The organism is Mitsuaria sp. RG (assembly GCF_028369275.1).
Classification (GTDB): domain Bacteria; phylum Pseudomonadota; class Gammaproteobacteria; order Pseudomonadales; family Pseudomonadaceae; genus Aquipseudomonas; species Aquipseudomonas peradeniyensis.
The window spans coordinates 1-57,027 of sequence record NZ_JAQMYQ010000034.1 but is presented as its reverse complement, the minus strand read 5'-3'; the positions used below and the strand labels follow the sequence as shown (position 1 = coordinate 57,027).

At 66.1% G+C, this 57,027-nt stretch carries 48 protein-coding genes; 23 read left to right on the top strand and 25 right to left on the bottom strand.

Features of this window, described 5'->3' with window-relative positions; genetic code table 11:
- Window positions 1-491 precede the first annotated feature (491 nt).
- Both POF53_RS18390 and POF53_RS18385 read right to left on the bottom strand, forming a co-directional pair.
- Window positions 492-659 (bottom strand): hypothetical protein, encoded by a 168-nt coding sequence (locus POF53_RS18390; RefSeq protein ID WP_498968877.1) that lies wholly within the window; start codon window positions 657-659, stop codon window positions 492-494.
- A 21-nt stretch (window positions 660-680) separates the two neighbouring features.
- Window positions 681-1,199 carry a GNAT family N-acetyltransferase gene (locus tag POF53_RS18385; protein ID WP_232855282.1) on the bottom strand — a complete coding sequence of 173 codons (519 nt, stop codon included), beginning with the start codon at window positions 1,197-1,199 and terminating at the stop codon, window positions 681-683.
- A 187-nt stretch (window positions 1,200-1,386) separates the two neighbouring features.
- Here POF53_RS18385 and POF53_RS18380 point away from each other — a divergent pair, with 187 nt between their 5' ends.
- From POF53_RS18380 to POF53_RS18370, 3 genes are all read left to right on the top strand, one after another.
- Entirely contained in the window at window positions 1,387-2,286 is a 900-nt protein-coding gene (locus tag POF53_RS18380) for a methyltransferase domain-containing protein (RefSeq protein WP_254464058.1), read from the top strand.
- Between the two features lie 120 nt (window positions 2,287-2,406).
- Window positions 2,407-3,609 (top strand): DUF3142 domain-containing protein, encoded by a 1,203-nt coding sequence (locus POF53_RS18375; protein ID WP_498968874.1) that lies wholly within the window; start codon window positions 2,407-2,409, stop codon window positions 3,607-3,609.
- Window positions 3,596-5,743 carry a hypothetical protein gene (locus POF53_RS18370; protein WP_498968872.1) on the top strand — a complete coding sequence of 716 codons (2,148 nt, stop codon included), beginning with the start codon at window positions 3,596-3,598 and terminating at the stop codon, window positions 5,741-5,743. The genes POF53_RS18375 and POF53_RS18370 overlap by 14 nt, the downstream gene beginning before the upstream one ends.
- A gap of 421 nt (window positions 5,744-6,164) precedes the next feature.
- On the opposite strand, the gene POF53_RS18365 is transcribed toward POF53_RS18370, so the two are convergent.
- From POF53_RS18365 to POF53_RS18340, 6 genes are read right to left on the bottom strand one after another with little or no spacing between them, the layout of a single operon-like run.
- Window positions 6,165-7,706: an ABC transporter substrate-binding protein gene (locus tag POF53_RS18365; RefSeq protein ID WP_203646902.1), complete on the bottom strand. Its 1,542-nt coding sequence runs from the start codon at window positions 7,704-7,706 to the stop codon at window positions 6,165-6,167.
- Between the two features lie 34 nt (window positions 7,707-7,740).
- Window positions 7,741-8,715, bottom strand: a complete 975-nt coding sequence (locus tag POF53_RS18360; protein ID WP_254464055.1) for an ABC transporter ATP-binding protein — start codon at window positions 8,713-8,715, stop codon at window positions 7,741-7,743.
- Complete coding sequence (locus POF53_RS18355) at window positions 8,712-9,698, bottom strand: ABC transporter ATP-binding protein (RefSeq protein WP_254464054.1); 987 nt, start codon at window positions 9,696-9,698, stop codon at window positions 8,712-8,714. Before POF53_RS18355 ends, POF53_RS18360 begins: the two co-directional genes overlap by 4 nt.
- On the bottom strand, window positions 9,695-10,543 hold the full coding sequence (locus POF53_RS18350; protein ID WP_234560360.1) for an ABC transporter permease: 849 nt from the start codon (window positions 10,541-10,543) through the stop codon (window positions 9,695-9,697). The genes POF53_RS18355 and POF53_RS18350 overlap by 4 nt, the downstream gene beginning before the upstream one ends.
- Entirely contained in the window at window positions 10,540-11,487 is a 948-nt protein-coding gene (locus tag POF53_RS18345; RefSeq protein ID WP_203646897.1) for an ABC transporter permease, read from the bottom strand. The genes POF53_RS18350 and POF53_RS18345 overlap by 4 nt, the downstream gene beginning before the upstream one ends.
- A gap of 3 nt (window positions 11,488-11,490) precedes the next feature.
- Window positions 11,491-12,381, bottom strand: coding sequence for a proline iminopeptidase-family hydrolase (locus tag POF53_RS18340; protein WP_203646895.1), 891 nt, complete (start codon window positions 12,379-12,381; stop codon window positions 11,491-11,493).
- A gap of 184 nt (window positions 12,382-12,565) precedes the next feature.
- Here POF53_RS18340 and POF53_RS18335 point away from each other — a divergent pair, with 184 nt between their 5' ends.
- Both POF53_RS18335 and POF53_RS18330 read left to right on the top strand, forming a co-directional pair.
- Entirely contained in the window at window positions 12,566-13,315 is a 750-nt protein-coding gene (locus POF53_RS18335) for a LuxR family transcriptional regulator (RefSeq protein ID WP_498968868.1), read from the top strand.
- A gap of 98 nt (window positions 13,316-13,413) precedes the next feature.
- The gene (locus POF53_RS18330; RefSeq protein ID WP_186733290.1) at window positions 13,414-14,313 is read left to right on the top strand and encodes a proline iminopeptidase-family hydrolase; all 900 of its coding nucleotides are present in this window, start codon (window positions 13,414-13,416) and stop codon (window positions 14,311-14,313) included.
- A gap of 144 nt (window positions 14,314-14,457) precedes the next feature.
- Here POF53_RS18330 and POF53_RS18325 read toward each other — a convergent pair whose 3' ends face one another.
- The gene (locus POF53_RS18325; protein WP_203646890.1) at window positions 14,458-14,676 is read right to left on the bottom strand and encodes a hypothetical protein; all 219 of its coding nucleotides are present in this window, start codon (window positions 14,674-14,676) and stop codon (window positions 14,458-14,460) included.
- A 98-nt stretch (window positions 14,677-14,774) separates the two neighbouring features.
- Entirely contained in the window at window positions 14,775-15,407 is a 633-nt protein-coding gene (locus POF53_RS18320; RefSeq protein ID WP_232855264.1) for an SEN1982 family lipoprotein, read from the bottom strand.
- A gap of 258 nt (window positions 15,408-15,665) precedes the next feature.
- Here POF53_RS18320 and ppk2 point away from each other — a divergent pair, with 258 nt between their 5' ends.
- Window positions 15,666-16,484 (top strand): polyphosphate kinase 2, encoded by an 819-nt coding sequence (ppk2, locus tag POF53_RS18315; RefSeq protein ID WP_254464053.1) that lies wholly within the window; start codon window positions 15,666-15,668, stop codon window positions 16,482-16,484.
- An 86-nt stretch (window positions 16,485-16,570) separates the two neighbouring features.
- On the opposite strand, the gene POF53_RS18310 is transcribed toward ppk2, so the two are convergent.
- Window positions 16,571-17,236: an HAD family hydrolase gene (locus POF53_RS18310; protein WP_254464052.1), complete on the bottom strand. Its 666-nt coding sequence runs from the start codon at window positions 17,234-17,236 to the stop codon at window positions 16,571-16,573.
- A 450-nt stretch (window positions 17,237-17,686) separates the two neighbouring features.
- Between POF53_RS18310 and POF53_RS18305 the strand changes: the two genes are divergently transcribed.
- The 8 genes from POF53_RS18305 (at window position 17,687) to POF53_RS18270 (ending at window position 27,213) form a co-directional block, all read left to right on the top strand.
- The gene (locus POF53_RS18305) at window positions 17,687-18,097 is read left to right on the top strand and encodes an acyl-CoA thioesterase (protein WP_203646880.1); all 411 of its coding nucleotides are present in this window, start codon (window positions 17,687-17,689) and stop codon (window positions 18,095-18,097) included.
- A 268-nt stretch (window positions 18,098-18,365) separates the two neighbouring features.
- Window positions 18,366-18,893 (top strand): thioesterase family protein, encoded by a 528-nt coding sequence (locus POF53_RS18300; RefSeq protein ID WP_198743174.1) that lies wholly within the window; start codon window positions 18,366-18,368, stop codon window positions 18,891-18,893.
- 161 nt (window positions 18,894-19,054) lie between these two features.
- Entirely contained in the window at window positions 19,055-19,816 is a 762-nt protein-coding gene (locus POF53_RS18295) for a hypothetical protein (protein ID WP_203646878.1), read from the top strand.
- A 3-nt stretch (window positions 19,817-19,819) separates the two neighbouring features.
- Window positions 19,820-21,418 (top strand): hypothetical protein, encoded by a 1,599-nt coding sequence (locus tag POF53_RS18290; protein ID WP_254464051.1) that lies wholly within the window; start codon window positions 19,820-19,822, stop codon window positions 21,416-21,418.
- Window positions 21,419-21,488: 70 nt separating this feature from the next.
- Window positions 21,489-22,097 (top strand): transcriptional repressor LexA, encoded by a 609-nt coding sequence (gene lexA / locus POF53_RS18285; RefSeq protein ID WP_475858395.1) that lies wholly within the window; start codon window positions 21,489-21,491, stop codon window positions 22,095-22,097.
- Window positions 22,097-22,717: a translesion DNA synthesis-associated protein ImuA gene (gene imuA / locus POF53_RS18280; RefSeq protein WP_232855234.1), complete on the top strand. Its 621-nt coding sequence runs from the start codon at window positions 22,097-22,099 to the stop codon at window positions 22,715-22,717. The genes lexA and imuA overlap by 1 nt, the downstream gene beginning before the upstream one ends.
- A 6-nt stretch (window positions 22,718-22,723) precedes the next feature.
- Window positions 22,724-24,142: a Y-family DNA polymerase gene (locus POF53_RS18275; RefSeq protein WP_254464049.1), complete on the top strand. Its 1,419-nt coding sequence runs from the start codon at window positions 22,724-22,726 to the stop codon at window positions 24,140-24,142.
- On the top strand, window positions 24,118-27,213 hold the full coding sequence (locus POF53_RS18270; protein ID WP_498968862.1) for an error-prone DNA polymerase: 3,096 nt from the start codon (window positions 24,118-24,120) through the stop codon (window positions 27,211-27,213). Before POF53_RS18275 ends, POF53_RS18270 begins: the two co-directional genes overlap by 25 nt.
- A gap of 16 nt (window positions 27,214-27,229) precedes the next feature.
- Here POF53_RS18270 and POF53_RS18265 read toward each other — a convergent pair whose 3' ends face one another.
- Window positions 27,230-28,516, bottom strand: a complete 1,287-nt coding sequence (locus POF53_RS18265) for a sensor histidine kinase (protein WP_498968860.1) — start codon at window positions 28,514-28,516, stop codon at window positions 27,230-27,232.
- A complete protein-coding gene (locus tag POF53_RS18260) occupies window positions 28,513-29,253 on the bottom strand; it encodes a response regulator (protein WP_050705623.1) in 741 nt (246 codons plus the stop codon). Before POF53_RS18260 ends, POF53_RS18265 begins: the two co-directional genes overlap by 4 nt.
- A 219-nt stretch (window positions 29,254-29,472) precedes the next feature.
- On the opposite strand from POF53_RS18260, the gene POF53_RS18255 reads away from it, so the two are divergent.
- Window positions 29,473-29,748 (top strand): DUF2790 domain-containing protein, encoded by a 276-nt coding sequence (locus tag POF53_RS18255; protein WP_203646871.1) that lies wholly within the window; start codon window positions 29,473-29,475, stop codon window positions 29,746-29,748.
- A complete protein-coding gene (locus tag POF53_RS18250) occupies window positions 29,738-30,283 on the top strand; it encodes a thioredoxin family protein (RefSeq protein WP_498968858.1) in 546 nt (181 codons plus the stop codon). The genes POF53_RS18255 and POF53_RS18250 overlap by 11 nt, the downstream gene beginning before the upstream one ends.
- A 108-nt stretch (window positions 30,284-30,391) precedes the next feature.
- Here POF53_RS18250 and POF53_RS18245 read toward each other — a convergent pair whose 3' ends face one another.
- The 5 genes from POF53_RS18245 to xthA form a co-directional block, all read right to left on the bottom strand.
- Entirely contained in the window at window positions 30,392-31,399 is a 1,008-nt protein-coding gene (locus POF53_RS18245; RefSeq protein ID WP_498968856.1) for a GlxA family transcriptional regulator, read from the bottom strand.
- A gap of 128 nt (window positions 31,400-31,527) precedes the next feature.
- A complete protein-coding gene (locus POF53_RS18240) occupies window positions 31,528-33,972 on the bottom strand; it encodes a TonB-dependent siderophore receptor (RefSeq protein ID WP_498968854.1) in 2,445 nt (814 codons plus the stop codon).
- A gap of 230 nt (window positions 33,973-34,202) precedes the next feature.
- Entirely contained in the window at window positions 34,203-35,867 is a 1,665-nt protein-coding gene (locus tag POF53_RS18235; RefSeq protein WP_498968852.1) for a cyclic peptide export ABC transporter, read from the bottom strand.
- A 130-nt stretch (window positions 35,868-35,997) separates the two neighbouring features.
- Window positions 35,998-36,876 (bottom strand): formylglycine-generating enzyme family protein, encoded by an 879-nt coding sequence (locus tag POF53_RS18230; RefSeq protein WP_234562494.1) that lies wholly within the window; start codon window positions 36,874-36,876, stop codon window positions 35,998-36,000.
- 420 nt (window positions 36,877-37,296) lie between these two features.
- Window positions 37,297-38,109 carry an exodeoxyribonuclease III gene (gene xthA / locus POF53_RS18225; protein WP_232855224.1) on the bottom strand — a complete coding sequence of 271 codons (813 nt, stop codon included), beginning with the start codon at window positions 38,107-38,109 and terminating at the stop codon, window positions 37,297-37,299.
- Window positions 38,110-38,272: 163 nt separating this feature from the next.
- Here xthA and POF53_RS18220 point away from each other — a divergent pair, with 163 nt between their 5' ends.
- Genes POF53_RS18220 through POF53_RS18210 form a run of 3 tightly spaced genes read left to right on the top strand, consistent with a single transcriptional unit; the run spans window position 38,273 to window position 44,390 of the window.
- On the top strand, window positions 38,273-38,923 hold the full coding sequence (locus POF53_RS18220) for a GNAT family N-acetyltransferase (RefSeq protein ID WP_203646864.1): 651 nt from the start codon (window positions 38,273-38,275) through the stop codon (window positions 38,921-38,923).
- 53 nt (window positions 38,924-38,976) lie between these two features.
- Window positions 38,977-40,719 carry an autotransporter assembly complex protein TamA gene (locus tag POF53_RS18215; RefSeq protein WP_232855223.1) on the top strand — a complete coding sequence of 581 codons (1,743 nt, stop codon included), beginning with the start codon at window positions 38,977-38,979 and terminating at the stop codon, window positions 40,717-40,719.
- Window positions 40,719-44,390 (top strand): translocation/assembly module TamB domain-containing protein, encoded by a 3,672-nt coding sequence (locus tag POF53_RS18210; RefSeq protein ID WP_498968849.1) that lies wholly within the window; start codon window positions 40,719-40,721, stop codon window positions 44,388-44,390. Before POF53_RS18215 ends, POF53_RS18210 begins: the two co-directional genes overlap by 1 nt.
- A gap of 18 nt (window positions 44,391-44,408) precedes the next feature.
- Here POF53_RS18210 and POF53_RS18205 read toward each other — a convergent pair whose 3' ends face one another.
- Window positions 44,409-44,789, bottom strand: a complete 381-nt coding sequence (locus tag POF53_RS18205) for a Mor transcription activator family protein (protein ID WP_232855220.1) — start codon at window positions 44,787-44,789, stop codon at window positions 44,409-44,411.
- Window positions 44,790-45,224: 435 nt separating this feature from the next.
- Between POF53_RS18205 and POF53_RS18200 the strand changes: the two genes are divergently transcribed.
- Window positions 45,225-45,413 (top strand): hypothetical protein, encoded by a 189-nt coding sequence (locus tag POF53_RS18200; protein WP_011533313.1) that lies wholly within the window; start codon window positions 45,225-45,227, stop codon window positions 45,411-45,413.
- A 36-nt stretch (window positions 45,414-45,449) separates the two neighbouring features.
- Here the strand turns inward: POF53_RS18200 and POF53_RS18195 are convergent, their stop codons facing one another.
- Window positions 45,450-45,812, bottom strand: a complete 363-nt coding sequence (locus POF53_RS18195) for a fe2+ zn2+ uptake regulation protein (protein WP_232855219.1) — start codon at window positions 45,810-45,812, stop codon at window positions 45,450-45,452.
- 199 nt (window positions 45,813-46,011) lie between these two features.
- Between POF53_RS18195 and pvdQ the strand changes: the two genes are divergently transcribed.
- Window positions 46,012-48,318, top strand: a complete 2,307-nt coding sequence (gene pvdQ / locus POF53_RS18190) for a bifunctional acylase PvdQ (RefSeq protein WP_498968846.1) — start codon at window positions 46,012-46,014, stop codon at window positions 48,316-48,318.
- 149 nt (window positions 48,319-48,467) lie between these two features.
- Here pvdQ and lpxH read toward each other — a convergent pair whose 3' ends face one another.
- Both lpxH and POF53_RS18180 read right to left on the bottom strand, forming a co-directional pair.
- Window positions 48,468-49,190, bottom strand: coding sequence for a UDP-2,3-diacylglucosamine diphosphatase (lpxH, locus tag POF53_RS18185; protein WP_498968844.1), 723 nt, complete (start codon window positions 49,188-49,190; stop codon window positions 48,468-48,470).
- The gene (locus POF53_RS18180; RefSeq protein ID WP_217866050.1) at window positions 49,187-49,687 is read right to left on the bottom strand and encodes a peptidylprolyl isomerase; all 501 of its coding nucleotides are present in this window, start codon (window positions 49,685-49,687) and stop codon (window positions 49,187-49,189) included. Before POF53_RS18180 ends, lpxH begins: the two co-directional genes overlap by 4 nt.
- A 260-nt stretch (window positions 49,688-49,947) precedes the next feature.
- Between POF53_RS18180 and POF53_RS18175 the strand changes: the two genes are divergently transcribed.
- Together POF53_RS18175 and cysS are read left to right on the top strand one after the other, a co-directional pair.
- Complete coding sequence (locus POF53_RS18175; RefSeq protein WP_203646844.1) at window positions 49,948-51,651, top strand: glutamine--tRNA ligase/YqeY domain fusion protein; 1,704 nt, start codon at window positions 49,948-49,950, stop codon at window positions 51,649-51,651.
- A 9-nt stretch (window positions 51,652-51,660) separates the two neighbouring features.
- Window positions 51,661-53,043 (top strand): cysteine--tRNA ligase, encoded by a 1,383-nt coding sequence (gene cysS / locus POF53_RS18170; protein ID WP_498968841.1) that lies wholly within the window; start codon window positions 51,661-51,663, stop codon window positions 53,041-53,043.
- 120 nt (window positions 53,044-53,163) lie between these two features.
- On the opposite strand, the gene POF53_RS18165 is transcribed toward cysS, so the two are convergent.
- The 3 genes from POF53_RS18165 to POF53_RS18155 form a co-directional block, all read right to left on the bottom strand.
- A complete protein-coding gene (locus tag POF53_RS18165) occupies window positions 53,164-54,555 on the bottom strand; it encodes a sensor histidine kinase (RefSeq protein ID WP_498968839.1) in 1,392 nt (463 codons plus the stop codon).
- Window positions 54,533-55,213 (bottom strand): response regulator transcription factor, encoded by a 681-nt coding sequence (locus POF53_RS18160; RefSeq protein ID WP_050706019.1) that lies wholly within the window; start codon window positions 55,211-55,213, stop codon window positions 54,533-54,535. The genes POF53_RS18165 and POF53_RS18160 overlap by 23 nt, the downstream gene beginning before the upstream one ends.
- Window positions 55,214-55,475: 262 nt before the next feature.
- Window positions 55,476-56,495 carry a branched-chain amino acid aminotransferase gene (locus POF53_RS18155; RefSeq protein ID WP_203646838.1) on the bottom strand — a complete coding sequence of 340 codons (1,020 nt, stop codon included), beginning with the start codon at window positions 56,493-56,495 and terminating at the stop codon, window positions 55,476-55,478.
- Window positions 56,496-57,027 lie beyond the last annotated feature (532 nt).

Below are 57,027 nucleotides of genomic sequence, written 5' to 3'. Positions count from 1 at the left end.
CTGTCCACGCTGAGACCGCGTCGGACCCACAAGGCGGACTAGGTAATGGCACAGGATTGACTGGCCCGAAACAGATGTGGGAGCAACTGTCTTGCTCAATTTTTAGAATCTGGCGCGATCCCTGTGGGAGCGGGTTTACCCGCGAAGCAGGCGACGCGGTACCTGGCACCGGCTATGCCGGTGTTCGCGGCTGAAGCCGCTCCCACAGCGACCGCGCGGCCCTCAAGCCACGCGCTACGCCTGTGGGAGCAACTGTCTTGCTCAATTTTTAGAATCTGGCGCGATCCATGTGGGAGCGGGTTTACCCGCGAAGCAGGCGACGCGGTACCTGGCACCGGCTATGCCGGTGTTCGCGGCTGAAGCCGCTCCCACAGCGACCGCGCAGCCCTCAAGCCACGCGCCACGCCTGTGGGAGCAACTGTCTTGCTCAATTTTTAGAATCTGGCGCGATCCCTGTGTGGGCCTTGCGTCGCGATGCGCCGCGCTCGATATCATAGGCGCTGAATTTCTCTCGGCGAACACCCCAGTGCCCAAACCAGCCACTGGCGCAGCATCGCCGGGGTATAGAGGTTGCCGGTGCGGAACGAAAACACGCCGTACTGTTGCGCCTTGCGCGCCTGCCCGGTCATCGCCGTGCGCCAGAAGGCGCGGGGCGGCACTCATTGGTAGGGGTTCATGGGTTATCCGTGCAGCTCGAGGCTGTAGATGAGGTCGTCGTGCCAGCGGCCACCGAGCCGGTAGGCCTCGGGCACACGGCGGGCGAGGGTGAAGCCGCACTTCTCCAGGACCCGGCAGGAGGCCGTGTTGCCGTCGGTGACGGTGGCCTCCAGCGAGGTGAGACCGGTGGCGCTGGCGAAATCCACGATCACCCGCAGCGATTCACTGCCCAGGCCCTGGCCGTGCCACTCGGGCAGCAGCAGATAGCCGCATTCGGCATGCCCTGGGCGCAGCACGCGCAGGCCGGTGACTCCGACGTCCCGGCCGCTGGCCTTGTCGGTCATCACCAGGCACAACCAGTGTTCGGCGCCGGGTGACCAGTCCGGCAGGCGATGCTCGAACCCCCGGCGCACTTCGCTTTCCGGCAGCTCGTCGAACACATGGCGCATGGTCTCGGGCTCGCGGTGGAGCCTGAGGAACAGCGGCCAGTCGGCTTCGGCCAGGGGGCGCAGGTACAACCGATCGGTGTGCAGCTCCAGCATCCGGTGCTCCTTGCGGGATTGGGAGGGCTGGAGGATTTGTACGCCGGGTTGCCTTGAGGTTCAAGCCTTTGTCCGCTGTTTGCGCGATGTGCTGAACAAGCGTCACGGTCCGATGCGCCACGGGCTTGCGGCTCTACTAATCTCAAAGGGCTATTCAAATAACCTTGCGTCCCACCGGAGGTTGACCATGAGAGGCTTGAGCCGCGCACTGGATGATTTTCAGAATGACATCGTCGGTGGCGATTACCTGCACGCCATCAACTGCATGAACGAACTGCTGACCGAGTACCGCCAGGGGCTGTCCGACACGCTCTGGCGGGAAAGTGTGGTCGATCAGTGTCGTCAGCACCCGATATTCCAGTTGCTCAAGCAAGATCCCTATACATCACGCGCCTTCGACAAACCCAGAGGTTATCCGGGGGATGCGGTGATGCTGGACTACGCCTACTACCAACAGCCGCCATCGGATGCCAGCGAGCTGGGCAAGCGGATCTTCAACGTCGTGACCTCTAGCCCGAATGCGCTCAGTGTGCGTTGGCGGCGCGAGCATATCGCCTGGTTGATCGAGCAAATGGCAGGCCAACGGGAAACGTTGGCGCTGATGAGTGTGGCTTGCGGACATTGCCGGGAGCTGGAGCTGCTTACGCCATCGACCCGCGCGCGCATCACCCGTTTCGTTGCCTTTGACAATGATGCCGAGACGCTGGCTCAGGCTAGGCAAGTCTCTCCCGAGATCACGACTTGGCAGTGCAATGTCAAGAGCTTGCCTGAAAACGGTGAGCACAACGGCTTCGACTTCATCTACAGCATTGGTATCTACGACTATCTCAGCCACGCCCAGGCAGCGAAGCTCACCACCTGGCTGATGGCCAGACTCAATCCGGGGGGGCGAATGCTGATTGCGAACTTCACTGCGGACAACTGGGGGCGGGGCTACATGGAAGCGTTCATGGACTGGAACCTGGTGCTTCGATCACGCGAGCAGATGAGAGGGTTCATACCCCAAGGCGCGTCAACGCACACCTGCCTGTACTTCGATCCCTACCGGAATGTCATCTATCTATTGCTCAGCCGACCCGCCAGCTAGGCCGTCAGGCACCTGACCGGACTCCGTGATTAAACGATCAGCTCCGTGTCCATCCTTTGGTGCGCTGGGGTAAAATCTGCACTTCACCCCGGCGCCAACACCCGTCAGACAAAGGACTGTATGCCCGCCATCCCGCTACTGCGTCGTCTTTTCGCAGGTTTCGTCCTCGCAGTGCTCGCCGGCTGCCAGCCCGAGCCTGCACCGCCCCTCGACCAGCAACTCTACATCTGGCAACGCCAGTGGCGGCCGGCCCACGAACAGGCCCTGGCCGATAGCCGCGCCGACTTCTCGACCCTGCGTGTGCTGGCCTTGCAAGCCCAGCCCAAGGCAGGCTGGAGCAGGGCGCTGGTCAACCTGCCTCAGCTCAAGGCCGATGGCCGCCCGGTGATCGCCGTGGTGCGGCTGGACGGTCAGTTGCCCGCGCTCGACCTGCAGCTGGCCGGCACCCAGATCGCCCAATTGCTGGCCGACTGGCAGGCCGCCGGCTTGGCCCCAAGCGGGCTCGAGATCGACCATGACAGCGGCAGCGCCCGCCTGCCGGGCTATACCGAGTTCCTCCTGAAACTGCGCGAGCAACTGCCGCCGGGCCTGAAACTGAGCATCACCGCGCTGCCCGCCTGGCTCGACAGCCCGCACCTGCCGGCGTTGTTGCAGGCGGTGGACAGCAGCGTGTTGCAGGTACACGCGGTGAGCGATCCCCGTCGAGGCCTGTTCGATCCGCTGCAGGCGAAGAGCTGGGCCGAACGCTGGAGTCGTGTCGGTGACAGGCCGTTCTACCTGGCCTTGCCCGCCTATGGTGTCGCGCTGCTGCCGGATACCGGCGGTGCGCCGGTGGTGGAAAGTGAAACCCCATTGAACCGGCCCGGCGAGCGCCGCGAGCTGCTGGCCGATCCGCAGCAACTGGCGGACCTGGGCAGGCAACTGCGGGACAAGCCGCCCGCGCACCTGGTCGGGCTGATCTGGTTCCGCCTGCCATTGCCCGGCGACCGCCGGGCCTGGAGCCTGACCACCCTGAAGGCGGTGGCGCGCGGCGACACGCTCGCCAGCCAGTGGCGGGTCGAACTGTCCGGGCAGGGCGGGCTCTTCGACATCAGCCTGGTCAATGTCGGCAATCTCGACTTGGCGGTGCCCGCGCGCGTGGAACTGAACGTCGAATCCTGCGACGCCGCGGATGGGCTCAACGGCTACCGGCTGCAGCAATCCCCCCAACACCTCGTCTTCAACCGCCAGTCCAGCGTGCGTGTGGCCGCTGGCGGCCGGCGCGTCCTCGGTTGGGCGCGCTGCCATGGAATCGATCAAGGAGCATGGAATGTCTACCCCTGACTGGACCCGACGCTTGCTGTGCCTGTCCCTGAGCGTGCCGGTCGGCACGGCGCTGGCCTGTGGCCCGGACTTCCCGATGCGCCTGCTGGATGACCGGGCACAGACCCTGGCCGAGCTGCCGGAAGGCAATTTCGGCTTCGAGGTGAATCGCCTCGGCGAGCAGCTGGCAGGCCTCAAGCCCACCACCGAGATGACCCTGACCCCTTACTGGGACAGTGACGACAACGACCGACCTTACCGTGAGCAGCGCAGCCGGATCGAGGCCGATGAGTTGCCGGAATCGCTGCGCGAGAAGGTCGCGCAGTTGCGGGCCCTGCAGGATCCACGACAGGTGCTGGAGCAGGGGGCCGAATTGCCGGATGAACTGCGCCTGTACATTGCCGGCGCAGTGGCCTTCGACACCGAGGATAACGCCCTGGCGGCGGACTATTTCGCCAAGGTGCTGGCCCTGCCGGCCGAGCAACGCAAGCTGCGCAGCACCTGGGCGGCCTACTCGCTGGGGCGGGCGCTGATGGCCCGCAGCTTCGAGGCCAGCGATGATCCGCAACAGACGCCGCAGGCCCTGCAAGCCCAGGCGCGCGAGGCCTTCCACCAGGCCCGCGCGCTCAGCGCCGAAGGCTTCAGCGACCCGCTGGAGCTGGGGGTGGCCAGCCTTGGTGAGGAGGCCCGCCTGGCCAAGCTCGCCGGCGACTGGAACAGCGCGATTCAGTTGTATGCCAGCCAGAGCCGCCTGGGCTCGGGCAGCGGCTACAGCTCGCTCAGGCAGCTTGCCGACGAACTGGTGAGCCTGCCGGATGAACAGCTGAAGACACTGCTGGCGCAACCAATGCCGCGCAAGCTGCTCACCGCCTACCTGCTCAGCCATGTCGGCTGGGACTACGACGGTCAGCCGCCAACCCAGGCCCGGCGCCTGCCCGCGTTGCTGCAGGCCAGTGTCGGCGGCAAGTTGGAAGACGCCGACCGCCTGGCTGCGTTGACCTACCAGCAAGGCAACTATGCCGCGACCAGAAGCTATCTGCAGCAGGCAGGCGACACCGGACTTGCCTGGTGGCTGCGCGCCAAGCTGGCCTTGCGCGACGGCGACAAGACCCAGGCTGCGGCTGCCTATGCCAAGGCCGCCGCCGCGTTCCCCCGCGAAGAGTCATGGGGTTCGCGACAGACACCCGATTGGGACTACGAAAGTGTGAAGCCCGGCTGCCGCGTCGAAGGCGAAGGCGCGATCCTGGCGTTGGAGCGCGGCGACTACCTGCAGGCCTTCGACCTGCTGTACCGCAGCCAGGAGATCTACTGGCAGGACACGGCCAGCGTGGCCGACCGCGTGCTGACCCTGGATGAGCTCAAAGGCTACGTCGATGCCCATGTGCCGGCGCCGCCAGCACCCAAGGTGGAAGAGGGCGGCTATGTGCCGCGCCCGGTAGCGACACAGTTGCGCGAGCTGCTGGGGCGACGCTTGCTGCGCGAAGGACGCTACGACGAAGCACCCGGCTACTTCGCCACGCCGCAGTTGCAGGCCGACGCCAAGGCCTACGGCCAGCACCGCCAGGATGCCGTCTCACGCTGGACACCTACCGGCCGGGCTGAAGCACTGTACGCCGCAGCGACTTTGGCGCGCAGCGCGGGCATGGAGATCCTCGGTTATGAAATGGCGCCCGACTACGCCTGGCTGGGCGGCAGCTACAGCCTGGGCAGCGCCGAAGTGCAGCCAGGGCCGTTCCTGGCCGCGGGCGAAGTGCAGCGCCAACTGGCGACCGAGGCCAAGCCCGATCAGCGCTACCACTACCGCTATGTCGCCGCCGACCTGGCCAACCAGGCCGCTGACCAACTGCCACGCAGCAGCCAGGCCTTTGCCGCGGTGCTGTGCACGGCGGCCGGATGGGTGCCCGGCAGCGAACAGGAAAGCGCGTTGTACAGACGCTATGTCCAGCAGGGGCCGTTCGTGCAGTGGGCGGAAGATTTCGGCAAGCAGTGCGAAGAGCCCCGGTTCGATCAGGCTAACAAGCGCTACCTGACCGAGAAGCTCGATAGCGTGCGCACGGCGTTGCGGCCGTACAAGGCGCAGGTGCTGCCGGTGGGGTTGGTGGTGCTGGCGGGGGTTGCCTGGGCGTGGATGCGGCGGCGCAAGGCTAGGGGTTGATATGAGGGGCGGCGCTGGATTCTCGAGGTGTAGGACGAGAGAGTTGCAGCGCCTATCAGATCGAGCGCCGCCCGCGCGGCGCATCGCGGGACAAGTCGCATCGGCGCACCGCCGCTCCCACATTTGTTTCGGGCCAATTATGCCTGTGAAAGTACCGGCGCCTGCCTTGGTGCATGCCTTGAGTCATGTGGAGCAGCGTTAGCGACCACGCCAAAACCGCGTCGTACCAACAAGGCGGACCAGGTAATGGCACAGGATTGACTGGCCCGAAACAAATGTGGGAGCGGCGGTGCGCCGATGCGACTTGTCCCGCGATGCGCCGCGCGGGCGGCGCTCGGTCTCAAGGGCGCGACAAGACTACCGCCAGGCACCTGTCCGCCACAACGCGGTCAAAAGACAGCCATGAGCCGCCCCACGGGCTTCAGTTCTGCGCGGTCTTCTGACCAGCCTCCAGCTTCACCGTCTCCTCCAGGGTGAAACGCCCCAGCGGGTTCTGCAGGAAGTTCTGGATATTGCTGCGCGAGATGTTGATGTACGGGCTGTAATACAGGTCGATCCAGTGCACGTCCTGCTTGGCCAGCTTCTGCAGGTCCTGGTACATCTGCTTGCGCTTGACCGGGTCGGTTTCCACCCGGGCCGCGGCCACCAGGTCCTTGACCTTGTCGTTGTGGTAGCGGGTCATGTAGTTCATGTTGGTGTCGTGGCCCAGCACGAAGGTGGTCTTCTGGTCCGGGTCGAGCACGTCATTGGTCCAGTACATCACCGACAGGTCATAGTCACCGTCGACCAGCATCTGCCAGCTCTGGGTCGGGTCGACCTTCTGCAGGTTGGCGGTGATGCCGACATCGGCCAGCTGCTTTTGCACCAGCACGGCGATCTGCTCGTCGGCCTCGTTGCCGGCGTTGACCACGTAGTTGACCTTCAGCCCCTCGGCACCGGCTTTTTTCAGCAGCTCGCGGGCCTTGGCCGGGTCGAACGGGCGCTGCGGGTTGTCGGCGTTGTGGTAGAGCGCACCCTTGGGAATGTACGAGTAGGCCATTTCGCCGTGACCGAAGGTCACCGTGTCCACCAGCGCCTTCTTGTCGATCGCCAGGTCGATGGCCTCGCGCACTTCCTGTTTGCCCAGCAGGCCCTTGGAGTGGTTGATCAGCAGGTGGTCTTCACGGGTCGAGGGGTCGATATGGATGGTGATCTTCTTGTCCTTCTGCAACTCGTCCACCTGGGTGAACGGCACAAAGATCGCCGAGTCCAGTTCGCCGGCCTGGACCTTCATCATGCGCGTGCGGTCATCCGGGATGGAGATCCACTCCACGCCATCCAGGCTGACCTTGTCGGCCTGCCAGAACTCCGGGTTCTTCTCCAGGATCACCCGGTCGCCCCGTAGCCATTCCTTGAGTTTGAAGGCCCCGGACACCACCGGGTTCTGTGCGTATTCCTCCTCGCCGAGCTTGTCCATGGCCTTTTTCGACAGGATCGAGATGTTGGCGGTGGCGAGCTGGGCCAGGAACGGCACCGACTTGCTGTGCAGGGTCACCACCAGGGTATGCGGGTCGGCGGCCTTGGCGGTGTCGATGATCTTGTACGAGTCGGCCCAGAGCGAACCCGGGTTGTCGCGGATGCGCAGCAGGGAGAAGGCGGCGTCCTCGGCGGTGATCGGCGAGCCGTCGGAGAACTTGGCCTCGCGCATCTTGAAGGTGTAGGTCAGGCCGTCGTCGGAAACCTTCCAGCTTTCGGCCAGGCCCGGCACCAGCCGGGTGCCGCTGTTGTCGACGCGGATCAGCACGTCATAGACGTTGGCGAACACCCAGCTGTCGCGGTTCTGCGCGCTCTTGATCGGGTCGAAGGTGGTGCTTTCCTCACGGCAGCCGATGGTCAGCACGCCGGCGGCCTGGGCCATGCCGCTGGCCAGGGTGCTGGCAGCCAGTATGGCGGCGGTGAGAAGTTTCAATGCGGCGGGTTTCATGCTCAAGCTCCGTTTGATGGTCATGGTGGTGATGTCAGCAGGGCAGTTGCGAGTGAACGCAGGCGTGGCGCCGGGCGCCCTGGATATGCTCGGGTGGCGCGGTTTCGCCGCAGCCGGGCAGCGCATGCCGGCAGCGCGGATGGAAGGCGCAGCCGGATGGCAGGTTCAGTGGGCTCGGCGGCTCGCCGGCCAGCGGGTCCTGGGGCAGGCGTCGGGCCGGGTCGATGTCGGCGATGGACTGGATCAGCGCGGCGGTGTAGGGGTGGCGCGGGGCGGTAAAGACCTCATGCACCGGGCCTTCCTCGACGATCTGCCCCAGGTACATCACCGCCACCCGGTCGCACAGGCGGCGCACCACGCCCAGGTCATGGGTGATGAACAGCAGCGCCAGGCCCATGCGCTCGCGCAGCTCCAGCAGCAGGTTGATGATCTGCCCCTGGATCGACACGTCCAGCGCGGCGACACATTCATCGGCGACGATCAGCCTGGGCTCGACGGCCAGGGCCCGGGCGATGCCGACCCGCTGGCACTGGCCACCGCTCAGCGAACCGGGTCGGCGTTCGGCCAGCTCGGCGCGCAGGCCGACCAGCTCGAGCAGTTCACCGACCCGGGCCGGAATCTGCGTGGCGGGCACCTTGCGCTGCACTTGCAGCACTTCGGCGAGGATCTGGCCGATGCGCTGGCGCGGGTTGAGCGCGCTGTACGGGTCCTGGAAGATCATCGCGGTCTCGCGGCGCAGGCGGGCGATATCCGCCGGGCTGCCCTGGTTCATGTCGGTGCCGTCGAACAGCACCTGGCCGCCGCAGCTCGGGGTGAGCTGGAGGATGGCCCGGGCCAGGGTGCTCTTGCCGCAGCCCGATTCGCCCACCAGGCCGAGGGTTTCGCCGGCGGCGAGATTCAGCGAGGCGCCGTTGACCGCGCTGACCTTGCGCGGACGCAGGTTGAACAGGCCGCTGCCGGCGGCGGGAAATTGAACCTGCAGGTCCTTGACCTGCAACAACGTGGTCATGACAGGCCTCCGGCCAGCAGCGGGGTATGGCAGGCCAGGCGGTGGCCGGGGCTTGCCTCCAGCAGTTCGGGCAATTGTTGCCGGCAGAGCGGCATGGCCTGGGGGCAACGTGATTCGAAGCGGCAGCCCGCCGGCAGGTCATCGAGCAGCGGTGGCTGCCCGGCGATGGTGGTCATGCGCACTGCCTCGGGTTGCGCCGCCGGATGACAGGCCAGCAGCCCGGCGCTGTACGGATGTCGAGGCTGGGCCAGCATTTCGTGCTTGGCGCCGTGTTCGCAGAGGCGCCCGGCGTACATCACGGCGATGCTGTCGCAGGTCTGCGCCACCACGCCCAGGTCGTGGCTGATCAGGATCATCGACAGCCCGCGGCGGTCGCGCAGCTCCAGCAGCAGGCGCAGGATCTGCGCCTGCACGGTGACATCCAGGGCCGTGGTCGGCTCGTCGGCGATCAGCACCTTGGGGTTGCAGCCCAGGGCCACGGCGATCATCGCCCGTTGGCGCATGCCGCCGGAAAACTCATGGGGATAGTTGTCGACCCGGGACTTCGGGTCGGGGATACCGACCTGGCGCAGCACCTCGATTGCTTCGGCCCGGGCCTCGCGACGCGAAACGCCCTGGTGCAGGCGGATGCCCTCGGCGATCTGCTCGCCGATGCGCATCAGCGGGTCCAGGTGGCTGCTGGGGTTCTGGAAGATCATCCCCAGCTCGCGCCCACGCAGGCGGCGCATGCCGGCTTCGTCCAGCTGCAGCAGGTCGTGGCCCGCCAGGCGCACGGCCTGGCCCTCGACCCGCAGGTTCGGCGCCGGCAGCAGGCGCATCAGGCCCCGGCAGGCCAGGGTCTTGCCCGAGCCGCTTTCGCCCACCAGGCCGAGGATCTCGCCTTCGCCAAGGTCGAAGGACAGCCGGTCGACCAGGGTGATATCCCGTTGGCCGGCACGGGCGATGACGCTCAGTCCGCGGACCTGGAGCAGGGGCGTGGTCATGAGCGGTCTCCCAGGCGTTCGGCGACGCCGTCGGCCAGCAGGCTGAAGCCCATGGCCAGGGTCACCACCGCCAGGCCTGGGAAGGTGCAGATCCACCAGGCGCTGGTGATGAAGCTCTGCCCCTCGGCGACCATGGTGCCCCATTCCGGGGTCGGCGGTTGCACACCGAGGCCCAGGTAGCTGACGGCGGCGCCGTTGAGCAGCACCAGCACGGCGTCCGACATGCAGAACACCACCGAGCCGAACAGCGCGTTGGGCAGCAGGTGGCCGAACAGCGTGCGTCGGTGGCTGAAGCCCAGGCTCCTGGCGGCCAGGGCGAAGTCGCTGTGCTTGAGCACGAGGATCTGCGAGCGGATCAGCCGCGCATAGGACACCCAGCCGACCAGCGCCATGGCGATGTAGAAACTGCCCAGGCCCGGACCGAGTATGGCCATGATCGCCAGCATCAGCACCAGGAACGGAAAGGCCAGGACAATGTCGATCAGGCGCATGCAGGCGTTGTCCAGCCAACCGCCGACGTAACCGGACACCGCGCCGATGCAGGTGCCGAGCAGGAACGGGAAGATCACCCCGATCAGGGCCATCTGCAGGTCGACCCGGGCGCCCCAGATCACCCGCGAGAGCACGTCGCGGCCGAAGTTGTCGGTGCCGAAGGGATGCGCCAGGCTTGGCGCGGCCAGGCGCAGGTCGCCGTTCTGCAGCAGCGGATCGAATGGCGCGACCCACGGCGCGCACAGCGCCAGCAGGCACCAGCCGAGGACGATGGCCAGGCCGCAGTACAGGGTCAGGCGACCATCGCCGAGGTTCCAGGCCAGGCGTGCGCGCAGGGCGAGGGTGGCGCTCATTGGATCTTCACCCGCGGATCGAGGACGGTGGTCGCCACGTCGGCGAGGAAGTTCACCGCCACCGTGGCGCAGGCCAGCACCATGGCAACGCCCTGGACCACCATGTAGTCACGGGTGAAGATGCCGCGCACCAGCAATTGGCCGACGCCCGGCAGGGAGAACAGGCTCTCGATCACCACCGTGCCGCTGATCAGCCAGCCGATGTTGACCGCCAGCAGGTTGATGGTCGGCACCATGGAGTTGGGCAGGACATGCCGGCGCAGGATCGCCCCTTCGCCCAGGCCCCGGGCACGGGCGGCGGTGACATGGTCGGCCTGCATCTCCAGCAGGATGCTGGCGCGCAGGTTGCGCACCAGCACCGCCGACAGCGCCAGGGCGATGGTCAGGCAGGGCAGCACCAGGTGGTGCAGCTTGTCGGTCCAGGTACGGCCATAGCCGGACACCGGGAACAGCCCCCAGTGCACGCTGAACAGCAGGATCAGCATCAGCCCCAGCCAGAAGGCCGGCAAGCCGAGGCCGGCGGTGGTGAACAGGCGGATCAGGTTGTCGGCCCAGCCGCCCTTGTGGCGGGCGGCGAGGATGGCCAGCGGCACGGCGATCAGCAGCGCCAGGGCGACGCTGCCCAACACCAGCATCAGGGTCGGCTCGATGCGGCTGGCGATCAGCGGCAGGGCGTCGACCTTGTACAGCAGCGACTTGCCCAGGTCACCATTGAGCAGGTTCTTCAGGAAGTACAGGTATTGCACCCAGATCGGCTCGTCGAGGCCGAACTGGGCGCGGATTTTCTGGATCGCGTCCGGTGTGCTGCGCGCGCCCAGCAGTACCCGCGCCGGATCGCCCGGGATCGAGCGCACCAGCACGAAGGTGATGATGCTGATGCCCAGCAGCACCGGCAGCAGTTGCAACGGACGGATGAGGACGAACCGGTAGCGGGCCAGGCTCATCGATCAGCCCCGGTTACGTTGCAGGAAATCCAGCAACACCGGGAAATAGGCCTGGGGCTCTTCGTAGAACGGCATATGGCTGCTGTTGGGGAACACGTGCAGCTCGGCGCGCTCATGCAGCGCCAGCTTCATGCGCATGGCGCAGGCCGGGGTCAGTTCGTCGTGCTGGCCGGTGGTGATCAGCACCGGCATGCGGAACGAGCCCATTTGCTCGAGGCGGTTCCAGTCCTTGAGGTTGCCGATATAAAGGAACTCGTTGGGGCCCTGCATGGTGGCGTAGGGGCCCATGTTCCAGTCGCCCAGCGAGCGCTGGATCGGCGCCGGCCATTCATCGAGCCGGCAGACATGGCGGTAGTTGAGCAGGGTGATGGCGGCCTGGTACTGCGGGTGGTCGAGGGTGCCCATGGCCTCGTGGCGCTGCATCATCGCCACTGTTTCGCTGCCCAGGGCGCCGCGCAGGCGCTCCAGCTCGGTGATCAGGTGCGGAATGTCGCCGACGGTGTTCTCGAGAATCAGACTTTTCAGCGACTGCGGGTGATGAATGGCGTACTCGATCGCCAGCCAGCCGCCCCAGGAGTGCCCGAGCATGTGCACACGGCCCAGGTCCAGGGCCTGGCGCACCTGCTCGACCTCGGCCACGTAGCGGGTGATGTTCCACAGGCTGTCGTCATCCGGGCGGTCGGAGGCGCCGGTGCCCAGCTGGTCGAAGGCGACCACGCGGATACCCTTGTCCTTGAGCCAGGCATGGGCGTCGCGCAGGTAGTCGCAGGGCAGCCCCGGCCCGCCATTGAGGCACAGCAGCACCTCGTCCCCTTCACCAAAGCTGTACACCACGAGATTGTGGCCATCGACCGATACGTTGAACTGCTGGTCAGGTTGCATCTCACGCCACATCGCTACTCTCCTGTTGGCCATGGCTTGCAGCTATAACTAGCGCAGGAGTTTTCGTCGCCTACAAGCTAGTGTTTCCTATAGGTTTCGTATGGCAGTCCCGCGCCAAGCCGTGGCATTCTACGTGCCGGACTTCGAGATGGAAATCCAAAAGGAATCACAGGGAGTGTCAGGTATGCAGGCCAAGATGGCTGAACTCAATGCGCGTCTGGCGTCGGACGATAGCCTCGACGAGCAGATGGACAGCGTCGCCGAACTGGCGGCGGAACTGGGCTTCGATGCCCTGGTGTACGACTACAGCCCGGTGCCGCTGGATCATGTCGGCGAGCTGATCACCCCGAGTGTGGTCCGGCTGCGCCAGACCCCGAAGGACTGGCAGGACCTGTGGTGCTCCGAGGGCTTCTACCAGATCGACCCGGTGCAGCAGGTGGCGGTGTCCTCCATCGCGCCCTTCGTCTGGTCGTACCTGCCCAAGGGCGAGACCGTCCTGCAGCGCCACATCGACCAGCGCCACGCCCCGGTGGTCGGTTACCTGCACGACGCGCAGCTGACCTGCGGCGTGACCGTGCCCATCCACCTGCCACGGGGCGGGTTGGCGACCCTGACCGGCCTGCGCCCCCAGGCCAGCCAACGCGACCTGGACGACGCCCGGGAGCACCTGGGCGATTTCAGCCTGATCGCCCATGCCTTGCAGGAGGCGGCCTATCCCTTGCTGGCCAAGGCCTCCGCCACCCGCGTCATCCGCCTGACCCGCCGCGAGGTCGAATGCCTGCGCTGGGCCGCCGAAGGCCTGACGGCAGGGGAGATTGCCGAGAAGCTCAACCGCTCGCTGGCGACGATTTCCCTGCACCTGACCTCGGCCATGCACAAACTGGGGGCGAAAAACCGCGTCCAGGCGGTCGCCCGGGCGGTGCACTACCGCCTGCTGGACCAATGAAGCAACAAAAAAGGTCGAAAACCTAGAGAACTCTCTAGTTATGCCGCGCCGCGCGTAGGGTTATTGTGTGCTCCATGATTCGCACGGAGCCGGATGACATGGAACTCACCCAATCGCGTGAAGGTTTTGCCCCCTTCGGCAACTACAAGACCTGGTACCGCGTTACCGGTGACCTGGACTGTGGCCGCACCCCGCTGGTCATCCTGCATGGTGGCCCGGGTTGCACCTACGATTATGTTGACGCCTACAAGGATGTCGCCGCCGGTGGCTACCCGGTCATTCACTACGATCAGCTGGGCAACGGCCGCTCGACCCACCTGCCGCAGATGCCGGCATCGTTCTGGACGGTCAAGCTGTTCCTCGAGGAGCTCGACAACCTGCTGGAACACCTGGGCATCAGCGAGCGCTACGCGCTGCTGGGCCAATCCTGGGGCGGCATGCTCGCCAGCGAGCACGCGGTGCGCCAGCCACGGGGCCTGCGCTGCCTGGTGATCGCCAACTCGCCGGCCGACATGCGCACCTGGGTACGCGAGGCCAACCGCCTGCGTGAAGAGCTGCCCAAGGAGGTCCAGGACACCCTGTTGCGCCACGAGGCCGTGGGCGACTACACCGCAGCCGACTATATCGCCGCCACCCGGGTGTTCTACGACCGCCACGTGTGCCGGCTCAAGCCCTGGCCGGAAGAAGTGGCGCGCACCTTCGCCCAGGTGGATGCCGACCCGACCGTGTACCACGCCATGACCGGACCGAACGAGTTCCATATCATCGGCAGCACCAAGGACTGGACCATCGTCGACCGCCTGCCGCAGATCAATGTGCCGAGCCTGTTGATTTCCGGGCGTTATGACGAGGCCACGCCGCTGGTGGTCAAGCCGTACCTGGACCTGATCCCCGGGATCCGCTGGGCGCTGTTCGAGAACTCCAGCCATATGCCCCATGTAGAGGAGCGGGTGGCGTGCATGGGCACGGTGGTGAAGTTCCTCGACGAGAGTCTGTAGCGCGTAGCATTCGACCGTTTTCCCTTCCTCAGGCCTGTCCGGGCGTTGCCCGGCGGGCCTGAGTTTTTTGCGCGGTGTTGTCAGGTAGGGGCCAAGCCATCCACGCGCAAGGCGTCTGCGCTGAAAGACGCTGTTCAGGGGGCATCAGCTGGAGGGCTTGTCGCTAGCGTCCTGTCCTTGCTGGCCGAGATGCTGCCGGGCGGGTGACGGGGCGTCACCCTTGGCAACCTGCTCGGCCGCCTGCTGGCGTTGCAGCGCAAGTTGGTCGCTGCGTTCCCTGAGGCGGTCGGCGCCGCCTTCGGCAAAGGCCGAGGTGGCCGAGATCGTTGCCAGCAGGGCGAGTGCGCACGCTACGGATTTCATCACTGGAGTCTCCATCGATTGACCTGAAGGTCGGCCGCCTGGCGGCCGGGTTGAGGCAAGGATGGCGTGCGCGGATTTTCCCAGGATTAACAAGCCGTTCAGTTGGCCAGCAGTTGCTCGTGCACCCAGCCCTGGGCCGTAAGGACCATGGATCGGGTTTCCTCCAGCGGCTTGGCGGCGCTGGCGACCGCCTGGCCAAGCCCGGCGATATCGGCCTGGACCGCCGCGTCGTCGGCCCACCCCGGCAGTTCGGTGATCTGGTAGCTGTAGGTCACCTGGGACTGCTGGCGGCCATCGTGTTCGACAGGGGGGCTGAAGCCCTTGATGGTGGTGACCTGTGCCTTGCCGAAGCACAGGCCGCCGGTGCTGGCGCCGTTCGCCTCGCGCCGGGCATCGGCCTTGTAGTGGCGCCGGCCCTCGTCGGTGAGGTCGTAGGCGTAGTAGATATCGGTCCGCGCCGGCTGCCACAGGCGCTCCGGCACCTCGGTGCGGGCGACTTCCCGTTCGCTGACCACGCCGACCCGGGCCAGGGCGTGCAGGGCCTTGTTGGTGCCTTCCACATCGAAGTCACGGGTGCGCGTGGGGAAGGCGCTGATCACGAAACAGTGCGGGTACTGGGTGTCGAGGTAGGCCTGGGCAGCCTGGCGCAGGTCGGCTTCGCGGGGCTGTTGGCCGTCCGAGCAGCCGACCAGGCTCGCCAGCAGGGCCAGCGGTATGATCTTCCTGTCCATCGTAGGGCTTCCTTGAGTTGCCAATTGCAGGGATGCGCGCCGGCCGGGCCGGCTGGTGCGGGATTAGAACCCGCGGGCCAGAGCCCCTGCAATCGTGGCAAGACGACATATCCTCCAAGCTGTGCGCTGTTTCGCAGCACCCGCGCAGCGCCATGTCCGGCAAAATGCCGCTGCTCATCCATACTCCTCTGATCCGCCCTGGCGCCGTCGGGGCAACCGGCAACGGACAGACCTGCAACGAACACAGAGGAGCCGCCGATGGCCAAGGGCGAAGGCAAGAAACGCAAGGGCGATGCCACGGACAGACTCGGGCGCAAGACCTACGAGGCAGAACTGCGGCGGTTGCACGTCGAGCTGGTCAAACTGCAGCAGTGGGTGGTGGAGAAGGGCCTGAAGGTGTGTATCGTCTTCGAGGGCCGCGACGGCGCCGGCAAGGGCGGCACCATCAAGGCCATCACCGAGCGGGTGAGCCCGCGGGTGTTTCGCGTGGTGGCGCTGCCGGCTCCCACCGAGCGCGAGAAGACCCAGATGTATGCCCAGCGCTACCTGGTCCACCTGCCGGCGGCGGGCGAGGTGGTGATCTTCGATCGCAGTTGGTACAACCGCGCCGGCGTCGAGCGGGTGATGGGCTTCTGCACTGACGAGCAGGCCCACAAGTTCCTCACCGTGGTGCCGATGTTCGAGCGCATGATGGTCGAGTCGGGGATCATCCTCATCAAGTACTGGCTCGAGGTCAGCGCCGAGGAGCAGACCCGCCGCCTGCAGGACCGTATCAGCGATGGGCGCAAGCTGTGGAAGCTGTCGCCGATGGACGTCAAGTCCTACAACCGCTGGGACGACTACACCCGCGCCCGCGACGACATGTTCGCCGCCTCCGACTCTTCCTGGGCACCCTGGTACATGGCGCGCTCGGAGGACAAGCGCAAGGCGCGGCTGAACATCATCAGCCATCTGCTGCAGCAGATCCCCTACAAGGACCTCAGCCACGCGCACAAGGTGTCGTTGCCCAAGCGCGGCAAGATCGGCAAGCACAAGGCGCAGCCGTATCCGTTCAAGGTGGTGGCGGAGCGGTTCTGACGCCTGGATCGACGCAAGCCGTGGCGGCGAGTGCCAGTCTCTGTTCGGTGCACTCGGGCAAGGTGCTCGTTGCGCTCCCCGGACAATCAGCCAGCAAACTGCATTCGCTCGACCAGGTCCCACAACCGCGGGTCGTCATAGTCGTCGACCACCAGCCTTGCCCCGGCTTCCAGCAACCGCTCGGCGGGCTGTGTGGTCGCCAGCCCGACGGTGAAGATGCCGGCATCGACGGCGGCCTTGACGCCTGGCAGCGAGTCCTCGAATGCCAGTGCCTGTCCGGCCTTGGCGTCCAGGCGCTGCAGGCCGGTGAGGTAGGGCAGGGGGTCGGGTTTGGGGCGCGCCAGCTCGTCCGCTATCAGCACATGCTCGAAACGCGTGGCCAGGTCCATGGCGCCGAGCATGTGCTCGGCGTTCAGGCGGGGCGCGTTGGTCACCACGCACATGCCGATGCCATGCCGCGTGGCGTGATCCAGCAGGCGCAACAGGCCGGGCATCGGCGCCAGGGTCGGTGACAGTTCGCGGAACAGCGCTTCCTTGCGTTCGGCCAGGGCCTGGCGGCTGGCGGCATCGGCCTGGGGGAACAGTTCGGCGAACAGCAGGCCGTTGGAGCGACCGCTGACCTGAGTGTTGAACTGCTCCTGGGTCAGCTCGCGGCCGTCATGGTCGAACAGCAGCTGGCGAAAGGCTTGCAGGTGCAAGGTGTCGGTGTCGGTGAGGGTCCCATCGAGGTCGAACAGCAGGGCGGTCAGCATCGGGCATCCTGAGGGTGGAGAAACCATTCAGCATCATAAGGGATCAGGGGTGGGAAATGCACTTGGCTGGGGGCGTTCGAGGTGCTCGGCGGGAGCGCCGCCCGCGCGGCGCATCGCGACGCAAGGCTCACAGGTACTACGCCAACCTGTAGGAGCGGCCTTGAGTCGCGAAAGGGCTGCGAAGCAGCCCCGGGATTTCAGCGTTGTCGCAAAGATCGCCGGGGCCGCTTTGCGGCCCTTTCGCGACACAAGGCCGCTCCTACAGAGATCATGCCGGTTGAAAAATCTCAGCAAGACAGTTGCTCCTACATTTGTTGCAACGTGCCGAACCTGTCAGGCCATGGTTGCCTGCCTTGGTGCATGGCTTGGGAGTGGTGGGCAGCAAAGATGCCAGCCGTTTGTACGTTAGTATGAGCGGCCAGGCATTCCCAGCACGGAGCACATAACGCCATGCCTTTTGTCACTACCAGGAAAGTTCTGTTTGGCGACTGCGATCCTGCGGGGATCGTCTATACGCCGCGCATCTCCTATTTCGTCATCGAGGCGATTCATGAGTTTCTCTCCCACCGCCTTGGCGGCGAAGGTCTGCGCACCTTGTTCGCCATGGGCGTGATGCCGCCGGCGCGGGCCCTGTCCATCGAATTCCTGGCGCCCATGACCTGGGGCGACCTGATCAGCGTGCAGGTCAGCAGTGGTGAGCCTGGTACCACATCATTCAGCTTCGCCGTGGAGGCGCGCGGCGCCGACGGCCAGGTTTGCTTTCGCGCCAGCATGACCCAGGTGTGCGTCTGCCCCGAGAGCATGCAGCCGGTTGCAGTGCCCGAGGCATTGCGCCAGGCGTTGTGCGAGCACATGGACTAGCGGGACACCGCGACGAATAGTTTTCCAATAAAAGAACAAACGTTTCAGCATTAACCGGATATAAAGTCCGAACGTGACCGGTTATTCAGTTGGCGTTTTTCGACCAATTAAGGTGTTGGCCACTGGTTGCTCTTGGGGAAAGCTGTTAGTTTCGCCACCGCTACGAAGCAAACAAGCAGGCCTGCAATGCGCCGCTTGCCGCCAGCCGACGCATCAACGGCTGGCTTGACAGGGAACGATAATAAAAATCCTAGGGAGGGATAACCGGATGAATCTGTACATCCGCCTGTTGCTGGCTGTCCTGCGCGGTTTCTTCAAGCCGCCCATGGCCCTGACCGACACGCTGCACCGCACGCTGCGGGTCTGGCCGAACGATATCGACATCAACAAACACATGAACAATGGTCGTTACATGACCATCGCCGACTTGTTCATGCTGGAACTTTGCCTGCGCGCGAAAATCCTCATTCCGGCCTTCAAGTTGGGCTGGAAGCCGATGCTCGGTGGCAACTTGGTTGTCTACAAGAAGCAACTTTCCATGTTCGAGAAGTATACCGCCGAATTCAGCATCTGCTGCCTCGACGAAAACTGGACCTACTTCCAGTACAGCTTCTTGAACATGGCTGGCGAAGTGGTCGTGACCGGCTACTCCAAAGGCGCCTGGGTCGGTCGCAAGGGCCTGGTCGCCAATGCGGTGATCGCCGAGAAGCTCAAGGTCCAGCCCACCACCGCGCCGATGCCCGAAGCCGTGAAGAAGTGGCTGGAGGCTGAAGCGCACGTCCTCGGCAAGGCCTGAGCCAGGCCGCGCCGCGGCCCTCTAGCCAACCACCTGATACCTGCAACGCCTGTCCATTGCTCCACTGTACCCGGCCTCTGGCCCGGGGCGTGCGCGGCAGGCTTTGCCGTGCCCGGCGTTCGCGCCGCACGTCGATCCATGAATGAGTAGGGAAACACCTCATGTCGAACACCTTGCTGTTGATGCTGGCCTTTTTCGCCGCCTTCCTGCTGGTCGCCGAGCTGTTCAGGCGCTACCGCCTGGTGGGCCTGACCTTCTTCGTCCTGTCGCTGCCGGCGCTGCTGGTGCCCAACGCCAACCTGTTCATGCGCATCAAGACCATCAGTGTGTTGCTGCCCATGTGCTTCCTGGCCTATGCCCGCTACAAGCCAAGGATCGAAGGCTTCATCTACAAGCTCATCTACGTGGTGATCGTGCTGAACATCATCGAAGCCTCGGTGATCGACTGGCAGACCGGAAACATCCTCAACATCGTCGCCGCCGTGGGCCTGATCGTCTGCCTGCCGTACTCGCGCAAGCATTGGGAGATCTCTGGCCGTCACAGTGATTTCGTGGTGCATGTCCCTGCCTACTGGCCCTACCTCTACACCACCTGGAACCTGTGCTTCCTGTACTCGGCACGGATCACCACCTTCGGCTACGCCCTGCCGCTGTTGCTGGCACCGGTGGCCTACGCCTTGCTCCTGCGCCGCTCGGATCTGTACTTCCAGGCCCGTGCCTACACCTTTGGTTTTTACCTGTTCGTGCGCACGCTCGCCGGCGACACACCGTTGATGAACCTGCCGGCCTTCGACCTGACGAACTGGTACAGCCCCGACGCGGCCCTCGCCTGGAGCGTGGCCAACGTGATTTTCACAGGCGCCTGCCTGTACAGCTACGGCGCAAGCCGCAACAAGAACAAAGCGATCGAACAAGGAGTTTGAAGCATGTTGGAAGTCATCCTGCTGGCGTTTTTCATCACCGTCAGTCCCGTGATCATCCTGATGAGCAAGACCCGCGCCGAGCCGTTGAAGCATGTGTACGTGGGCCTTTACTACGTGAAATTCGTGCCGCTGCTGTTGGCGCTGTACGCGATCAACCTCGGCACCAGCTTCCTGGCCTGGAAGTGGGTCCAGTTGAAATGGCTGCTGCCTCGCTACTTCGGCTACCGCCACTACAACCGCGATTCCATCTCGATGGAAAGCACGCCGATCCCGGGCACCGACTACCACATGGGCTACATCCCGAAAAAGCTGCCCGCCGAGCTGGTCTATCGCTGGAGAAAGGACAAGGTCTACCACAACTACATCCAGTCGATCATCAAGGCCAACCGCGACTACTACAAGGTGCCGCTGGGCCAGTTCCCGCAACCGACGGCCATCTCGGACGAGGACCTGCGGGTGTTCCTGATGTCGTCGCAGATCACCCACTACCTGCAGACGGTCGATGGCGTGTCGACCTTCGACATGCGTGACTTCACCCGCGAGATCCGCCTGTCCAGCTCGGTGTTCGACGTGGCCAGCATCGCCATCGCCGAGGATTTTGCCGCCGACAGCATGCGCATCACCCTGCGCGACGGCTTCAGCGTCGGCCCGGGCGAGCCGCACTGGGACCTGGCCAAGGTGTACTTCATGTCCAACACCATGGTGTTCTTCATCCTCGGCGCGCACCTGCACCACCATCTGTTCTTCGCCGAAATGGGCGCGGCGTTCCTGTTCAACCTGGTGCCCAGGGAGTCGAACTTCCACAAGCTGATGGACCCGCATACCGCCTACATCCTGATGCTCAACCACCAGTTCAAGGAGTCGCCGCTGTCGCTGCGCGAAACCACCGGCATCGCCGACAAGTTCCTCTACAGCTGCATCGGCTATTACTCGGCGCAGACCTTCTACAAGGTCGGTTATGAAAACGCCCTGAACATGTACAACAAGCGCGAGACCGAGGACCAGGCGCTGACCCAGAAGTTCGAGATCAGGTTCGCCATCCCGTTCGACCAGTACCTCAATGGCCAGCACGCGCTCAACGCCCAGTACCGCGACTACTACGCGGCGGTGCTGAAGTTCGTCTCGGCCAGCTACGACGACCTGCTGCGCGACGGCTCCGAGCCTTACATCAACAACTGGGTCGCCGAGCTGTGCCGCTACGTCAACCTGCCGTGCCATCCCGGCGACAAGGCCTTCAACATCGAGGTGATCGCCACCTATATCTGGTACGTGTCGTTCGTCCACTCCCTGGAGCACTACCAGTTCCACAAGTACAAGATGAACTACTGCCTGCTGACCCGGGTGCCGTTCTCGGTCGCCAGGCACCTGCCGCAGGACCAGGTGTTCAGCCAGTACGACATCTGGAAGTCCAAGCACATTGTGCACACCTTCGGCAAGAACCACCTCAATGCCGGCGTGTCGGAAAGCTATGCCGACCTGGACTACAAGTTCCGCGACCTGGCGCTGATCGACCGGCAGGAGCAGTTGAAGAAAGAGGTGCTGGGCCTGCTGGACAAACACCAGACCCCGAACGAGGCGATCGCCTTGTCCATTCGCTACTGAAGCAGGGCGGGGAGGGACGGCGACGAAGGGGACTGTTCAGTGTTTTGAAAAAAGAGTACAAATGTACTCCATGGACACTTTATCCCCCAAACGCCGCGCCATCCTCGGGTTCATCCGCGAGCGCATCACCGATCAAGGCCAGCCACCGTCGCTGGCCGACATCGCCGAGCGCTTCGGTTTCGCCTCGCGCAGCGTGGCGCGCAAGCACATCACTGCCCTGAGCCAGGCCGGGTTCATCGACGTCACGCCCAACCAGGCGCGTGGCATCCGCCTGGCCGAGCCCCTGCGCCGGCCCGAGATCCTCGAGATCCCGGTACTTGGCCAGGTCGCCGCCGGTGCGCCGATCGGCCCCGACCTCGATATCCACGAGCAGTTGCTGCTCGACCCCAGCCTGTTCCGGCGCACCCCCGACTACCTGCTCAAGGTGCGCGGCGATTCGATGATCGATGACGGCATCTTCGACGGCGACCTGGTCGGCATCCGCCAGCAGGGCGAGGCCCGTGACGGGCAGATCGTGGTCGCCCGGCTCGACGGCGAGGTGACCATCAAGCGCCTGCAGCGCACCCACGACGGTTATCGCCTGCTGCCGCGCAACCCGGCCTATGCCCCCATCGACGTGAGCCCCGGGCGCGAGTTCTTCATCGAAGGCGTGTTCTGCGGCCTGCTGAGGCGTGACTGATGGGCGCCGTGGTCGAACTCGACCGACTGCTCGACCAGCGCCAGGTATGGCGTGGACGGCAGGCCCAGGCGCGTGCGCAGGGCCTGCAACCCACCGGGCATGCCAGCCTCGACCATCGTCTGCCGGAAGGTGGCTGGCCGGCGGCGGCACTGAGCGAGCTGCTGCTGGCCAGCCCCGGCTGCGGTGAGCTGCAACTGCTCTGGCCGACACTCGCCCGGTTGACCGGGGAGGGGCAGCGGGTGGTGCTGGTGGCGCCGCCGTTCATTCCCTACGCGCCGGCCTGGCAGGCCGCTGGCGTCGACCTGCGCTGGCTGGTGCAGGTTGACGCCGAGGCGGCCGATGCCTTGTGGGCGGCCGAGCAGTGCCTGCGCTCGGGCAGTTGCGCCGCCGTGCTGTGCTGGCCAGGGTACGCCGACGACCGTGCCCTGCGGCGTCTGCAGGTGGCCGCGGAGACCGGCGACGCGCTGGCGTTTGCCTGTCGCCCGCACCAGGCCGCGCTGAACCCATCACCCGCCGCCCTGCGCATCGCCCTCGACCTGCGTCCGGCGCAGTGGCGCGTGCTCAAGTGCCGGGGCGGCCTGGCGCCGGCCACGCCCATCGCCTGCCAGGGACGGGAGTGATGCGCCATGCTCTGGGCCTGCATTTTGTTGCCACAGCTGGCGCTGGACACCGTCCTGCGCGAACGCGACGACCCCGAGGCGCCGCTGGTGCTGCTCGGCGGGCCGCTCCAGCGCCGCGTGCTGCGGGCGGTCAACCCGGCGGCCAGTGAGCTGGGCCTGCGCGCCGGGCAGACGCTGACCGCCGCCCGCGCCCTGGCTGACGGTTTCACCTGCGTCGAGGTCGAGCCGGCGCGCATCGAGCAGTTGCAGCAGTTGCTGGCAGCCTGGGCCTACCGCTTCAGCGCCCAGGTCAGCCTGCACTATCCGCGGGCGTTGCTGCTGGAGGTGGGCTCCAGCCTGCAGCTGTTCGGCCCCTGGCCGCTGTTCGAGGCCCGCCTGCGCGAGGAACTGGCGGCATTGGGGCTGCGCCAGCGCATTGTCGTGGCCAGCAATCCGGTGGCGGCGAGGATGCTCGCCAATGGCCATGACGGCCTGGCGCTGACCTGCCCGCAGGCCACCCGCGCCGCCTTGCTCGAGATGCCCGTCGAGCGTGTCGGCCTGCCCGCCGAAGCGGCCGAGGCCTTCGCCCGCATGGGCCTGCAGCGGCTCGGGCAGGTGCTGGCATTGCCGCGCGATGCCTTGGCCAGGCGTTTCAGTGTCCAGGTGCAGTTGCACCTGGACCAGCTGCTCGGCCTGCGCAACCTGGGGCTGGACTTCTACCAGCCGCCCGATCGTTTCGAGGCGCGGCTGGAGCTGAATTTCGACGTCGAGTCGCATCAGGCGCTGCTGTTCCCCTTGCGCCGCCTTGTCACCGACCTGGCGGCCTTCCTTGCGGGGCGCGACTGCGGCGTGCAGCGTTTCGAGCTGCACCTGGAGCACGCCGAAGGTGCGGACACCGTGCTCAAGGTCGGCCTGCTGGCCGCCGAGCGTGACGCCTCGCTGCTGTTCGAGCTGGCCCGTGGTCGCCTGGAGCCGCTGCGTATCCCGGCGCCGGTACGCAACCTGCGCCTGTTGGCCGCCGACCTGCCGCCATTCGTGCCCCAACGCCAGGCGCTGTTCGACCCGCGGGCTCAGCAGGCCCAGCCCTGGGAGCAGCTGCGCGAACGGCTGCGGGCGCGGCTCGGTGACGAGGCGGTCAGGGGCCTGCGCGCCGAAGCCGACCATCGCCCCGAGTGCGCCTGGCAAGGCGTGGAGCAGGGCGCCCAGGGCCAACGGGTGATGGCCCCTGGTCGTCGTCCCGGTTGGCTGCTGCCCACACCCCAGCTCTTGAGCGAGACCGGCCTGCAACTGCTGGGGCAGGCCGAGCGCATCGAGTCCGGCTGGTGGGACGGTGGCGACGTGCGCCGTGACTACTACCGTATCGAGACCCGCGACGGCCTGCGCGGTTGGGCCTTCCGTGACCTGGCGGCTCCGGGGCCGCTTTGGCTGCAAGGCTGGTTCGCATGAGCAGCCTTGAGTATGCAGAGCTGCACTGCCTGTCGAACTTCAGTTTCCAGCGCGGCGCCTCCAGTGCCGACGAACTGTTCCGCCGTGCCCGCGAGCAGGGCTACCAGGCCCTGGCGATCACCGACGAATGCACGCTGGCGGGGATTGTCCGGGCCTGGCAGGCAGCGAAGCAGCATCAGCTGAAGCTGATCGTCGGCAGCGAGGTGCGGGTGCACCAGGGGCCGAAGCTGGTCCTGCTGGTGGAGGACCTTGTCGGCTACCAGAACCTCTGCGCGCTGATCACCCGCGCCCGTCGGCGTTCGGAGAAGGGCAGCTACCAGTTGCTCGCCGAGGACCTCGAGGCCCACCACCAGGGCCTGCTGGCGCTGTGGGTGGCCGAGCCCGACGATGGCGCCGCGGCCTGGTTGCGGCCGCTGTTCGGCGAGCGCCTGTGGCTGGCGGTGCACCTGCACCGCGGGGCCGACGACACGCAGCGCCTGGCGCAGCTGCGCGCCCTTGGGGCACGACTGGATATCCCGCTGGTGGCCTGCGGCGATGTGCACATGCATGTGCGCGGGCGGCGGGCGCTGCAGGACTGCATGACGGCCATCCGCGAACATTGCGCAGTCGCCGAGGCGGGGCGCTTCCTGTTCGCCAACGGCGAGCGCCACCTGCGCTCGCTCGACCAGCTGCGCGAGCTGTACCCCGCCGACTTGCTCGCGCAGACCACCCAGGTTGCCGGGCGCTGCACCTTCGACCTGTCGCAGCTGAAGTACCAGTACCCGCGGGAGCTGGTGCCCGAAGGGCAGACCCCGGCCAGCTGGTTGCGCGAACTGTGCCGGCGCGGCCTGCCCGAGCGCTGGCCCCACGGGCCGAGCGACAAGGTGCGCACGGTGCTGGAGCGGGAGCTGGCACTGATCGAGGAGCTGGGCTACGAGAGTTACTTCCTGACCGTCCACGACATCGTCGCCTTCGCCCGCCGCCAGCGCATCCTCTGCCAGGGGCGCGGTTCGGCGGCCAACTCGGTGGTGTGTTTCGTCCTCGGCATCACCGAGCTCGACCCCATGGAGCATCGCCTGCTGTTCGAGCGCTTCCTCTCCCGCGAGCGCAACGAGCCGCCGGACATCGACGTGGACTTCGAGCATGACCGCCGTGAAGAGGTGATCCAGTACGTGTTCCGCCGCTATGGCCGACACCGCGCGGCACTCACCGCCGTGGTCAGCAGCTATCACGCCGCTGGTGCGGTACGCGACGTGGCCCGGGTGCTCGGCCTGCCGACCGACCAGGTGGACGCCCTGGCCAAGTGCTGCGGGCGCTGGAGTGATCGCATCCCCGATGCCGGGCGCCTGGCCGAGGCCGGCTTTGATGCGCACAGCCCCTCGCTGCGGCGCATCCTGGTGCTGGCGGGGGAGCTGATCGGCTTTCCCCGGCACCTGTCACAGCATCCAGGCGGCTTTGTCATCTGCGAGCAGCCGCTGGACCGGCTGGTGCCGGTGGAGAACGCGGCGATGGCCGAGCGCACGGTGATCCAGTGGGACAAGGACGACCTGGACATGGTCGGCCTGCTCAAGGTCGATGTGCTGGCGCTGGGAATGCTCAGCGCCCTGCGCCGCTGTTTCGACCTGATCGCCCGGCACCGGGGACGCGAGTACACGCTGGCGACCCTGCCCAAGGAGGACCCGGCCACCTACGCCATGATCGGCCGCGCCGAGACCATGGGCGTGTTCCAGATCGAGTCGCGGGCACAGATGGCCATGCTGCCCCGGCTCAAGCCGGTGAAGTTCTACGACCTGGTGATCGAGGTGGCCATCGTCCGTCCCGGGCCGATCCAGGGCGACATGGTCCACCCGTACCTGCGCCGCCGGCTCGAGCAGGAGCCGGTCACCTATCCTTCGGAAAAGCTCAAGGCGGTCTTCGAGCGCACCCTGGGCGTGCCGCTGTTCCAGGAGCAGGTGATGGAGCTGGCCATGGTCGCCGCCGACTACAGCCCGGGCGAGGCCGACCAGTTGCGCCGCAGCATGGCCGCCTGGAAGCGCCATGGCGGCCTGGAGCCGCACCGCGAGCGGTTGATCGCGGGCATGCTGCGCAATGGCTACGACCTGGCCTTCGCCGAGCGCATCTTCGAGCAGATCAAGGGCTTCGGCAGCTACGGTTTCCCCGAGTCCCACGCCGCCAGTTTCGCCCTGTTGTGCTACGCCAGCAGCTGGCTCAAGTGCCATGAGCCGGCGATCTTCACCTGCGCGCTGGTCAACAGTTGGCCGATGGGCTTCTACAGCCCCGACCAGCTGCTGCAGGAGGCCCGTCGCCAAGGGATCGAAGTACGCCCGGTGGATGTGTTCCATAGCGACTGGGACTGCACCCTGGAAGCCGTGGGTGAGGGCGCGCTGGCCATCCGCCTGGGGCTGCGCCAGATTCGTGGCTTTTGCGAAGACGATGCCCGTCGCCTGGCGCAGGCGCGGGCACAGCGTCCGTGGCGCGATGTCGAGGACCTGTGCCTGCGCGCCGGGCTCGATGCTCGGGCCCGTGCGCGCCTGGCGGATGCCGGAGCGTTGCGCGGGCTGGCCGGTGACCGCCACCAGGCGCGCTGGCAGGTGGCGGCGGTGCAGGCGCAGTTGCCGCTGTTTGCCGAGGTCGAACCTGTGTTCGAGCAGGCGGTGTCGTTGCCGCTGCCGAGTGTCGCCGAGGACCTGGCCGCCGACTACGACAGCCTGGGCACCACCCTCGGTCCGCATCCGTTGACCCTGCTGCGTTCTCGCTTGCGGGCGTTGGGTTGTCGCAGCTCGACGGAACTGGCGGGGGTCGAGCATGGCGACACGATTGCCGTGGCCGGCATCGTGGTCGGCCGGCAGCGTCCGCAGACCGCCAGTGGCGTGACCTTCGTCACTCTCGAGGATGAGCACGGCATGGTCAACGTGGTGGTCTGGCGCGACCTGGCCGAGCGCCAGCGGCGGGCGCTGGTGGGCTCGAAATTGCTCAAGGTGAGCGGGCGCCTGGAGCAGGAGAGCGGGGTGCGCCACCTGATCGCCCGACGACTGGAGGACATCAGCCCCTTGTTGCAGGGGCTGGATGTACGCAGTCGAGATTTTCACTAACAGGTAATGCTGGACCTCAGCGTAGCTCGACCTGCGCGCACAGTCCCCCTTCGGCACGGTTGCGCAGGGTCAGGCTGCCGCCCATGGCCTGGGTCAGTTGCTGGGCGATCGCCAGCCCCAGCCCGGTACCGCCGGTGCTGCGGTTGCGCGAGCCCTCGACCCGGTAGAACGGCTTGAGTACGTCGTCGAGTTCCGCCTCGGGGATGCCCGGGCCATCGTCGAGCACGCGGATCAGCGTCACGCCGTTCTCGCAGCCCACCTCCAGCTGCGCGGCACCGGAGAACTTGAGGGCATTGTCCACCAGGTTCACCAGCACCCGGCGCAAGGCATGGGGACGGGTTTGCAGGGTCGCCTGGGCGCTGCCGCGGCGGTCCACCCGGGCGCCGCTGTCCTGGTAGTCGAATACCAGGGAGTCGAGGAAGGCGTCGAGGTTGACCCGGCATGGCGCCTCGGTGCTGCTGTCCATGCTGCGGGCATAGGCCACGCCTTCGCGCACCAGGTGCTCCATGGCGTCCAGGTCGTGCGCCAGCTTGTCCTTCTCCTGGCCGTCGTCCATCTGCTCGACCCGCAGCTTCATGCGCGTGATCGGCGTCTGCAGGTCGTGGGAAATGGCGGCGAGCAGCTGCATGCGCTCCTTGAGGTAGGCGCCGATGCGCGCCTGCAGCGCATTGAAGGCCACGGCGGCGTAGCGCACTTCGCGTGGGCCGCTTTCGTCGAGCTGCGGGCCGGGGCTGTTCGGGTCGAGGTTGTCCACCGCCTGGACCAGGCGGGTCAGCGGGCCGATGGCCAGGCGCACGGCCAGCCAGGTGCAGGCCAGCAGCACCGCCAGCTGGATCAGCAGCACCACCGGCAGCCAGGTGGCCACCGGCACGGCGGCGGGGGTGACATCGATGGTCAGCGGCGCGCCGTCGGCCAGGCGCAGGTGAGCCTGGAAGTGCGCGTTGGGGCCGGGGATTTCCTGGAAGGTCAGGGCGTAGCGGTCACCAATGGCCTTGACGATGGACTCGGCGGCCATCGGCGGGTCGGCGCTGGGCATGGCTTCGCCGGGCAGGCCGCCGTCCAGCCGGTAGCGGTAGGTACGCCGCTCCAGGCGTGACAGCCAGGCCGGGCGCTCGGCGGCGGGCAGGCGGTCGAGGATGGCCACCGAGGTCGAGACATCCAGCTCCAGGTTGCTGAGCATCATCGAGCGGCTGCTGACGTACCGTTCGTAGGCCTGCAGGCTGAACGACAGGCCATAGGCCAGCACCAGCCCGGTGAAGAAGATCAGGGCCAGGCGCGAGGCCAGGGTGCGCGGCCATTTCATGCCGGCGACTCCAGCAACTGCACCGGTAGCGAGAACACGTAGCCTTCGCTGCGCACGGTCTTGATACAGGTCGGCTCGCGGGCGTCGTCGCCCAGGCGCTGGCGCAGGCGGCTGACCAGCAGGTCGATGGAGCGGTCGAAGATGTCCGCCTCGCGGCCCTGGGTGAGGTTAAGCAGTTGCTCGCGGCTGAGCACCCGCTGCGGATGGTCGAGGAACACCCGCAGCAGGCGGTACTCGGCCCCCGACAGCGCCACCAGGGTACCTTCGTTGTCGAGCAGGTGGCGGGCGGTGGTGTCCAGCCGCCATGGGCCGAAGGCGATCAGCCGGCTGCTCTCGCTGATGGTCAGGTTCGGCGGCAGCATGCGCGTGCGGCGCAGCACGGCGTTGATCCGCGCCAGCAGCTCGCGGGCGGAGAACGGCTTGGTCAGGTAGTCGTCGGCGCCCATCTCCAGGCCGATGATGCGGTCGGTCTCGTCGTTGCGCGCGGTGAGCATCAGCACCGGCGTGTTGCGGTGCTTGCCGGCGCGCAGTTCGCGGCACAGCAGCAGACCGTCGTCGCCGGGCATCATGATGTCGAGGACGATCAGGTCGACGGCGTTGTTTTCCAGGAAGGCGCGCATCTGCCGGCCATCGGCGACGATGCTGGTGCGCAGGCCGTTCTTCTTCAGGTAGTTGCCGACCAGTTCGCGGATCTCGCGGTCGTCGTCGACGATCAGGATGTGATCGGCGTGTTCCATCGGGGTGTCCTTGTACGTGGGGAATGTGCGCAGTGTACCGAGTGGATCCGGGCTTGCCTGCCCGGGTTTGTATTGCAGTGTATCTGCTGGCGACACAGATACAGGAAGAAGCACGGCGGCCCCTGGCCGGACACATGCGCGATACCTGGCAGGCGTGAAATGGCTCTCGACCGGGGAGTAAAGCCTTCCCAAACCAGAATCCGCATAAGGAGACACGCCATGAACCTCAAGACCCTCGCCAGCGCCGCCCTGTTTGCCGTCCTCGGCCTCGGCGCCCTGACGGCCCAGGCCAGCAGCAGCTCGCTGAACGACGCCAGCGTGATGCAATACCGCTACGGCGACCGGCTGGATGTGAAGAAAGTGCTGTCGGTGAAGGATGAGCCAGGCACCACCTGCGGGCCGGTGAAGACTCGCATGGACTACCTCGACTCCCAGGGCAAGCCGCAGAGTGTCGAGTACCGCTCCTACGCCACCAGTGGCTGCCATGACAACTGAGGCGCGCGGCAAGCGCCGCCTGCTCAAGGCCGGCGGCGTGGCCCTGGCCCTGCTCGGGCTGGGCCTGGCCGGCCACCTGCTGGCCAGGGACAGCTACGGCCCCATGCCGTCGCTGGCGGGGGCCGAGCAGTGGCTCAACTCGCCGCCGCTGGATGGCTCCGCGCTCAAGGGCAAGGTGGTGCTGGTGTACTTCTGGACCTACGACTGCATCAACTGTCGGCGCAGCCTGCCCCATGTCAATGATTGGGCGCGGCGCTATGGCGAGCAGGGGCTGGTGGTGGTCGGGGTGCATACGCCGGAGTACGACTACGAGCACGACCTGGACAATGTCCGGGCCCAGGTGCAGCAACTGGGCATCGCCTACCCGGTGGCGGTGGACAATGGCTACCGGATCTGGAACGCCTGGGGCAACCAGTTCTGGCCGGCGCATTACTTTGTCGATCGCAAGGGGCAGGTGCGCCATGTGCACTTTGGCGAGGGGGATTATGCGGGGCAGGAGGGGGTGATTCAGGCGTTGTTGAATGAGCCGGGTTGATCTGTTGTCCGTTTCGGCCCTATCGCGGGGCAAGCCCGCTCCCACGCCGTCCGTGCAGTGATAGCGTGGGAGCGGGCTTGCCCCGCGATAGGGCCGGCCCAGGCAACATCATTCCCCGAGCCGCTGCTCCCGTGACGGCGGATAGCCGAAATACGCCGCATAGCACTTGCTGAAGTGCGAGACCGAGACGAACCCGCAGGCCACCGCCACCTCCATCACCGACAGGTCCGAATACTGCAGCAGGCGCCGGCTCTTGGTGATGCGCAGTTCCATGTAGTAGCGCCGGGGCGAGGTGCCCAGCTGGGCCTGGAACAAGCGGTCGATCTGCCGCCGTGAACGCCCGGAGTAGGTGGCCAGCTGGTCGAGGCTCAGGGTCTCCTCGAGGTTGTTCTCCATCAGCTCGACGATGGTGCGCAGGTGCAGGCTCATGGACTTCTTCGCCCCTGGCCCGACCTGGCGATAGCGCGCCCCGGAGAACGACAGGATCTCTTCGACGCCTTCGGCCAGGGCATCGCCGTACAGCCGCCGGACCAGCCCGAGCATCAGCTCCATGGCGCCGTTGGGGCTGGCGGCGCTCAGGCGGTCGCGGTCGAGGGTGAAGCTGGCCGGGGTGATGCGTGTCTGCGGGCTGATCTCGGCCAGGCTGGCGCGCTGCTCGGGGTGCACGCTGCAACCATAGTCGTCGAGCACCCCGGCGCGGCCGAGGAACCAGGCGCCGTTCCACAGCCCGCCGAGGGTCATGCCGTGGCTGGCGCAATCGCCCAGCAGGCGGTCGAGGTCGGGGTATTTCAAGGGTGTGCGCAGGCCGCCGCAGATCACCAGCAGGTCGAGGTCCTGCAGGCTGCGCGGCGCCAGCGGACTGGCCACCAGTTCCAGGCCCAGGTCGCTGAGCACGCGATCGCCCGCCAGGGACAGCGGGGTGGAGGTGAAGCTGTCGGTGCGCAGCAGGTTGGCGGTGACCAGCACGTCCATCGCCACGGTGAAACTGGCCATGGAGAAATGCTCGAGCAGGACGAAGTCGACGCGGTAGGGGCACTGGTTGCCGGCATCGCCGGACTTGAGCCGCAGCATGTTGCTGGTGCTGGTCTTCTTGCTGAACTGGCGTGGCGTGGGCACTGCGGACTCCGCTTCCTGGCTGGCGCGCACGAGTGTGCGGCGGGACGCGGGGAAAGACAACAGCGGCGCTCGCTGGCGCTGAAAGCACAGCGCCCCCTCGAGAGGGGGCGCCGGTCATGCAACTGGGCTTAGAAGTCGCCGCGCAGGGTGAACATGTAGCTGCGCGGGGTGCCGTAGGTGGTGCCGCGGGTCCAGTAGCCCATGGAGTCGAAGTACTTGCGGTCGAACAGGTTCTCGACGTCGACGCCGACGGTCCAGTGCTCGTCGAGCTTGTAGGCGGCGCGGGCGTCGAAGATCGCACGGCCGCTGTTGTACGCCTCGTTGTAGGCATCGACGTAGGAGTTCTGCGCCGAGACGCCACCGCCGACGCTCAGGCGGTTCCATTCACCCGGGAAGGTGTAGTTGGTGTTCACGCGCACCATGTGTTTCGGGGTCTGCGCCGAGATCGGGCCGCCCTCGGACGAACTGGTGGTGTTGTAGGTATAGCCGGCCGCGACCTGCAGGCCCGGCAGCAGTTCGCCGGTGGCCTCGGCTTCGAAGCCCTTGCTGCGGTTGATGCCATCGCCGTTGGTCCAGCAGCGGCCGGCCGGGTCGGTCGGGCACTTGCCGCGGTTGGCCGTATCCTGCAGGGCTACGTCTTCCTGCTCGATGTAGAACACGGCGAAGGACACGTTCAGGCGCTTGTCGAACAGCTCACCCTTGATACCGGTCTCGTAGTTCGAGCCGACGGATGGATCCAGCACGCTGCCGCTGGCGGTACGGTAGTTGGACTGCGGCAGGAAGATGTCGGCGTAGCTGGCGTACCACGACCACTGGTCGTTCAGGTCGTAGATCGCACCGACGAAGGGCGTGAACTCTTCATCCTGGCGACTGGTCGTCACCTTTGGGCCGTTCCAGGCTTCGTTCTTGTACCAGCTCAGGCGGCCACCGAGGACGAAACTCAGGTCTTCGGTCGCGTGCAGGCGGGCGCTCAGGTAAGTGCCGTAGCGGGTGTCGATGGTGTCGTCCATGGACTTCCAGCCGTTACGCTGCAGCTCGGGGATATTGCTGTGGTCGGGATCAAACACATTGAGCGGGATAGGGCTCGGTAGCGCGATGGTGTTGTCCTTGTCGTTCATCTTGCGCTTGGACCAGTTGGCGCCGAGGGTCAACTGGTGGGTCAGGCCGAAGGCCTCGAAGGTGCCGTCCAGGTGGCCGTCGACGGCATTGGAGGTCACATCGAACTTGTGATAGCTGACGGTGTTGACCGTCGGACCGCCGGGAGCGTTGTACTCCAGGGTTTCCCGCGCGCCCCACTCGATGGCGCTGCGGTTGTAGCCACCCTCGGAATGGGACAGCGCCAGCTTGGCGGTCCAGTTGTCGTTGAAACGGTGGGTGAGGTCGGCAAACACCTCGTCCATGTCGGTCTGCAGCTTGGTCCAGTCCTGGCCCAGGTAGGTCGAGCGCTTCAGGTGCGGGTTGCTGCCATCGGGGTTGTTGGGGATGCCCAGCACGCTGTAGCCGTCGATGCGCGAGGTCTGGCGGCGCAGGCCCAGGGCGACGGTGGTGGCGTCGTTCAGGTCGGCCTCGACGATCCCGTACAGCAGTGGCCGCTTGGACTTGGTGACGTCGGTGAAGTAGCCGCGGTCCTCATAGGAGGCGACCATGCGCCCGCGCAGGGTGCCCTGGGGGTTGAGGCGGCCACTGGCATCCAGGTCCAGGCGATAGTTGTCCCAGGAACCGGCGCGGGTGATCACGGTGAAGCGCGGGTCGGCGGTCGGGCGCTTGCGCACCAGGTTCACCGCGCCGCCCGGGTTGCCGGCGCCGACCAGCAGGCCGGAAGCACCGCGCAGCACTTCGACGCGGTCGAAGATCGCCATGTCCGGGGTCATCCAGCCGGTGTAGGCGTAGGCCTGCCCGGGCACGCCGTCGACCATGTAGCTTTCGTCGGTGAGGTCGAAGCCACGGGAGCTGAAGTGGTGGTTGCCGTAGCCGCGGTTGGCGCGGGTGATACCGGTGGTCTGGGCCATCACCTGGTCCAGCGAGACCAGGTTCTTGTCGTCCATCAGCTTGCGGGTGACCACGGTCACCGACTGCGGGGTTTCACGCAGCGATTGCGCGGTCTTGCCGATGGTCACCGCACCGGTGGTGTAGGAGTTGCTGCCCTCGGTGGTGGCGCCGAGCACCTGGCCGTTGATGGTGGTGGCGTCCAGGGTCATGGCCGAACCGGACTCTGCCGCACCGCTGATGATCAGGGTGTTGTCCTGCACGCTGTAGCGAATCCCGCTGTTCCTGAGCAGCTCCCCAGCTGCCTGGGTTGGCGAGAAGCGGCCCTTGACCGGGCTGCTGCGCAGGCCCTGGACGGTTTCCGGGCTGAACAGCACCTGCAGGTTGCCCTGGCGACCCAGCTCTTGCAGGGCGCTGGCCAGCGACTGGGCCGGGATGTCGAAGTCCTGCTCCTGGGCCTGCACCTGGGCGGCCAGCGGCAGGGACAGGGCGAGGCCGAGGGTTGCCATGGCCGGCGAGGAGCGCAGCATCCGGCGCAGCATCAGCGCTTTGCTCAAAGGGGTCAGGGTGTTGGCTGGTATTGGCATTTTTATGCTCTGGCTCAAGGTACGCAAAGTAAATGAAAATTATTCCGTTGCGAGTAGGACGCATGCGAATGCCAAAACCGGAAAAATAATTATTGCGGTTGGTAGAGGCGTGACCTGCGACTTCCCTGTAGGCAGGGTTGATTCAGCGTGCGGCAATAGGGGAACGAGCGGTGCGGCGGGGAATTTAAGCGGCGCGGGCGGTGACAGGGCCACCGCCCGTGGGGGAGGGGTCAGGCGGGCAGGGCCGGTTCCTGGTTGCGTTCGACCAGGATCTTGCCGCTGTGCATGCGCACCAGCTGGTCGGCCACCGGGAAGTAGCGGTCGTCGTGGGAGATGACGATGATGGTCTTGCCCTGCTGCTTCAGCTCCGGCAGCAGCTCGGTGTAGAACACCCGGCGGAAGGCCGGGTCCTGGTCGGCGGCCCACTCGTCGAACACCAGCACCGGACGCTGGTCGAGCCAGGCGTTGATCAGCGCCAGGCGCTTGCGCTGGCCGGTGGACAGGTCGGTGGTGGTGAAGCTGCCGTCGCGGATCCCGACCTTGTGGGCGATGTCCAGGCGTTCGAGGTACTTGGCGGCCTCCGGCGGCAGCTCGGCGAGGCCCGGCAGCGGTTCGTCGAACAGGTAGTAGTCGGCGAAGATGGTGGTGAACAGCTGGCGGTAGTCGTCCAGGCGCTGCGGTGTGACCGCCTCGCCGTTGAGGCGGACCTCGCCCTGTTGCGGGGTATACAGGCCCAGCAGCAGCTTGATCAGGGTGGTCTTGCCGCAACCGTTCTCGCCGACGATGAAGACGATATCGCCCTGGCGGATGGTCAGGTCCACCGGGCCCAGGTGGAACGGCTGGCTGCCTTCGACCTGAGGGTAGTCATAGCGCAGCTGGCGCAGTTCGATGGAGGCGACCTCTGTCACCTGTGGCGCGCGGTCGCTGACCAGCAGGTGCGGTTCGGGCGAGGAGAAACGCTGGGACAGTTCGGCGATCCGGCGCAGGGCGATCTGTGCCCGGCTGATGCTCGGCAGGTTGGTGATCAGCTGTTCCAGCGGCCCCTTCATGTACAGCATCACCAGCACGAAACCACCCAGCACGGTCTTGTCGGTGCTCGGCCACAGGGCCTGGAAGGCGATGGCGATGCCGATCACCGCGAAGAACAGCATCGAGCCGAAGGTCTCGGCGCTGACGAAGATGTTCGCCGCGCGGATGTTGGCCTTGCAGATGCGTTCGGTGGCGCCGTGGATCAGCTGGTCGTGCATATGCTGGCGGCGCTGGCGCTGGATGCGCAGCTCCTTGGCGCCGCCGGAAAGGGCCTGGTAGTGCTTCTGCAGCTCGTCCTCGTTGTTGCGCGCGGTAAGGATGTTCTTCATGCCATGGCGGTGGGCGAGGAACTGCGCGCCGGTGCCGATCACCACGGTCAGCACGGTGACCAGCAGGATCTGCCAGGACAGCAGCGCCAGGTAGGACAGGCAGCCGAGGGTGACGGTGAAGGCGATGACCATCGGCGCCACCGACAGGGCGAAGGCGCTGATGGTGCTGACGTCGTTGAGCAGCACCGGGATCAGGCGGTGGGCGCGGTAGCGCTCCAGTTGCGCGATCGGCGCCACCAGCACCTTGGCGGCCAGTTCGCGGCGCAGGCGCGCCACCACCTTCTGTCCGACGTAGTTGGTCAGCAGGTTCGAGCCGGTGGAGCAGGCCAGGGTCAGCAGGCACAGGCCGCCGAACAGCAGGGCGGTGCGGGTGTCCGGCCCGCCCACGGCGTTCATCGCGCTGTTGATGGTGGCCAGCAGGGCGGTGACGCTCAGGCCGCTGACCACGCCGAGGGCCGCCGAAAGCGCGACCAGCATCCAGAACGGCTTGAGTATCCGCAGGGTTTCCTGGGCGAGGCTGGGGGTCTTGGACGTCATGGAGTCATCTCGTGAGTATTCGTTGGCGCAGGGCGGCGGACCAGGCCCTGATCTTGGTAGACGAGAGGGTTTTGCGCGGATTTAGTGACGAGGCGGATCCGGCGCCAGGGGCGCCGGAAGTGGGGAGGGCTTAGAGTTCGCGGGCGACGCGGAAGCCGATCCAGTCGCCGCGCAGGGTGGAGCTGCGTTCGTTGCGATTGCCCGAGCGGGAGAAGATCGGCGCCTCGGTGTAGTCGTTGCCGCGGATCACCCGGCGGTCCTCGCATTCGCTGCTGTTGGTCTGCGGGCTGCCATCGGTGGGGGCGGTTGCGTAGCTGTCGACGTAGCAGTCGCGGGTCCACTCGTAGACGTTGCCGTGGCCGTCGTAGACACCGAAGGCGTTGGGCGGGAAGCTGCCGACGGGCGAGGTGAAGGAGAAGCCGTCCGTGGGGCCGTAGGTGTTGGCGTGCTTGGAGATCTGGTACTTCTGCTCGTCGTTGTCATCGAGCGGGAAGGGGAACGGCCCGGTGCTGCCGCCGCGCACGGCGTATTCGCGCTGGGATTCGCTGAGCACCTTGTAGACCTTGCCGGTCTTCTTCGACAGCCACGAGGCGTAGGCCTCGGCTTCGTGGAAGTTCAGGCACACGGCGGGTTGACGATCACCCTGCTGGTAGCGCGGCACGCCCGCGATGCATTCGCGGCCCGGGCGGGTGTCGCCGTTGGGAACCTTGTAGCCGCTGGCCTTGAGGTAGGCTTTCCATTCGCCGTTGGTGATCTGGTATTGGCTGACGGCAAAGGCCTTCTTGAAGGTCACCTGGTGCAGCGGGCCTTCGTCGTCCTGGCGGCCTTTTTCGTCGTCCGGGGTACCCATCATGAAGCTGCCGGCGGGCAGCACCACCATTTCCGGGCAGGTCTTGGCGCAGTCGCGGAACACCGTGCCGGGTTTGTGCGCGGGCGCCGCGGCCAGGGCCGGCAGGCTGCAGGCGACCAGCAGGGCGGCCAGGGTGAGGCGGTTCAGGGGTGCGGTCATGGGGAAGCCTTGTTCAGGGTTGCTGGGCAGACAGCGGGAGTTCGTGCTGATGGACGAAATGAACGAGGCGATGTTTAAGGGTGGGTTGTAACAAGTGTTTGGCGGGAGAGGTGTGGCGCCTATCAGATCGAGCGCCGCCCGCGCGGCGCATCGCGGCGCAAGGCCGCTCCTACATCTGTTTCGGGCCAGTTATGCCTGAGAGTGAGGCGGCGCCCGCCTTGGTGCATGCCTTGAGGCAGGTGAAGCGGCAGCGGTGCCCACGCTGGAACCGCGTCGGACCAACAAGGCGGACCAGGTAATGGCACAGGATTGACTGGCCCGAAACAGATGTAGGAGCGGCCTTGCGCCGCGATGCGCCGCGCGGGCGGCGCTCGATCTCGAGAGCGCTGCAAGGCTACAGTCAAGCGCTAGCGCCTCAACTCAACCCAACTCAAGCCAGATCGGCGCATGGTCCGAAGGCTTCTCCATCCCCCGCAGCTCATAGTCGACCCCGGCGGCCTTGACCCGTGGCAGCAAGCCCTGGGAGGCCATGATCAGGTCGATGCGCAGGCCGCGCTTGGGCTCGTCCTCGAAGCCGCGGCTGCGGTAGTCGAACCAGCTGAAGCGGTCGGCCACCTCCGGGTGCAGGTGACGGAAGCTGTCGACCAGGCCCCAGCCCTTGAGCCGCTCCATCCACTCGCGCTCCTCGGGCAGGAAGCTGCACTTGCCAGTCTTCAGCCAGCGCTTGGCGTTGTCCGCGCCGATGCCGATGTCGCAGTCCTGGGGCGAGATGTTCAGGTCACCCATCACCACGACGGGCTGGTCATTCTTGAACTGCCCTTCGAGCAGGGCCTGCAGGTCGCTGTAGAAGCGCTGCTTGGCCGGGAACTTGGTGGGGTGGTCGCGGCTCTCCCCCTGGGGGAAGTAACCGTTCATCACGGTGATCGGCGTGCCGTCGGCATCGGCGAAGGTGCCCCAGATGAAACGACGCTGGGCGTCCTCTTCATCGCTGGCAAAGCCTTTGAACAACGACAGCGGCGCCTGGCGCGAGAGCAGGGCGACCCCGTAGTGGCCCTTCTGGCCGTGGTAGTGCACGTGGTAGCCGAGCGCCTCGACGTCGGCCAACGGGAACTGATCGTCGCTGACCTTGGTTTCCTGCAGGCCGATCACGTCCGGCTGGTGTTTGTCGATCAGCGCCGCCAGCTGGTGCGGGCGGGCGCGCAGGCCATTGATGTTGAACGAGACGATCTTCATGGAAAGATGATCCTGGTAAAAGCCACGGATGCTAGCCGACATCGCCGGCCACGGCCAGCATGGCGCCGCGCGGCGGGCACTGCTAACGTGCTGGAGGAGGTGAACCCAGCGCCGGAATCTGGCTCCAAGGCACTGTACGCCCATTCCAGGAGGACTGCCCGCAATGCCCGACGTCATCGCCGCCCCGGCCCGGACCTGTCTGCTCGACGCCGGCTACGCCCGTGAGGCGCGTTCGCTGCTCTACCATGCCTATCGCCACGAGCCGACCTTCGCCTGGCTGTTCGAGGGCCAGCGCCCCGGCTACGAGCGTCGCCTGCGGGTGATGGTGCGCGAATGGGTGCGCCAGCACTTCTATCTGCAGTTGCCGGCGATCGGCCTGCTGCTGGAGGACCGCCTGGTCGGCCTGGCGCTGATCGTGCCGCCGCAGCGGCGCCTGGGCGTGGCCGACAGCTGGGCCTGGCGCCTGCGCATGATCCTCGGCACCGGCCTGCGCTGTACCCGGCGCTACCTGGACTACCAGGCCGCGCTGGCCGGCTGCCTGCCGGGCGACAATGTCCACGTCCTGCCGCTGCTGGGCGTGCACCCGCAGTTCCAGGGCCAGCACTATGGGGAGCAACTGCTGCAGGCCGTGCACGACTGGTGCGCGGAGGACGCCAACACCGAGGGCGTGGTGCTGGATACCGGCAATGCGCACTACCTGGCGTTCTACCAACGCCAGGGTTATGAAGAAATCGGCGAGATCGCGGTGGGACCGATCAGGGAGCGGGTGTTCTTCCACCCCAATCCCCGTTCATCCAGGGTGGCGAACCTGTGACAGGCGTTTGCCGACAGCCCTCTTGACCCCTTTGCTCTGGTAGCATGCCGCGCATGACGTATTCAGGAAGACTTGGCTGGGGCCTGCTGTTGCTGGCCGCCAGCTCCATGGCATGGGCGCAGAGCGAATTGCTGGTGCGGGTCAAACCCGCCAACAAGGCGCTCAAGTCCAATATCGAAGGGTATATCGGCAGCCTGGGCGATCGCGACGAAGAAGCCCTGCTGCGCTTCAGCCGGGGCGCCGAGGAGCAGACGCGCAAGGCGGCCCAGGCCCTGGGCTACTACCAGGCGCGGGTCGAGACCGAGGTCAAGGCACCGGGGGACAACGACAAACCCGCGCAACTGATCATCCGGGTCGAGCCCGGCGAGCCGGTGCGCCTGCGCAACGTGACCGTGCGCATCGACGGGCCGGCCAGCGAGCTCAAGGCCTTCCGCATCCCCGACAGCAAGGCGCTGCGCCCGGGCGAGCAGCTCAACCACGGCACCTACGAGGATGCCAAGCGGCTGATCCAGAACCAGGCGTCGCGCTACGGCTTCTTCGCCGGCCGTTTCGAGCGCCAGCGCCTGGCGGTGGACCCGCAGGCCGGCGTGGCCGACATCGAGCTGATCTACCTGAGCGGCCCGCGCTACCGCCTGGGCGCGGTGACCTTCGGCGGCGACGCGCCGCTGGACAATGACCTGCTGCAGCGCATGGTGTCGTTCAAGCCCGGCACCCCCTACGACTCTGAACTGATCGCCGAACTCAACAACGACCTGCAATCGAGCGGCTACTTCGACAGCGTGCGGGTGGACGCCGCGCCCACCGCCGCAGTGGGCGAGGACATCCCGGTGGATGTGCGCCTCGATACCCGCAAGCCGCGCACTCTGGGCCTGGGCCTGGGCTTTTCCACCGACGTCGGGCCGCGCGGCAAGGCCAACTGGACCCGCCACTGGGTCAACCCGCAAGGGCACAGCTATGGGTGGGAAACCGAATTGTCGGCGCCCCGGCAGAACGTCGGGCTGTGGTACGACATCCCGCTGGACCCGCCGCTCACCGACAAGCTGCGCTTCGCCGGCGGCTACCAGAACGAGGAGATCTCCGGCACCGACACCCTGAGCAAGCTGCTCACCGTTGGCCCCGAGTGGCACAGCAAGCTGCCCAGCGGCTGGCAACGGGTGATCTCGCTCAAGTACCAGCGCGAGGAATATCGGCTGGGTGACGACTCGGGGCTGAGCAACCTGCTGATGCCGGGCGTCAGCTTTTCGTACCTGCGCAGCGACAACCGCATCGACCCGCATAACGGCTACCGCCTGCAGTTCGACCTGCAGGCGGCCAAGGAAGGCCTGGGCTCGGACACCAACCTGATCCACGGCAACGTGCTGCTCAAGGGCCTGACCACCCTGGGCCAGAACCATCGCTTCCTCGCTCGCGTGCAGTTCGGCGGCAGCGCCACCAACGGCTACCAGCAGAACATCCCGCCGTCGCTGCGCTTCTTCGCCGGTGGCGACCAGAGCGTGCGCGGCTACGACTACCAGTCGCTGTCGCCAAAGAACAACCAGGGCGACCGCATCGGCGGCCGCTACCTGGTGGCCGGCAGCGCCGAGTACCAGTACTCGATCGCGGAAAAATGGCGCCTGGCGACCTTCGTCGACCAGGGCAACTCGTTCAATTCGCTGGAGTTCCCCAGCCTCAAGACCGGTGTCGGCATCGGTGTGCGCTGGGTGTCGCCGGTCGGGCCGCTGCGCCTTGACCTGGCCCGCGCGCTGGATGATGACGGTGGTTTTCGCTTGCACTTCTCCATGGGGCCCGAGCTGTGATGCGTGTGTTCAAACCGATCCTGCTGGTGCTGGCGGGCCTGCTGGTGCTGATCGTCCTGGCGCTGGGGCTGGTGCTCGGCACCCAGGCGGGCAGCCGCTGGGCGCTGGCGCGGGTGCCGGGGCTCGAGGTCAGCGATTTTACCGGGCGCCTTGGCGGCAGCTGGCAGGCCAGCCTGCTGCGCTGGTCCGCCGGCGACGATCGGGTCGAGCTGCTGACGCCACAATTGGCCTGGTCGCCGGCCTGCCTGCTGCGTGCCACCCTGTGCATCGAGCGCCTGCAGGCCGAGCGCATCGACATGGCCTTCGCGCCGGGAGAGGACAACCCCGACAGCGGCCCGCTGCAATTGCCGGCGCTGAACCTGCCGCTGGCCATCGAACTGGGCGAGGTCAAGGTGGGCCAGTTGCGCCTGGATGGCAGCGACCTGCTGGGCGACCTGAGCCTGGCCGCGCACTGGACCGCCAGCGGGCTGCGGGTGGACAGCCTGCGACTGCGCCGAGACGATCTGCACCTGGATGTCCAAGGCGACCTGACGCCCCAGGGTGACTGGCCGCTGCAGCTGCAGGGCACGCTGCAACTGCCGACAGTGGATGGCAAGCCGTGGCAGTTGGCATTGAACGCCAAGGGCGAGCTGCAGCAGACCCTCGTCATCGAGGCCACCAGCAGCGGTTACCTGGATGCCCGGTTGAACGGTGAATTGCAGGCCCTGGCCGAGCACCTGCCGGCCCGCCTGAGCATCCGCTCGGAGGCCTTCAAGCCCGCCGGCGAGTTGCCCGACACCCTGCAGTTGAACCAGCTCAAGCTCGATGCCCAGGGCGACCTGCTCAAGGGTTACCAACTCTCAGGTTCGGCCACCTTGCCCGCCGAGCAAGGGCCGGTGGGCCTGGTGCTGGCCGGCAAGGTGAACGCCAAGGGAGCCCGGATCGATGCCCTGGACCTCAACGCCAGCGACACGCAGCGGCTCAAGCTGCAGGCCAGCGCCGACTGGCAGCAGGGCCTGAGCGCCGACGCCAGCCTCGACTGGCTGGACTTCCCCTGGTTGCGCCTGTATCCGCTGGAGCAGGCGCCCCAGGTCAGCCTCAAGCGCTTCAACGCCCAGGTGCAGTACCGCGACGGCAACTACAAGGGCGCGTTCAACGGCGACCTGGACGGCCCGGCGGGCGCTTTCAGCCTGGCCAGCCCGTTCGAGGGCGACCTGGGCCAGGTACGCCTGCCACAGCTGCTGCTCAGCGCGGGGCAGGGCAAGGCCGCGGGCAGTGTCGCCTTGCGTTTTGCCGACACCCTGGCCTGGGATGTCGACCTGCAATTGTCGGCGCTGGACCCGGCCTATTGGCTGGCGGAGCTGCCGGGCACCCTGGCCGGGCCGCTGCGCAGCCAGGGCGAGCTCAAGCACGAGCAGTTGGCGCTCAAGGCGCAGCTGGACCTCAAGGGTCGCCTGCGCGGCCAGTCGGCGCTGGTCAAGGTCGACGCCGAGGGCGCTGGCGAGCGCTGGACCCTGGGCAGCCTGGCGGTGCAACTGGGTGACAACCGCATCAGCGGCAGCGCCAGCCTGCAGCAGCGCCTGGCCGGGCGTATCGACCTCGACCTGCCGCGCCTGGGCCAGCTCTGGCCGCAACTGCAAGGGCAGGCCAAGGGCCGCCTGGACCTGGCCGGTACCCTGGCCGCGCCCCAGGGCACCCTGGCCCTGCAGGGCCAGCAACTGGGCCAGGCCGACAACCGCGTGCAGCGCCTGGACCTCGACGCGCGACTGGACAGCGCCCAGCGCGGCCAGCTGACGCTCAAGGCCGGCGGGATCCGCCTGGGGGACACCGCCCTGGGCAGCCTCGATGTGCAAGGCAAGGGCGATATCCGCCAGCAGGCCGCGACGCTGGCCCTCGACGGCCCGCAACTCAAGCTCGACCTGGCGCTGGATGGCGCCTTGAGCAAGGGCGACTGGCGTGGCCGCCTGGCCAACGGGCGCATCCAGGCCGGCGGCCAGGATTGGCAGTTGCAGGCACCGGCGCGCCTGCAACGCCTGGCCAGCGGCCAGCTCGACTTCGGTGCCCATTGCTGGCGTTCCGGCCAGGCCAGCCTGTGCGGCGAGGACCAGCGCCTGGCGCCAGAGCCGCGCCTGCGCTACCACCTCAAGCAGTTCCCGCTGGACAGCCTGGCGCAGTGGCTACCCAAGGACTTCGCCTGGCACGGCCTGCTCAACGCCGACATCAACCTCGACATCCCGTCCAGTGGCCCCAAGGGCAGCATCCGCATCGATGCCGGCGGCGGTACCCTGCGGGTGCGCGACAAGGACCGCTGGATCGACTTCCCTTACCAGGTGTTGCGCCTGGACAGCACCCTGGCGCCGCGCCGGGTCGACACCCGCGTGGATTTTCGCGGCGAGCGCCTGGGGGAGCTGAACCTGAATGCCCGCATCGACCCGCTGGGCCGCAACAAGCCGCTTTCCGGCGACTTCCGCCTGGCCGGGCTCGATCTGTCGGTCATCCGCCCGTTCCTGCCGATGGTCGAGCGCCTGGCCGGCCAGCTCAACGGCAGCGGACGCCTGTCGGGCAGCCTGCTGGCGCCCCAGGTCAATGGCAACCTGGCCTTGAGCGGCGGCGAAGTCAGCGGCGCGGAACTGCCGGTCAGCCTCGAGGACCTGTCGCTGCAGGCACTGATCGCCGGCGAGCAGGTGCAGTTGAACGGCAACTGGCGCAGCGGCGCCGCCGGCCGTGGGCAACTGGCCGGTCACCTGACCTGGGGGCAGGCGCTGGGCATGGACCTGCGCCTGCAGGGCCAGCAACTGCCGGTCAGCATCGAACCGTACGCGGCGCTGGAAGTGGCGCCCGACCTGACCATCCGCCTGCTGGACGACCGCCTGGCGGTGACCGGCAAGGTGCTGGTGCCCAAGGGCAAGATCACCGTGCGCGAGTTGCCGCCGTCGACGGTCAAGGTCTCCGACGACACGGTGATCGTCGGCCACCAGACCGAGCAGGGCAAGCCGCCGATGGCGGTGGCCATGGACATCGATGTCGAGGTCGGCAGCGAAAAACTGTCGTTCAAGGGCTTCGGCCTTACCGCCAACCTGCTGGGCCATGTACATATCGGCGACAACCTCGATACCCGCGGCGAACTGAGCCTGGCCGACGGGCGCTATCGGCAGTATGGGCAGAACCTGACCATTCGCCGCGCGCGCCTGTTGTTCGCCGGGCCCATCGACCAGCCGTACCTGGATATCGAGGCCATCCGCAAGGTCGATGACGTGATTGCCGGCATCCGCCTGAGCGGCAGCGCCGAACAGCCGACCACCAAGGTGTTCTCGGAGCCGGCAATGAGCCAGGAGCAGGCGTTGTCCTACCTGGTGCTGGGCCGGCCGCTGAACAGCTCCGGCGAGGACAACAACATGCTTGCCGAGGCGGCGCTGGGCCTGGGCCTGATGGGCAGCGCCGGCCTGACCGGCGGCCTGGCCTCGAACCTGGGCATCGACGACTTCCAGCTCGACACCCAGGGCACGGGCAACAAGACCAGCGTAGTGGCCAGCGGCAATCTCACCGAGCGTCTGAGCCTGCGCTATGGTGTTGGCGTGTTCGAGCCAGCCAACACCATCGCCTTGCGCTACAAGCTCAGCAAGAAGGTCTACCTCGAAGCCGCCAGCGGCCTGGCCAGCTCGCTGGACATCTTCTACAAGCGCGATTTCTGAGCCCGGTGGAGTGCCTGCTTAGCGGGCATGGCACTCCTGACGCCGAATGTTGCCGATCTGTCGCAAGCTCAGACCGTACTTGTTGGCCAGCAGGCTGCGCGACAGCCCGCTGGCGCTTTCCTTCTGGATCTGCTTGTTGCGTAACTGGCGCTGGAAGTGGTCGGGCTTGGGGATTTCCAGGGCCAGACCGGCGTAGCGCTCGATCAGCGCGTCGAGCGCCGCAGATGGCAGCACATCGGCCAGCTTGCTGCGGTCGCGGTGCTTGGGAATGTACTTGGGTCGTCCGCCGAAGGCACAGGTCAGGCGGTAGGCGCTGTCCAGGCCGACGCACTCGATCAGCGCCTGCAGCGATTGAGGCAGTTGGGTGATGTCGATATTGCTCAGGTCTGGCGTTTCCACGAAATGGTTCCTTCCGTCATGTAGGTTTGGCAGACGCCGAGGCCCGGTTGGCTGCGGCGTGGTCGGCCACAGGTGGCGGTCCGAGTGGCGTGGTCCGATTTTCGAACAGCAGCGGAAAGGGTCGCTAGGCGCGAAGCGGACCGGAGCTTGTAGCCGCAACTGCCTGTTGTTTGCGGGTAACCTGATAGCGCGAAGTAGGAAACGCCCTCACCCTTTAGCTACAGGCCCCAAACCGTCTAGTGAAGGGGTTCCATGATGGCGGTTTGGGTGTGTGACCCAGGCGTGCGCGCGCAGACACGCCCGGGTGTCCTGGGGTGAGGAGGTATGTGCAGGGAAGGGGGGCGGGCAGGAACTTCAGCGGGGGAAAAGCGGGCGAGGTATCATGGCGTCGGCTCCGCTGGAGCCTCATGTCCCCGATGTCGCAAGGAATTTCCGATGACCCACGTGCAGCGCCTCAAATACTCGATCCTGATCATCCTGGTGGTCCTGGGAATCATGCTCGGCCTAAGCTACCTGCAGAAGCAGGGCACTATCAGCGAGCAGACGTTCCAGTACATCGCCATCGCCATCGCGGTGGTAGTGGTGGTGATCAACGGGATCCTGCGGCGCAAGGTCAAGCCCTGAGGCGGGCGGGCCGGCATATCCTTGCCGGCCATGCGCTCAACGCGAGACGGGTTGCTCGAGCACGGCCCAGGCCTGGGGGTTGAGGCTGTAGCATTTGTCGCTGCCCAGGCTGATCACGCCTTCGCTGCACAGGCGTTTGAGCACCTCGCGCACACTCAGGAACGACAAGGGAATATCCAGTTGCTCGAGTTGTGCATGCACGCCGCGCACGCCAATGCTGCGGCCACTGCGCCCGGCGGTGTGCAGGGCGTCGATGACCTTCAGGCGGATCAGGCTGGTGCGCAGGCCATAGGCGCGCAGCAGCTCGCGGATCTGTTCGTTGCCCACGCGTTCCTCCTGGGGGGCGGCGGCCTGGCCTGGGGCGGGCGGCGCCGATAGCGTTTGTTGCGGGTTATACATGTGAATGCTCCTTTTCGTGGACTGTCCCGAAATCATGGGTGCCTCACATCTAAAGACGAATGAGATCGACAAAACTGCAACCCTCGGTGAAAAAAATCTGACACGTTCTGTTGAGAACGTTGCAGCCTCGCGTCGAACGTAAAATTTTCATCCGGCCATTCGTCTGTTCGGGATGACCCCGATAGCACGAGGAGTGCCTGTGATCCCTCTTCCCCTGTTCCGCCTGGGCCTTGCCGCCGCCCTGGTTGCCTCCAGCCTGGCCGTCCAGGCACGGGAGGTCGCCGACGAGGCCTCTGCGCAGATCCGCCGCACCAGCTTTGGCGTGCCGCATATCCTGGCCAAGGACGAACGCGGCCTGGGCTACGGCATCGGCTATGCCTACGCCCAGGACAACCTGTGCCTGCTGGCCAACGAGGTGCTGACGGTCAATGGCGAGCGCTCGCGCTATTTCGGTGGCGACGCCAAGACGGTCGAGCAGCGCGACAACCTGTCCAGCGACCTGTTCTTCACCTGGCTGAACGAATCGGCGGCAGTGGACGCCTTCCTGCAGGCGCAACCGGTGGCGGTGCGTGACCTGCTCGACGGCTACGCCAGCGGCTATAACCGTGCCCTGGGCGAGCGGCGCGCCCAGGGCCTGCCGGCCGAGTGCGGGGCAGGGGACTGGGTGCGGCCGATCAGCAGCCGCGACCTGGTCAAGCTGACCCGGCGCCTGCTGGCCGAAGGCGGTGTCGGCCAGTTCGTCGAGGCGGTGGTGGCCGCGACCCCGCCGAAGCTGGCGGCGCAACGCCCGGCGGTCGACTACGGCGTGGCCCTGGCGCGCCAGGCGCAGTTCGCCGCCGAACGTGGCAGCAACGCCGTGGCGGTGGGCAGCGAGCGTTCGGCCAATGGTCGCGGGCTATTGTTGGCCAACCCGCATTTCCCCTGGATCGGCGGCATGCGCTTCTACCAGATGCAACTGACCATCCCCGGGCAGCTGGATGTGATGGGCGCGGCCCTGCCGGGCCTGCCGGTGGTCAATATCGGTTTCAACCGCCATCTGGCCTGGACCCATACCGTCGACACCTCGAAGCATTTCACCCTCTACCGTCTGCAACTGGACCCCAAGGACGCCACTCGTTACCTGTATGACGGCCAGTCGCTGCCGCTCGAGCGCAAACAGCTCAAGGTCATGGTGAAGGGCAAGGACGGCACGCTGAGCGAGGTGGAGCGCACTATCCACCTGTCCAAGTTCGGCCCGGTGGTGCAGTGGCCAGGGCGGCTGGACTGGGACAACCAGGCGGCCTACAGCCTGCGCGACGCCAACCTGGACAATACCCGGGTGCTGCAGCAGTGGTACCGGATCAACCGCGCCGATAGCCTGGAGGCGCTCAAGGCCTCGGTGGGGCAGTTGCAGGGTATCCCCTGGGTCAACACCCTGGCGGTGGATGCCGCCGGCCAGGCCCTGTACCTGAACCAGTCGGTGGTGCCCTATGTCGACCAGCCGCTGCTGGCGCAGTGCAGCAATCCGGCGGCGTCCGGCCCGCTGGTGGTGCTCGATGGCTCGCGCAGCGCCTGCCAGTGGAAGGTCGATGCGCAGGCGGCCCAGCCGGGGATCTTCCCGGCGAACCTGCTGCCGAGCCTGGAGCGCCGTGACTATGTGCAGCACGCCAACGACTCGGCGTGGATGGCCAACCCGGCCCAGCCGCTGACCGGTTTCTCGCCGCTGGTCAGCCGTGCCGACCAGCCCCTGGGCATGCGCAGCCGTTTTGCCCTGCAGCGCCTGCAGGGCAGGGACAAGCTGGGTGTCGCCGAGCTGCAGCGCATGGTGTTCGACGACGAGGTGTACCAGGCCAGCCTGCTGCTGCCGGACCTGCTGCAGTGGTGCAAGGGCGTGGAGGCGGATCTTGAGTCAGTGTGCGTCAGCCTTCGGACCTGGAATGGCAAGGCCGACCTGGACAGCGGCGTCGGCCTGGTCCATTTCATGAATATCGCTGGTGCGTTGGCCGAGCACCCGCAAAGCTGGCGCGTGCCGTTCGATCCGGCCGACCCGCAGCACACGCCTCGTGGCCTGGCGGTGGAGCAGGGCGCGGTAGGCAAGCTGCTGCGCGAGGCGGCGCTGGCGTCGCTGGAGCAGGTGGGCAAGGCGGGCATCGCCGCCGATCAGCGTTGGGGGGAAATCCAGCAGGCTGCCGATGGCACGCCGGTGCCCGGTGGTCCGCAGGCCCTGGGGGTCTACAACGCGATGGTCAGTGTGCCGGTGGGGCCGGGCAAGCGCCTGGTGGTCAGTGGTTCGAGCTATCTGCAGGTGGTCAGCTTCACCGAGCAGGGGCCAAAGGCCCAGGGATTGCTGGCGTTCTCGCTGTCGAGCGAAAAGGCGTCGGCGCATGCCGCCGACCAGACGCGGGCCTTCGCGGCCAAGCAACTGGCGCCGATCCCGTTTACCGACGCGCAGATCAAGGCTGATCCGCAGTATCGGCGGTATGTGATCAGTGAGCGGGATAAGGGGCGCGTGGTCATCGCCCAGTAATCAGGCGTCCTCTGTAGGAGCGGCCTTGTGCCGCGAAAGGGCTGCAAAGCAGCCCCGGCGATCTTTGCATAATCGCTGATATCGGGGGGCCGCTTTGCGGCCCTTTCGCGGCACGAGGCCGCTCCTACAGGGGGCTGTGCGTTTGTCGTTCAGGAAAACTCGAACGGCGCCAGCTGGAAGCCCTGTTCGTCCACCTGCAACGCCCAGCCCCGCCGGTCCCAGTCCCCCAGCACGATACGCCGCGCCGGCTGGCCATCGACCACCAGCTTGTGCAGCGCCGGCCGGTGGGTGTGGCCATGAATCAGGGTGCGCACGCCGTGGGCGGCCATCACCTTGGGCACTTCCTCGGGGGTGACGTCGACGATCTCGGTGCTCTTCATGCGCGTCTGCGAGCGGCTTTCGCTGCGCAGCTTGCGCGCCAGCTTGTGCCGCGTGCCCAGCGGCAGGTGCCGCAGGATCCACAGGCTCAGCGGGTTGCGCAGGTAGCGGCGCAGCTTCATGTAGGCCACATCGCGAGTGCACAGGGTGTCGCCGTGCATCAGCAGCACCGCCTCGCCACCCAGCTCGACCACGCTGGGGTCGGCCAGCAGGGTGCAGCCGGCGGCGTCGCAGAACGCCTGGCCGATGAGGAAATCGCGGTTGCCGTGCATCAGGTAGATCGCCGTGCCGCTGTCGCTCAGCCGGCGCAGGGCCTGGCAGATCGACTGCTGGAACGGCGTCATCGCATCGTCGCCGATCCAGGCCTCGAAGAAGTCGCCGAGGATGTACAGCGCCTTGGCGTGGCGGGCGCGGCCGTCGAGCAGATCAAGAAACGCCCGGGTGATATCCGGGCGTTCTTCTTGCAGGTGCAGATCGGAGATCAGCAGTATCACTCAATGATCTCGGCTTTCTCGATGATCACGTCGTCTTTCGGCACGTCCTGGTGGCCGGCCTTGGAACCGGTGGCGACTTTCTCGATGGCGTCGACGATTTCCTTGCCTTCGATCACTTCACCGAAGACCGCGTAGCCCCAGCCCTGGACGTTCTTGCCGCTGTGGTTGAGGAAGTCGTTGTCGGAGGCGTTGATGAAGAACTGCGCGGAGGCCGAGTGCGGCTCCATGGTGCGGGCCATGGCGATGCTGTACTTGGTGTTCTTCAGGCCGTTGTCGGCTTCGTTCTGGATGCTGGCGCGGGTTTTCTTCTGGCTCATGCCAGCCTCGAAACCGCCGCCCTGGATCATGAAGCCCTTGATCACACGGTGGAATACGGTGCCATCGTAGTGGCCTTCCTTGACGTACTGAACGAAGTTCTCGGTAGTCAGCGGGGCTTTCTCGGCATTCAGTTGCAGGACGATATCGCCGTGGTTGGTGCTCAGTTTGACTTTAGACATGCTGAAAATCGCTCTTTCAAGGCATTCGGAAATGAGTGTGCGCAGGGCGCTCGGAGTACCTGACGCAGGATCAGGCCACCGCGACACAGGCCGCTGGGCCGCCATTGTGCCGGATTGCGCCGCCTCGCGCCGACAAAACGTGCCACTTTGAAGGCACTTTTGTGGGCACTTCGGCTGTCAGCAGCTTGACTGCTTCGGCTATGATAGGCGCTTTGATTCAATCGGCCTACCCGGGCCGGCTACCTGCATTCAAGGACACTATGAGCAAGCCCACTGCCGACAACGCGCCAAACGCCGCTGCCAAAGGCGCACCCGCCGTCCCTGTGAACTTCCTGCGGCCGATCGTCCAGGCCGACCTGGACTCGGGCAAGCACCAGAGCATCGTCACCCGTTTCCCGCCGGAGCCCAACGGTTACCTGCATATCGGTCACGCCAAGTCGATCTGCGTCAACTTCGGCCTGGCCAAGGAATTCGGCGGTGCCTGCCACCTGCGTTTCGACGACACCAACCCGGCCAAGGAAGACCAGGAGTACATCGACTCCATCCAGCGTGACGTCAAATGGCTGGGCTTCGAGTGGGCAGGCCCGGTGCGCTATGCCTCGGACTACTTCGAGCAGCTGCACGCCTGGGCCGTGGAGCTGATCAAGTCGGGCAACGCCTATGTCTGCGACCTGACCCCCGAGCAGGCCAAGGAATACCGCGGCAGCCTGACCGAGGCTGGCAAGAACAGCCCGTTCCGCGAGCGCAGCGTCGAGGAGAACCTGGACCTGTTCGCGCGCATGAAGGCCGGCGAGTTCAAGGACGGCGAGCGCGTGCTGCGCGCCAAGATCGACATGGCCTCGCCGAACATGAACCTGCGCGACCCGATCCTGTACCGCATCCGTCATGCCCACCACCACCAGACCGGTGACAAGTGGTGCATCTACCCCAACTACGACTTCACCCACGGTCAGTCGGACGCCATCGAAGGCATCACCCACTCGATCTGCACCCTGGAGTTCGAAAGCCACCGTCCGCTGTACGACTGGTTCCTCGACAAGCTGCCGGTGCCGGCGCACCCGCGCCAGTACGAGTTCAGCCGCCTGAACCTGAACTACACCATCACCTCCAAGCGCAAGCTCAAGCAGCTGGTGGACGAAGGCCACGTCGAGGCCTGGGACGATCCGCGCATGTCGACCCTGTCGGGCTATCGCCGTCGCGGCTACACCCCGGCCTCGATCCGCAATTTCTGCGAGATGATCGGCACCAACCGCTCCGACGGCGTGGTCGACATGGCGATGCTCGAGTTCAGCATCCGCGACGACCTCGATCGCACCGCGCCACGCGCGATGTGCGTGCTGCGCCCGCTGAAGGTGGTGATCACCAACTACCCCGAGGGCCAGGTCGAGCAGCTCGAACTGCCACGCCACCCGAAGGAAGACATGGGCGTGCGCGTGTTGCCGTTCGCCCGCGAGCTGTACATCGACCGCGACGACTTCATGGAAGAGCCGCCCAAGGGCTACAAGCGCCTGGAGCCGGCCGGTGAAGTGCGTCTGCGCGGCAGCTACGTGATCCGCGCCGACGAGGCGATCAAGGACGAAGGCGGCAACATCGTCGAACTGCGCTGCTCGTACGATCCGGACACCCTGGGCAAGAACCCCGAAGGCCGCAAGGTCAAGGGCGTGATCCACTGGGTGCCGGCGCAAGGCAGCGTCGAGTGCGAAGTGCGTCTGTACGACCGCCTGTTCCGCTCCGCCAACCCGGAGAAGACCGAAGACGGCGGCAGCTTCCTCGACAACATCAACCCCGATTCGCTGCAGGTACTCAGCGGTTGTCGCGCGGAACCTTCCCTGGGCCAGGCCCAGCCAGAAGACCGCTTCCAGTTCGAGCGCGAAGGCTACTTCTGCGCCGACCTGAAAGACTCCCAGCCGGGTCGCCCGGTATTCAACCGGACCGTGACCCTGCGCGATTCGTGGGGCAGCTGAGGAACCTTCGTGCTTACCATCTACAACACGCTGAGCAAGACCAAGGAAGTTTTCAAGCCGCTGGACGGCAACAAGGTGCGCATGTACGTGTGCGGCATGACCGTGTACGACTACTGCCACCTGGGCCATGGTCGCAGCATGGTGGCCTTCGACCTGGTCACCCGCTGGCTGCGCAAGAGCGGCTATGAGCTGACCTATGTGCGCAACATCACCGACATCGACGACAAGATCATCAACCGGGCCAACGAGAACGGCGAGCCGTTCGACGCGTTGACTGCCCGCATGATCGACGCGATGCACGAGGACGAGCGGCGCCTGAGCATCCTGCCGCCGGACCTGGAACCGCGTGCCACCGACCATATCCCCGGCATGCACGCGATGATCCAGACCCTGATCGACAAGGGCTATGCCTACGCGCCGGGCAACGGCGACGTGTACTACCGGGTCGGCAAGTTCGTCGGCTACGGCAAGCTGTCGCGCAAGAAGATCGAAGACCTGCGCATCGGCGCCCGCATCGAGGTCGACGAGGCCAAGCAGGACCCGCTGGACTTCGTCCTGTGGAAGGGTGTCAAGCCCGGCGAGCCTTACTGGGATTCGCCGTGGGGCCCGGGCCGTCCGGGCTGGCACATCGAGTGCTCGGTGATGTCCACCTGCTGCCTGGGCGAGAGCTTCGACATCCACGGCGGCGGCAGCGACCTGGAGTTCCCGCACCACGAGAACGAGATCGCCCAGAGCGAGGCGGCCACCGGCAAGCAGTACGCCAACGCCTGGATGCACTGCGGCATGATCCGCATCAATGGCGAGAAGATGTCCAAGTCGTTGAACAACTTCTTCACCATCCGCGACGTGCTCGACAAGTACCACCCGGAAGTGGTGCGCTACCTGCTGGTGGCCAGCCACTACCGCAGCGCGATCAACTACTCCGAGGACAGCCTGCGCGACGCCAAGGGCGCGCTCGAGCGCTTCTACCACGCGCTGCGCGGCTTGCCGCGGGTCGCGGCCAAGGGCGGCGAGGCGTTCGTCGAGCGCTTCACCGTGGCGATGAACGACGACTTCGGCACGCCTGAGGCCTGCGCCGTGCTGTTCGACCTGGTGCGCGAGATCAACCGCCTGCGCGACAGCGACCCCGAGGCCGCCGCCGGCCTGGCCGGTCGCCTGCGCGAGCTGGGGGATGTGCTGGGCGTGCTGCAGTTGGAGGCCGATGACTTCCTGCGTGCCGGCGCCGAGGGCAAGGTCGATGCCGCCGAAGTGGAGGCGCTGATCCAGGCGCGTCTGCAGGCACGCACCGACAAGAACTGGGCCGAGTCCGACCGCATCCGCGACCAGCTGACCGCCATGGGCGTGGTGCTGGAAGACAGCAAGGGCACCACCACCTGGCGCCTGGCTGACTGATTGGCGCCACTGGGGCTGCTGCGCAGCCCTTTCGCGGCACGAGGCCGCTCCTACAGAGCTGCGTGGTCCCCTGTAGGAGCGGCCTCGTGCCGCGAAAGGGCCGCAAAGCGGCCCCGCTCTTTATTGAACTACCCCAACCAATGGGCAATGCAACACCAACTTGGCTCCACCCCACTCGCTGGCCCCCACCTCCAATCCAAACCCATGCAGGTCGACGATCGCCGCGACGATCGACAACCCCAGCCCGAACCCCGCGTGGCGATGGCCTTCCTCACTGCGGTAGAAGCGCTTCAACACCGCCTCGCGCTCATCCGCCGGAATCCCCGGCCCGCTGTCCTCGACGGCGATATGCACGCCTTGATCGTCTTCGCTTGCGACCATGCGCACCTGGCCGCCTTGCGGGGTGAACTTGATCGCATTGCCTACCAGGTTGGCCAGGGCTTCAAACAGCAATTCCCGATCACCATGCAGGGCCGCCAGTTGCGCGGGCTGCTCCAGCTGCAGACGGATGCCGCCATCCTCGGCCAGAGGCAGGTAGAAGTCGTGCAGCTCCACCAGCAAGGCCTGCGGGTCGAGCTGGACGAAGCCGGCGCGGCGTTGGCGGTCTTCCAGCTCGCTGATGCGCAGCAGGCCACGGAAGCGCGCCATCAGCGTGTCGGTCTCGCCGATCGCCTGGTCCAGCGCCGCGCCTTCGGCGGAGTCGCTGCCGCTTTGCTGGCGGATGCGGTAGAGCTGGGCGCGCAGGCGGGTCAGGGGCGTGCGCAGGTCGTGGGCGATGTTGTCACAAACCCCCTTGACCTCATGCATCAGCCTTTCGATGCGGTCGAGCATCGCGTTGACGATGGCGGCCAGCATGTCCAGTTCATCGCGGCGCACTGACACCGGCAGGCGGTGGGTCAGGTCACCGGCGACGATAAGTTCGGCCTGGGCCTGGATCGCCCGGATGCGTTTGAGCGGTCGGCGGCGCAGCAGGTACCAGCCGGCGAAGCCTGGAATCAGGGTCAGGGAAATACCCCAGAGCAGGGCGTCGAGAATGATCCGGGTGACCACGAACAGCGAGCCGTTGTCGCGCACCAGCACCAGCCAGCGACCGTCCTGGACCTTGATTGCCACGGCGTCGCAGCTGTCGCGGGGCAGGTGCGGATCGTCGGCGTCCAGGCAGCGCTTGAGCTCATGCACCTTGCCGTCCAGGCCCAGCTCCGGCGGGATGCTGCGGATGCGCCCGCCGATCGGGTTGAGCTGGGGGTCGAACAGGCCGTAGGCGTCGAAGCTGCGCTCCTCGAAGGCCTGGCTTGCGATCAGCGCGTCGTCCAGCTGCTTGCCGCTCATATGGGCGAACAGGTGCTGGCGTTGAAGCATGGAATGACGGGTGAGCTTGTTCAGGTAGCTGGTGACCTCGAAGTACAGCACCCCCATGAGGATGCTGCTCCAGGCCACGAACAGGAAGCTGTACAGCGCCAGCAGGCGGCTGGTGGAGGAACTCCAGCCCTTAGACGGGTTCGGCAATGGCATAGCCGGAGCCCCGCACGGTACGGATCAGCGGGTTCTGCCCGGGCGAGTCGATCTTCTTGCGCAGACGGCCGATGTGCACGTCGATCAGGTTGGTGCCGGGGTCGAAGTGGTAGCCCCAGACTTCCTCGAAGATCATCATCCGGGTGATCACCTGGCCGGAGTGGCGCATCAGGTACTCGAGCAGCTTGTACTCGGTGGGCAGCAGGTTCAGCGCCTGTTCGCCGCGGCGCGCCTCGTGGCTGATCAGGTCCAGCTCGAGGTCGGCGACCTGCAGGCGGGTCTGGGTCATCGGCACGCTGTTGCGACGCAGCAGCACCTCGACCCGGGCGGCCATCTCGTCGGAGGCGAACGGCTTGGTCAGGTAGTCGTCGCCGCCGGCGCGCAGGCCGCGCACGCGCTCGTCGACGTCCGACAGGGCGCTGATCATCAGGATCGGCGTGGTGATCTTCAGGTTGCGCAGAGTGGTGACGATGGTCAGGCCATCGACCTCGGGCAGCATGCGGTCGAGGGTGATCAGGTCATAGCCGCCGGCGATGGCCTTGGCCAGGCCTTCACGGCCATTGTCGGCCCAGTCGACTTCCAGACCGTGGCTGGACAGTTCGGCGACGATTTCCTGGGCGGTGACGGCGTCGTCTTCGATGGTCAGTACGCGAGGCATGCTGGTTCCTGGGCGGCGAGTGGAGACCTGATTGTGCCAAAGAATAGACAACCGGCGATTTAAGAAAAATTCATCTGGCTGTATGGGAGACGCATTCCCCTGTAGGAGCGGGCTTGTCCCGCGAAGACCGGCGAAGCCGGTGCCATGCAACGCGGTGCCTGTTTCGCGGGGCAAGCCCGCTCCTACAGGGGGGCGTGGAGGTTCCAAGAAAAATGGGGCATGCCATCGCTGGCATGCCCCGTCTTCACTGCAGGCTGGCGCCTCAGGCGACTTTGACGATCCAGCCCGCCGGGGCTTCGACGTCACCGCTCTGGATACCGGTCAGCTCGGCGTAGAGCTTCTGGGTGACCGGGCCGACTTCGGTTTCGCTGTGGAACACGTGCAGCTTGCCGTTGTACTGGATACCGCCGATCGGCGTGATCACCGCGGCGGTGCCGCAGGCGCCGGCTTCGATGAAACGGTCGAGCTTGTCGATTTCCACGTCGCCTTCGATCACTTTCAGGCCCAGGCGCGATTCGGCCAGTTCCATCAGCGACAGGCGGGTGATGCCCGGCAATACCGAGATCGACTTCGGCGTGACGAATTCGTCGTTGGCGGTGATGCCGAAGAAGTTGGCCGAGCCGACTTCCTCGATCTTCTTGTGGGTCAGCGGATCGAGGTAGATGCAGTCGGCGAAGCCGGCTTTCTTGGCCTCGTAGCCTGGTTGCAGGCTGGCCGCGTAGTTGCCGCCGACCTTGGCTGCGCCGGTGCCTTGCGGGGCTGCGCGGTCGTAGTCGGAGATCAGGAACTTGTGCGGGGTCATGCCGCCCTTGAAGTACGAACCGACCGGGATGGCGAAGACCGAGAAGATGAACTCGGGAGCGGTGCGCACGCCGATGTTGTCACCGGTGCCGATCACGAACGGACGCAGGTATAGCGCGCCCTTGCCGTGCGGCGGCACGAATTTTTCGTTGGCCTTGACCACCTGCTTGCAGGCTTCGATGAACTGTTCGGTCGAGACCCGTGGCATCAGCAGGCGGTCGCAGCTGCGCTGCATGCGCGCGGCGTTCTGGTCCGGGCGGAACAGGTTGATCGAACCGTCCTTGCAGCGGTAGGCCTTCAGGCCTTCGAAGCACTGCTGGCCATAGTGCAGGGCGGTGGAGCCTTCACTGATGTGCAGCACATTGTCTTCGGTCAGGGTGCCCTTGTCCCACTCGCCGTTACGCCATACGGACAGGTAACGTTTGTCGGTCTTGATGTAGTCGAAACCCAGCTTGTCCCAGTTAATGCTTTCGTTACTCATGACACCCTCATTGCTCTGGCCCGAACACGGCGGGCTGCTTTTATATGCGCACCCCGCCACCATAATACATCCGGCGCGGATCGGGAACGGCCAGTCACACAATCCGCCGGGCGTGTACGTTCGGGTCAGGCGCTGTCGCGATGGCGATTACGATGAACGAACAGGCCTGAGCCTGTGCAGAACTGCACATCCACATTCCTTGGAATTTACCTTGGCCAGGAACATTGCCGTGCAGGGGGATGTTGCTAAAGACCCCGACTTCCGAATGATGTGTTGGAGGATTCTGAAGGTTGTCGGATGTTAGTCAGACATGTCTTTGTGTATTCAGCCTAAACGCCAGGCCTTTCAAGGTGTTCGCCGTAACTCTTGCAGCGCCTATCAGATCGAGCGCCGCCCGCGCGGCGCATCGCGACGCAAGGCCGCTCCTACATCTGTTTCGGGCCAGTCAATCCTGTGACATTACCTGGTACGCCTTGTTGGTACGACGCGGTTTCAGCGTGGGCACCACTGGCGCCCCACCTGTCTCACGACA

Bases quoted from the DNA above. Each gene is read 5' to 3' on its own strand.
- POF53_RS18385 (WP_232855282.1), bottom strand. From the start codon at position 1,199: ATGCTGGAGCTGCACACCGATCGGTTGTACCTGCGCCCCCTGGCCGAA.
- POF53_RS18380 (WP_254464058.1), top strand. From the start codon at position 1,387: ATGAGAGGCTTGAGCCGCGCACTGGATGATTTTCAGAATGACATCGTC.
- POF53_RS18375 (WP_498968874.1), top strand. From the start codon at position 2,407: ATGCCCGCCATCCCGCTACTGCGTCGTCTTTTCGCAGGTTTCGTCCTC.
- POF53_RS18370 (WP_498968872.1), top strand. From the start codon at position 3,596: ATGTCTACCCCTGACTGGACCCGACGCTTGCTGTGCCTGTCCCTGAGC.
- POF53_RS18365 (WP_203646902.1), bottom strand. From the start codon at position 7,706: ATGAAACCCGCCGCATTGAAACTTCTCACCGCCGCCATACTGGCTGCC.
- POF53_RS18360 (WP_254464055.1), bottom strand. From the start codon at position 8,715: ATGACCACGTTGTTGCAGGTCAAGGACCTGCAGGTTCAATTTCCCGCC.
- POF53_RS18355 (WP_254464054.1), bottom strand. From the start codon at position 9,698: ATGACCACGCCCCTGCTCCAGGTCCGCGGACTGAGCGTCATCGCCCGT.
- POF53_RS18350 (WP_234560360.1), bottom strand. From the start codon at position 10,543: ATGAGCGCCACCCTCGCCCTGCGCGCACGCCTGGCCTGGAACCTCGGC.
- POF53_RS18345 (WP_203646897.1), bottom strand. From the start codon at position 11,487: ATGAGCCTGGCCCGCTACCGGTTCGTCCTCATCCGTCCGTTGCAACTG.
- POF53_RS18340 (WP_203646895.1), bottom strand. From the start codon at position 12,381: ATGTGGCGTGAGATGCAACCTGACCAGCAGTTCAACGTATCGGTCGAT.
- POF53_RS18335 (WP_498968868.1), top strand. From the start codon at position 12,566: ATGGCTGAACTCAATGCGCGTCTGGCGTCGGACGATAGCCTCGACGAG.
- POF53_RS18330 (WP_186733290.1), top strand. From the start codon at position 13,414: ATGGAACTCACCCAATCGCGTGAAGGTTTTGCCCCCTTCGGCAACTAC.
- POF53_RS18325 (WP_203646890.1), bottom strand. From the start codon at position 14,676: ATGAAATCCGTAGCGTGCGCACTCGCCCTGCTGGCAACGATCTCGGCC.
- POF53_RS18320 (WP_232855264.1), bottom strand. From the start codon at position 15,407: ATGGACAGGAAGATCATACCGCTGGCCCTGCTGGCGAGCCTGGTCGGC.
- ppk2 (WP_254464053.1), top strand. From the start codon at position 15,666: ATGGCCAAGGGCGAAGGCAAGAAACGCAAGGGCGATGCCACGGACAGA.
- POF53_RS18310 (WP_254464052.1), bottom strand. From the start codon at position 17,236: ATGCTGACCGCCCTGCTGTTCGACCTCGATGGGACCCTCACCGACACC.
- POF53_RS18305 (WP_203646880.1), top strand. From the start codon at position 17,687: ATGCCTTTTGTCACTACCAGGAAAGTTCTGTTTGGCGACTGCGATCCT.
- POF53_RS18300 (WP_198743174.1), top strand. From the start codon at position 18,366: ATGAATCTGTACATCCGCCTGTTGCTGGCTGTCCTGCGCGGTTTCTTC.
- POF53_RS18295 (WP_203646878.1), top strand. From the start codon at position 19,055: ATGTCGAACACCTTGCTGTTGATGCTGGCCTTTTTCGCCGCCTTCCTG.
- POF53_RS18290 (WP_254464051.1), top strand. From the start codon at position 19,820: ATGTTGGAAGTCATCCTGCTGGCGTTTTTCATCACCGTCAGTCCCGTG.
- lexA (WP_475858395.1), top strand. From the start codon at position 21,489: ATGGACACTTTATCCCCCAAACGCCGCGCCATCCTCGGGTTCATCCGC.
- imuA (WP_232855234.1), top strand. From the start codon at position 22,097: ATGGGCGCCGTGGTCGAACTCGACCGACTGCTCGACCAGCGCCAGGTA.
- POF53_RS18275 (WP_254464049.1), top strand. From the start codon at position 22,724: ATGCTCTGGGCCTGCATTTTGTTGCCACAGCTGGCGCTGGACACCGTC.
- POF53_RS18265 (WP_498968860.1), bottom strand. From the start codon at position 28,516: ATGAAATGGCCGCGCACCCTGGCCTCGCGCCTGGCCCTGATCTTCTTC.
- POF53_RS18260 (WP_050705623.1), bottom strand. From the start codon at position 29,253: ATGGAACACGCCGATCACATCCTGATCGTCGACGACGACCGCGAGATC.
- POF53_RS18255 (WP_203646871.1), top strand. From the start codon at position 29,473: ATGAACCTCAAGACCCTCGCCAGCGCCGCCCTGTTTGCCGTCCTCGGC.
- POF53_RS18250 (WP_498968858.1), top strand. From the start codon at position 29,738: ATGACAACTGAGGCGCGCGGCAAGCGCCGCCTGCTCAAGGCCGGCGGC.
- POF53_RS18240 (WP_498968854.1), bottom strand. From the start codon at position 33,972: ATGCCAATACCAGCCAACACCCTGACCCCTTTGAGCAAAGCGCTGATG.
- POF53_RS18235 (WP_498968852.1), bottom strand. From the start codon at position 35,867: ATGACGTCCAAGACCCCCAGCCTCGCCCAGGAAACCCTGCGGATACTC.
- POF53_RS18230 (WP_234562494.1), bottom strand. From the start codon at position 36,876: ATGACCGCACCCCTGAACCGCCTCACCCTGGCCGCCCTGCTGGTCGCC.
- xthA (WP_232855224.1), bottom strand. From the start codon at position 38,109: ATGAAGATCGTCTCGTTCAACATCAATGGCCTGCGCGCCCGCCCGCAC.
- POF53_RS18220 (WP_203646864.1), top strand. From the start codon at position 38,273: ATGCCCGACGTCATCGCCGCCCCGGCCCGGACCTGTCTGCTCGACGCC.
- POF53_RS18215 (WP_232855223.1), top strand. From the start codon at position 38,977: ATGACGTATTCAGGAAGACTTGGCTGGGGCCTGCTGTTGCTGGCCGCC.
- POF53_RS18210 (WP_498968849.1), top strand. From the start codon at position 40,719: ATGCGTGTGTTCAAACCGATCCTGCTGGTGCTGGCGGGCCTGCTGGTG.
- POF53_RS18200 (WP_011533313.1), top strand. From the start codon at position 45,225: ATGACCCACGTGCAGCGCCTCAAATACTCGATCCTGATCATCCTGGTG.
- POF53_RS18195 (WP_232855219.1), bottom strand. From the start codon at position 45,812: ATGTATAACCCGCAACAAACGCTATCGGCGCCGCCCGCCCCAGGCCAG.
- POF53_RS18180 (WP_217866050.1), bottom strand. From the start codon at position 49,687: ATGTCTAAAGTCAAACTGAGCACCAACCACGGCGATATCGTCCTGCAA.
- POF53_RS18175 (WP_203646844.1), top strand. From the start codon at position 49,948: ATGAGCAAGCCCACTGCCGACAACGCGCCAAACGCCGCTGCCAAAGGC.
- POF53_RS18165 (WP_498968839.1), bottom strand. From the start codon at position 54,555: ATGCCATTGCCGAACCCGTCTAAGGGCTGGAGTTCCTCCACCAGCCGC.
- POF53_RS18160 (WP_050706019.1), bottom strand. From the start codon at position 55,213: ATGCCTCGCGTACTGACCATCGAAGACGACGCCGTCACCGCCCAGGAA.
- POF53_RS18155 (WP_203646838.1), bottom strand. From the start codon at position 56,495: ATGAGTAACGAAAGCATTAACTGGGACAAGCTGGGTTTCGACTACATC.